Raw genomic sequence first — 55,521 nt, forward strand, 5'->3', positions numbered from 1 at the left:
GGACCGCCAGTGGCTGTTGGCGGCGAACCCGGCCAGGAACCTCCACAGGCCCGGGTCGAGGCTCGCGGGCACGTGCAGCGGCGCGGCCGGGTTCAGCAGCGAGCGCAGGCCGTAGCGCAGGACGGCGGGCTCGTTCAGCGGGATGGCCAGGCCGGGGGCGATCCATCCGGCGTTGCCCCAGGAGGCGCCGGCCGCCACTCCCCCGCGGTCCACCACATCGACCTGGATGCCGCGTTCCTGCAGGAACCAGGCGGTCGACAGGCCCACGATGCCCGCGCCCACCACGATCACCGATCTCGGCCAGTTGCCGACCATGCCCAACCTCCAACGGGACGAATGACGGGGTGTCCCAGTCAGCATGGCCCTGGCGGCGACCTGCGGCGTTGTGGGCGGGCGACAATCGCGGCGCCGCCGTTGTCGATCCGGTACAACGTGTCAGTGACGGGCCTCGTCCTCCACGGCGGCCAACATGATGATCATGGCGAGGCGCTTGCGACCGTCGTTCAGGTCCAGGGGAACGAGCTCGTCCATCTTGCGCAGCCGGTTGCGCACGGTGTTGGGATGGACTCCAAGCTGCTCGGCGGCCAGGGCCAGGTCGCCCTGGCTCATCAGCCAGGCCCGCAGCGTGGCCACGAAGCCCGTACCGTGACGGCTGTCGTGCCGCAGCAGCGTGCTCACCGGCCCGCGGGCCGGAGTCCGGCCGGTACGCGCCGCCGCGCGCAGCCGCCGGAGCAGAATGTCGTCCCAGGACTCGTCGTAGGCGGGCGGGACGGCACCGGGCGTGGCGCTCTCGTGCAGCGCCAGGCACTCGTCGGCTTCCTGGCGGGCGGCGGGCAGCTCCGCGACCTCGGCGGGTGCGCTGATCCCGGCCGCGACGTGCATCTGAGCGGGCAGTTCGCGGTGGAGGGCGATGATCCACTGCCGGGCCGCGTCGGCCTCCTCGGCCGGCATGATGGTGTAGAGCGTGTCGCCGAGCAGCGCGCTGCGGCCGGGCCTGGACCAGCCGAATCCGGTGGTCGCCTGCTCGAAGGCCAGCAGCAGCGCTGCGTGCCGATCGGCGGTGTGCGCGCGGACGGCGATGACCCGCATCGGCTGCGGCGCCAGGCCCAGCCGGCTGATCACCGTCTCGGCGTCGGAGCTGCCCTCCAGCAGCCGGATGACCAGGTCCGACTCCACCTGCCGCTCCAGGTCGGCGCTGGCCCGGGAACGCAGCAGGTGCAGCGCGACGGTGCGGGCGCCGTCCGCCAGCGCGCGGAGATGGGCGCCGGTCAGCGGGCGTTCGCAGGTCACCCACACCCAACCGAGCAGTTCGCGGCCGGCCCGCGCCGCCACGGCCATCCGCCCGGTCAGGCCGTGCCCGGCATCGGCGGGGACGAACACCGGCTCGTCCGTCGCAGCCAGCCGGGCGAACACCCCCTGCTGCTGGAACAGCTCGCGCAGCCGGTCGGGAACGCGCCGGGCGAGGATGGTCTCCAACCGGGCCGGGTCGCCTGCCTGCTGGGAACGGGAGTAGGCCAGCACCCGCGAGTGCCGATCCTCGATGGTCACCGCCCCGCCGATGACGTCGGCCAGGCTGTCGGCCAGGGCGAACAGGTCGGTCGGGCCGCGTCCGGAGGCGGTCTCACGGCTCTCCAGCACAAGCCCGTACACCACGCCGGCGAGCTGGCTCCACGAGACGGCGGGATCGGCCAGCAGGACGGCCACCCCGTGCCGGTCGCCGAGCGCGGCGGCGTCCCGCTCGACGTCCGCGCCGCTTTCGGCGGGGCGGACCAGGACTGCTGTGGCTCGGGACGCGGCGGCCCACTGCACGGCCTCGGCGATCGAGGTGGTGCCGACGGCCAGGAGCAGGTCACCGGCGGCGTGGCGGTCGGTGGCATCGGGCATCGCCACGCTGCGCAGCCAGGCCGAGCGTGCCTCGGGATTGCCGCACAGCCGCACGCCGTACCCGCCGAGCACGTTCACCAGGCGGTCCAATGTGATCATGTTCAACTCCGGGTCGGTGGAAGGGAGCGGGCTGCCCCGCTCCCTTCCGCGGTGTCAGGCGGCCTCGTGCCGCCGCTGGCAGTCGATGCAGTTGCGGGCCAGCGGCCGGACCTTGAGCCGTTCGAACGGGATGGCCGCCTGGCAGCGCGCGCAGCGGCCGTAGGTGCCGGCCACCAGCCTGTCGTAGGCCTGGGACAGCTCGGCGACGGCGCGCTCGGCGGCGGTGATCGAGATGACCAGCTCCTGCCACGTGCCGTCGGCGCCGCTGCCTTCCTGCTCCTGCACCCGCAACCCGTCCAGGTGCCGCCTGCGCTGCTCCAGCTGCTGCTGCAGGTCCTGGCGCAGCGACTGGAGCTGCACGCTGCTGAGGTGGGGGGTCTCGTGGTTGTCGGTCATGATGGAAGGTCCTTTCTGCGAACGGAATACGTCAGCGGGCGCGCAGGCCGAGGCCTTCGGCCAGGGCCGGCTGCAGGCACAGGCGCATCAGGCCGCGGATGGTGGCGTGCTGCGGCTGGGGCGCCACGCTGATCCGCAGCCGCAGCGCGGTGCGCAGGCGGCTCAGCAGCAGCTCCTGATGAGCGCCGCCGCCGGTGACCACCAGGCCCCGGGAGCGCGACGCGGCCGGCAGGCGGCGTAGCAGGCCCGCCGTCATCTCGACGACGCTTTCCAGCGCGTACGGCGGCAGCCCCTCGGCGGTGGTGGCGCCGAGCTGGAGGGAGGCCGCGTCGACGGCGGCCCCGGCACCGATGGCCGCGGCCTCGACGATGCCCGCCCCGACGTCCAGCACCAGGCAGGGCTGGGGATCGAGGACGTCCAGGCCGACGCCGACGGCGGCGGCCAGCGGCTCCTCCACCAGCGTCACCTCGCACCCGGCGATCTCGGATACCGCGGCGTGGACCGCCCGGCGATCGCTCGGCGACGCCGCGATCGGCACCCCGGCCAGGACTCGCGCCGGCGGCCGGCCGTCGTAGAGCCGGGTGTCCTGCAACACCAGGCGCACCAGCCGAACGCAGGCGCCGGGGTCGGCCACCATGCCGTGCCGGATGGGCCGCACCACATCCGCCACACCGGAGGCTCGCCTCATGATCGCCGACGGCCGGTCGGCGATGGCGTGCCCGCTCAACGATCGAGTACGCGCGGTGCCCAGGTCGAGCGCCACCAGGCGCCGCATCGGGCTCATCCCGCGCTCCCACGTGCCACCGGGCCGGGCTCGCGCAAGCGCTCCAGCCACAGAGATCCAACAAACGGCATGACGATGATCAGCTCCTAGCTGACGTCGAGGGAAAAGGCGGCATGGGACAGGTGCCCCTGTCACTTCTCCTGCCATAGGGACGGTCATCAGACGTCTCCAGGCGCAACGGCACGCAGAGACCCGGCACCGACAGACGGCGCGGGCGCGCGGTCAGACTCCGCGGCGCGCGTGGCCGCAGAGCCGAACGGGGAAGACGTCGGCTAGGTGAGCGGCGGGCTGCGCGATCCCGCGGTGCGGTGCGCCAGTTGTTGAGGATCGCGGAACGTGTCCACGATCGAGCCCGGTGACGGCAGCAGCGCCAGATGGGCGAGCTCGCCGTGGCGTTGGCCGCGCATCGGCGGCCACAGCGACAGTACGTGGTGCTCGCGGACGCCGCTCGCCTGCGGCGGCAGGCTGGACAGGTCGGCGTCCCCTCCGCCCAGGCTCCACGCCGGGCCGGAGGCCGACCCCTGCACGACGACGGGTTCGCCGCTCGCTCTGCCCGAAGCGCTGGTCAGCATCAGCGACACCAGGGACAGCAGGACCAGGGCCATCACGCCGACGAGCGCGATGGACCCTTGTGGTGTTCTCCACGGTCCCGTCATACGGCCGACCATAGCCCACACCACCGGAAAAGGCATGCCAGGCCATCACCGGCGGCGTGTGCGGCCGCAACTCCGCCGCTCAGATGCCCACGAGCGGCCCTCGCGGGAGCCCGCGGCTCGTACCTTTTGGCAAGATGTCTGCCCATGACAGTCGAGGATGACCTGTTCGCCGGCTTGGACGAGATTCGCTGGGGGCGCATGCGCCACGCCTATGGGTCCGCCGCCGAGGTTCCGGGCCTGCTGCGTGACCTGGTCGACCCCGACCCCGCCGTCCGCGAGAGCGCGCTCGACGGCATCTACGGCGCGGTGCACCACCAGGGCGACGTCTATCCGTGCACGGTCGCGGCGATCCCGTTTCTGTTGCGCATCGCCGAGCGCCCGGACCTCCCCGGCCGGCCCGGTGTCGTGGAACTGCTGGCCGGCATGGGTTCGGCGGAGGATCCCACCGAACTTTCCGGGCCGTACCGGAAGGCCAACGAGGCGGTAGAGGCGGCGTACCCGCTGTGGGAGCGGCTGTTGGAGGACGCGGATCCGCGGGTGCGCGGGGCGGTGCTCGAGGTGCTGCCCGCCTGCACGCGCCGGCGGCGGGCGGCGCTGACGCGCCTGACCGGGCGCCTGGCGGAGGAGACCGACGAGGAGGTACGGCGCGCGATCGTGCGTACCGCCGGCACGCTGGCGCGGTTCGAGGAAGGCGTCGACCCCGCGCTGCGCGAGTGGCTGGCGGGGATCGTCGCGGCGGAGCCCGACCTGTCGCTCCGGCTGGTGGCGCTGGCCGAGCTCACCTCGCTGCCCGGCGCGCCGGACGAGCCGCCGGTGGCCGAGGTCGACGACGCGTTGGAGATGCTCTCGGCCGTGTACGGATCAGGTACGGCAGTCACCGCGCCCGCCGGTTTCGAGACCGGCACCCTCATCGGTGCCGTACGCCGGTTACGCGAACAGGGCGACGAAGGCCGGCGGGCCCCCGGAGCAAACGCACTCGTTCGCGGCCTGAGCGCGTCCTTCGGCGACCGCGTGGACGAGCGGGTGCGTCTGCTGACGGGCCTGCTGCGCTCCCAGGACTGGGAGCGTCGCCTGGACGCCCTGACCTCGGCGGGCAATCTCGTCGACGGCTGGCGCGGTGACTACCGTGAGCTGATCGGTCTGGTCGGCGAGCGGATCGGCGATGGGCACCCGCGCACGCGAGCGCGGGCGGTCGGCGTACTGGAGCATCTGGGTGACCTGACCGCTCCCGCGGCGGACGCCCTGGCGGCGGCCCTGGAGTCCACGAGCCGGCGGGCCCTGCCGCACACCGAGGCGGACGCGCACCTGCCGTGGGTGATCGAGTGGTCGCGCGAACTGCCCACCGTCTCGCCGGCGCTGCGGGCTCTCAGCGGGGCGGGTGACCCGCGTGCGCTGCCGATGCTGGCCTGGGCGCTCGATCGCGAGCCGATGCCGCGCGACGCCGGCGAGCTTGTGATCAGGTTCGGGCCCCGCGCGGCGCCGCTGATGCCGCTGCTCCTGCGCCGCCTGCGCGACCTGCCCGCCGACGACCCGCACGATCACCGTCGCGACAGCGTCGTCCGCGCGCTCGCCGCGATCGGCCCGGCCGCCGCCGAAGCCCTGCCCGACCTGCTCGGCGGCCCCATCACCCCGGCCGTGCTCGTGGCGCACGCGGCGATCGCTCCCGATGGCGGGGAATGCCTGCCGGTCCTCCGCCGGGCCGCCGCCGCAGCGGACCTCGGGCTCGCGGTGCCGGCCGCCCGGGCCTTGTGGCAGGTCGACGGCTCCACAGACGCGGCCCTCGCGGTCGCGGGCCGGTGTCTCGACGACGACAGCGAGTACGCCTGGCGCGACGCGGCCGGCCTCCTGGCCGAACTGGGTCAGGCCACAAAGTCCCAGGCCACGCGGCTGCGCCGGTTGGCCCGCCGCAAGGACCCGTACGGCTGGCTCGTGCTCTCGGCCGCCCACGCGCTGTGGCGGATCACCGGCGACCCCGCCCCGGCGCTGCCGGTGCTGGAACGGGTGTGGACGACGAACGTCCACACCCGGCGCAAGGTCGCCGTGCTCTGGGCCGAGTTGGGCCCGGTCGCGGCGGACTCGGCCCGGCTGCTGACCGCCGAACTGGGCCGCGTACGCCGGCACAACGCGCGCGAGGACGGTTACAGCACCGCCCAGGTCACCGAGGACGAGAGGTTGCTCGACCACTGCCGCGCGGCGCTGACCGCCGTCGGCGGGCATGCGCGATGATCGCGACCGCGATGCGGCGGAGATGAGCCGAGGCAGTCGGAACGGGAGCAGACCCCTTCCCCGGCGTGCGGGATCAGCCGCCGATGCCGCCCTCCGGGCCCTCCATCACGGGGCCGCGGCGCAGCGACCGATGTCGATTGCGCAGGACGTTGTTGGCGACGCCGAGCAGCCAGGGCAGTGCGCTTTCGTGGCTGATCCGCACCTCGCCGCGCCGCCGCCACGCCTCCAGGAACACCACGGAGGCCTCGCTGTCCCCCTTGGCCACGCGGGACCACAATTCGAGATCAGTGCTCACGACTCGTCTGTGTCCGCGCGTCGCGTTCGGTTCCATATGGTGGACATGAGAGCGCTGCCCGTCGGAGAACGTCATCGCCTCGCGGCCACGAGGGAGTTGGAGTCGATGACCGGCCAGATCTCGGCCACCTTGCCGTTCTCCATGCGGAAGATGACGCAGGCGCGCACCTCCAGCGGCTTGCCGGTGGGCGGGAAACCGAAGAAGTCCCCCTCGTGCGTGCCCCGTAACGTCCACCGGGTGGCCACCCGGTCGCCTTCGGCGATCAGGTCCTCGATGTCGAAGCGCAGGTCGGGCAGCGCCGAGCGGAGGTAGCGGGCGACCTGTTTGAGCGCTTCGGGGCCGGCGACCTCGCCGCCCCGGGGCGCGAAGCCGGGGCCGACGATCTCGTCGGCGACGTCGAGGTCGCCGGCGTTGAGCACCTCGTCGTAGAAGCGCTTGATGACATCCTTCATCGTGCCGTCCTTCCGGTAGGCTAGTCACTAGAGAACCATATCTCTAGTTTTCCTAGACACTTGGAACGCTAAGGAGTTTGGATGGCGATGTCAAGGCGTGCCGAGCTCGTGGCCCAGCTGCTCGACGCGCTGCGCCGTACCAACGCGCTGTCGGTGGCGATGAGCCAGGGCGCCGCAGAGCGGATCGGCGTCAACACCACCGACCTCCACTGCCTCAACCTGCTCAGCGACGGCCCGCTGACGGCGAGCGAGCTGGCCAGGCGCGCGAGCATCACGACCGCGTCCGTCACCGGAGTGATCGACAGGCTCGAGGCGGTGGGGTACGTACGGCGCGAGCGCGACCGCGTCGACCGCCGCAAGGTCGTGGTGACGCTCCAGACCCAGGAGGCCGCGCAGGTGATCGGCCCGGTGTTCGCCCCGTTCGTACGGGCGTGGCGCGGCGCAATGGACGGCTACACCGACGAGCAACTGGAGCTGATCGCCGACTTCCTGGACAGGACGGAGGGGGTCTTCCAGTCAGAGGTCGGGCGCATGCGCGCCGAGTGACATCAGGGACGCAACCGGATGTGTCCGAACACCGCCGGGCGCGGGTGACCCCACACACAGCGCGTAGACGGGAAAACGCGTTGCCGCAAATACCCTCGCAACGTATGGTTTTGCGCTCGTGATCACAGTGGTTGAGCGAGTACTGCCTGCCCGGCTGGGGACAGGATTCCGATGGTTGCTGGCCTCGAGCTGGCTGACAAATCTCGGTGACGGGGTCGCGGCCGCCGCGGGCCCACTGCTGATCGCGACGTTGACCCGCGACCCGCTGATGATTTCGCTGTCAGCTCTGGTGAGCTGGGCGCCGCCGCTGATGTTCAGCCTGTACGCGGGGGTGCTGTCGGATCGGTACAACCGGCGCAGGATCGTCCTCGTCGCGAACGCGGTGCGGGCCGTGGTGCTGGCGGCGCTCGTCGCGCTCATGGTGACCGGCACCGTGACCGTGGCGACGGCGCTGGTCGCGCTCACGCTCCGGTCGATCGCCGAGGTGTTCGCCGACAACGCGACGGCCACGCTGACGCCCATGATGGTCGGCAAGGACGATCTCGTCATCGCCAACGCCCGCCTGGGCACGGGATTCATCACGCTCAACCAGCTCGCCGGGCCGCCGATCGGCGCGGCCCTGTTCGGCCTCGGCTTGACCTGGCCGTTCGCGAGCCAGCTGCTCCTGGTGGTGGCGGGGATCGTGCTGGTCTCCCGGATCACGTTGCCGCCGCACGGCCGGCAGGCCGACGATCCCAGGCCCAACACCGTACGGGAGCTCATCGCCGGGTTCACCTGGACCGTCCAGCACGCGGCGGTCCGCACGCTGGCGCTCACCATCCTGATCTTCAACTTCACGTTCGGCGCCGCCTGGTCTGTTCTCGTCCTGTACACCCAGGAGCAGCTCGGCCTCGGCGCCATCGGCTTCGGCCTGATGACCACCATCGGCGGGATCGGCGGTTTGATCGGCACCGGCCTGTACGGGGCCATCACCCGCAAGGTGAGCCTCGGCGCCCTGATGCGGATCGGACTCATCATCGAGACGTTCACCCACCTGGGCCTGGCCCTGACCCATTCGCCGTGGGTCGCCGGGGGTATCTTCCTGGCCTTCGGCGCGCACGCGTTCATCTGGGGCACGACCTCGGTCACCGTCCGCCAGCGCGCGGTCCCGCGCGAACTCCAGGGCCGGGTGGGCAGCGTCAATGCCATCTGCGTCTACGCCGGCCTGGTGGTCGGCTCGCTGATCGGCGGCGTCCTGGCCACCCGCTTCGGCGTCGCGGCGCCTTTCTGGTTCGCCTTCGCTGGTTCCGCGGTGTTCGTGGTGCTGCTGTGGCGGCAGCTCATGCTCATCGCCCACGACGACTGAGATGTTCGACCGCCTCAAGGACGGGAACCTGCAACGTTCACCGCACCCGAACACAGATACGCATGGACACGGTAAGTAATAGCACCGATACTCATCGTGTCAGAACCTTTGCCCCCCGTGATCAGACCACCACTCTCAGTGCGCGCAACCGCCGGCGTGCCGCGCGCTGCCCGGAGTCGTGGCCGTCTGGGGACAGGACAGAAGGAGAACGATGCAGTCGAAGTGGTTCCTGACCCTCCCCCTCACCGTCATCGCGGCGGGGGCGTGTCTGACGACGACCGCCGCCGCCAGCCAGGCGGCCGCACCGGTCCAGGCGGCCGCCCACCTGTCGGCTCTCCCGCCCGGCTACCAGCTCGTCACCCTCCCCAACGCCAACGTCCCCAACTTCCAGCGCCGCACGCTCTTCTGCCCCGGCAACAAGAGGGTCCTCGGCGGCGGCGCCGAGGCCCGCGGCAACAGGGCGATCCTGGTCGGGTCCTTCCCCACCGATGACGGCCGCGGCTGGATCGGCATCGGCCGTCAGGACGGCTACAACGACGTCGGCATCAGCGTCTTCGCGATCTGCGCCGACTGACGTCCGGCGCACCCGGCCCCGGTCGTCCGTCGGCCGGGGCCGGCCCATGCCCGGGGCCTGACGGCGCGTGACGACGTTTGTCGGGCATATGCCGCGTTCCTCTAGGCTTCCTGTGACGAAGCAGGTCACCGGTACCAGGGAAGGAGCGCCGTCCATGAACGTGCCAGCCGGCGATACCGGGGCATCGTGGACGGCCGACGGCAAGCGGCTGTGCCGCCTGCCCGACCTCTCCGACGCGGGGGCGTACGTGGTGGACGACCGCGGGCGGATCGTGGAGGTCACCGCCCGGGCCGAACGGCTGCTGGGCCGCCCCGCCGAGGAGCTGCTGGGCCGGGACGCGCACGACCTGCTGCACCGGGGCAAGTACGGCGAGCCCCTGCCGCGCAGCCGGTGCGCGATGCGGCAGCCCCTCATCGTGGGCGGCAGCGCGCAGGGTGAAGGGGAATGGTTCGAACGCGGCGACGGCGTGCTGATGCGGGTCTCCTGGATGGTCACCCCCTGCCGGCTCGAGGAGGGCAGGACGGGAGCGCTGGTGCTCTTCCACGAGTCACCCGCGCCGGCCCCGTACGAGACGGCCGGCGCCACGGCCTCGATGTCGCAGCTCGACCGGCTGGCCCTGCTCGCGGAGACGACCACGACGCTCACCGCCAGCCTGGACGTGGACGAGACGCTGCGCCAGCTCGTACGCCTGGTCCTGCCCCTGCTGGCGGACTGGGCGGTGGTCGACCTGCTCACCGAGGAGGGCGGGGTGTCGCGGGCCGCCGTCGCCCACTTCGGGGGCGGTCTCCTGACGTACCGGGACGACCTGGAGGGGCCGATGCCGCCCGTTCCCCAGGAGTCGCCGATGCCCCTGTCGCGGGCGCTGCGCGGAGTCACCGCCACGCTCGTGAGCCCGGAGACCTACCAGGGGCTTCCCGACTCGGGTATCGCGGTCGCCCAGCAGGAGCTGTTCCGGGTGACGGGCATGCACTCGGCGTGCATCGCGCCGATCCGCGGCGTGCGGGACGTGGTCGGGGCCCTGACGCTGGGACGTTCCGGGCAGCCGGCGGCGTTCACGACCGCCGACCTGCTGCTGGTGGAGGACATCGCCCGCCGGGCGGGCCTGGCGCTGGACAACGCCCGCCTGTACGAGCGGCAGCGGCGGGTCGCCGAGACCATGCAGCGCCACCTGCTCCCCAAGCTGCCGTCGGTGCCCGGGCTGGAGATGAGCGCCTCCTACCGGCCCGCGCCCCACGCCTCGCAGGTCGGCGGCGACTGGTACGACTCCTTCGTCCTGCCCGACGGCGCGACCGCCCTGGTGATCGGCGACGTGGTCGGCCACGACCTAGACGCCGCCGCCGGCATGGCGCAGGTCTGCAACATGCTGCGCGCCTACGCCGGCGCGGGCCAGGATCCGCCCAGCGTCATCGTGGACCGGCTCGACCAGGCGGTGGCCCGCATGGCCGAGACCACGATGGCCACCGCCGTCCTCGCCCGGCTGGAGCGCCGCGACGACGGCGGATGGCGGCTGCGCTGGACCAACGCGGGCCACCCGCCGCCGCTGCTGGTGGAGCGGGACGGGCGGACCCGCTTCCTGGAGGAGGGCCAGGACCTGCTCCTGGGCACCGGCATCCCCACCGTCCGCGTCGACGCCACCGCCGACCTGCCGCCCCGCTCCACGCTGGTGCTCTACACCGACGGCCTGATCGAGTCCCCGACCCGGACGCTGGACGAGGGGATGTCCCGGTTGAGCCGGTACGCCGCCTCGATGGCCCAGCGGCCCGTCGCCTCGCTGGGCGACGTACTCATCGACCGCGTCCGCCCCGCGGACAACGACGACGACGTCGCCCTGCTCACGGTGCGCATCCCGGACCACCCCTGAGACGGAGAGCGACACCCGTGCTGCTTTAGTCGCCCGGAGGCAGACCAAGGTCGGATGCCCTGGCAGGCAGGCCGTCCGTAGCTTCAGGTCCATGACACAAGTGAGCACGCCGCTCGCCGGCCGGGTCCACGAGATCGACGTGGTGCGCGGTTTCGCGCTCGCGGGCATCCTGGTGGCCAACATCGGCTTCTTCGCCGACCCCGGTTACGCGATCAACGGCACCGTGCCCATCCCCGACGGGCCCGTGGCCACGGTCATCACCGCCCTCGTGCTGACCAAGTTCTACATCATCTTCTCGTTCCTGTTCGGCTACTCGTTCACGCTGCAGATGCGCTCGGCGGAGCGGGCGGGCGCGAGCGTGCGGGCCAGGACGCTGCGCAGGTGCCTGGGCCTGTTCGTGATCGGCCTGGCACACGGGATCCTGCTGTGGATCGGGGACATCCTCACCCTGTACGCCATGCTCGGCCTGCTCCTGCTCGCGCTGCGTAACATCAGGCCGAAGACCGCCGTCGTGACCGGATCGGTCATCGTCGGCGTGCTGGCCCTGCTGTGGACCGGGCTGGCGTGGCTGTCCACCCTCGACCCGACGGCCGGCCAGGCTCCGGTGGCCGACACCGCGGCGGCGGCCCACACGCTGGCCCTGGCCACCGGCAGCCCGCTCGACGTGCTGACCCTGCAACTGGAGCTCTACCCGCCGCTCGTCGCGATGGTCTGGATCTTCCAGGGGCCGATGGCGCTGGCCATGTTCCTGTTCGGGCTGGCGGCGGGCAGGTCCAGGCTGCTGGAGGAGACCGGGCGGTGGTGGCATCTCGCGCCGCGCGTCCAGTGGATCGGCTTCGGCCTCGGCCTGCCCGGCGGGATCCTGCTCGCGCTGACGGCCGGTGCGGGAGGCACGTGGGAGCTGGCCGGCATGGCGGTGTCCACAGTGACCTCGATCCTGCTGGCCGCCGCGTACGTGGTGACCCTGCTGCGGGTGATCCGGCGTTTCCCCGCCGCCGGGCGCGCGCTGTCCCCCGCCGGACGGGTGGCGGCCTCCAACTACGTCGGGCAGTCGGTGCTGTGCTGCCTGGTCTTCACCGGGTACGGCCTGGCGCTGGCGGGCAAACTGTCGCCGCTCGCCGTGATGGGCGTGGCCCTGGCGATCTACACGGTCCTGCTCTGGCTGAGCGCGCGCTGGCTGCGTACGCACCGCTATGGACCGGTCGAGTACGTCCTGCGCCGCGTCACCAACGGGGACTGGCGAACCGCACGGTGACGGCCAGGCCGCCTTCGGGGCGTGCGCGGGTGGTGAGGGTGGCGTGGTGAGCTCGGGTGACGGCATTGACGATGGCGAGGCCGAGACCGTAGCCATCGTGGCGGCCGTTTCGATCGGGCGCCAGTTTCTGGAAGGGTTGGAAGAGGCGCTGGATCTGGTCGTCGGGGATGACCGGCCCGCTGTTGGTGACCGTCAGGGCCACCTGCGTGCCGGAGGTCTGCGTGGTGACCTTCACCTGCCCGTCCGCGTGGTTGTGGCGGATGGCGTTGTCGATGAGGTTGGCGACGAGGCTTTCGATCAGCCTCGGGTCCCCGGCCGTCACCGCGGGCGTCAGGTGTTCGGCGAGGTCGATGCCCGTCTCGGTTGCTCGGTCGCGGCGGGAGGCGAGCACTCCTTCGACGACGTGGGCGAGGTCGAGGGTGTCCCAGCGGGTGACGCCGCGCTCGCTGGTGGCCAGCGCGAGCAGCGCCTGGACGAGCCGCTCCTGATGTCCGCCGAGAGCCAGGGCCTCCTGGCAGGCCGAACGCAGGGTGTCGGTGTCGGCGTCGGGGTCGGCGAGGGCGACTTCGAGGAGGGTACGCAGGCCGGCGAGGGGGGTGCGCAGCTCGTGGGAGGCGTTGGCGACGAAGTGCCGTTGGGCGTCGAAGGACGCTTGCAGGCGGGCGAACAGGTCGTCGAGGGTGTGGCCGAGCTCGGTCAGCTCGTCCGTGGGCTCGCCGAGGTCGAGGCGCCGGTGGAGGTTCCCGGCGGAGATGACCTTGGCGGTGGAGGTGATGGCGCGCAGCGGATGCAGGAACCGGCCGGCGACGTACCAGCCGAGAGCCAAGGCGACGGGAATGAGAATGACCAGGGCGACGGCGGATCCCATGAGGAGCTGGGGCAGGCTGATCCCGGACCCGGTTTCGGTGATCGCGCCTGTGGAGGACTGACCTACAGGTTTGGCCGCGTGGATGCCGGCGAGCGGGACATCTACGAAGATGAGCACGAAGACCCCGGCGGCGTAGATGCCCGCCGCGTAAGCCAGCGCGAGCCGCGTCTGCAAGGACCTTCTGGCGAGTTGCGGGGAGGTCATGACGATCCGATGCGGTAGCCGCCTTCGCGGATGGTCTCGATCACGGGCGGGTCGCCGAGCTTGGCCCGCAACCGGTGCATGGTGTGCTTGACGGCGCTGCTGAAGGGGTCGGCGGCCTCGTCCCAGACGCGTTCGAGCAGCTCCTCGGCGGAGATGACCACGCCGGGCACGGCGAGCAGGCATTCGAGCAGGGCGAACTCCCTGGGGCTCAGCTCCAGGCGCCGACCGGCCCGGAACGCGATACGGCGGGCCGGATCGAGGGTGATGTCCCCGCAGGCCAGGGTGGGCGGCAGCGGCGGGGTGGCGCGGCGGGCCAGGGCACGGACGCGGGCGACCAGTTCGGCGAACGCGAACGGCTTGGGCAGATAGTCGTCGGCGCCGAGGCTGAGCCCGTCGACGCGGTCCTCGATCGTGCCGGAGGCGGTGAGCATCAGTACGCGGGTCTCACAGCGGCCGTGGGCCAGTCGCCGGCAGATCTCGTCCCCGTGGACGCCGGGCAGGTCGCGGTCGAGGATCACCACGTCGTAACGGGTGACGGCCAGGCGGTCGAGGGCCGCGGTTCCGTCCAGGACGACGTCGACGGCCATGCCCTCGCGGCGCAGCCCGGTTCCGATGGAGCGGGCGAGGACCTCGAAGTCTTCGACGACGAGGACCCTCACCGCCGTTCACCGCCGGTCGTCGTGCGGGCTGAGCGGCCGGACCGGCCGCCGGGTCGAGGTGCCATGGGTCAACGATGCCAGATGCCCGGTTCCAGCCAGGTCGCAGCGGCTGCGACCCTGCTGGAACCGGGTGCCGCGTACAACCGTCGGCATGAGTTCATTCACGCCCCACCGATCCGGCCAGGACCGTTTCCCGCCGCTGCTGCGCGCGGAGTGGACCAAGTTCCGCACCGCGCGCGGCTGGGCGCTCGCCATGGCGGCCTCCGTACTGGTCACCGTGTCGCTCGGGCTGCTGATCGCCGGGGGCGCCCGCACCACCTGCGTGACCGGGAAGGGGGAGGGTCCCTGCCCCGCGCCGCTGGTGGGGCCCGACGGCACGGCGGTGAAGGACAAGTACTACTTCGTGCACCAGCCGCTCAAGGGGAACGGCAGCATCACCGCCCGCGTGTCGGACATGACCGGGCAGATCCGGCTGCCGGACGCCGTACCCGGGGTGCGCAACATCAAGGAGGGAGTGGTGCCGTGGGCGAAGGCCGGGCTCCTCGTCAGGCAGAGCCTCAAGGAGGGCACACCGTACGCCGCCGTCATGCTCACCGGAGATCACGGCGTGCGGATGCAGTACAACTTCACCCACGACGTGCCCGGCGGTCCGCACAACGGCCCCCAGTGGCTGCGGCTGACCAGGGCGGGCGACACCGTCACCGGCTACGAGTCGGACGACGGCAAGGCCTGGACCGAGGTCAGCACGGTCAAGCTGACCGGGCTGCCGGAGACGGTCGAGATCGGGATGTTCGCCACCTCACCAGGCGCCTTGTGGACCATGGCGAAGGCCTTCGCCCAGGCCACCGCCACCTTCGACCAGATCACGCTGCAGGGCGCGAACGGTTCGTGGCGCCGCGACGACGTCGGCGTCTCCATGGAGTCCGACGGCAAGACCCCGCATCACCCGGGCGGGGTCGTCGAGTCCGGCGACAAGCTCATCGTGACCGGGGGCGGTGACATCGGGCCCGCCACCGTAGAGGGCGGCCTGCGCGCCGACCTCATGCTGATCGGCGGGGCCGTGGGGCTGATCCCGGTACTCGTGGGGGCGGTCACCTTCTTCACGGCGGAACACCGGCGCGGGCTGATCAGGACCGGCCCGCCGGCCGCCCCTCATCCGGCGCGGCTGCTGGCGGCCAAGGCCGTGGTGGTCGGCGCGGTCGCGTTCGTGACGGGGCTGGTGGCCTCAGGGGTCGTGATCCCCGTCGGCCTGGCGATGTTGCGCGCCAATCAGAACCCGATCCAGCCGCTCACCCTGGCGACCGAGTTGCGGGTGATCGTCGGCTTCGCGGCCCTGACCGCGGCCGCCGCCGTGCTGGCGCTGGGCCTCGCGGCGCTGGTCAAGCGGGGCGTCGTCGCCATCGGGCTGGCCATCGCGCTGGTCGTCGTGCCCTACCTGCTGGCGACCGCGGGCCTGGCGCCATGGCTGCTGATGATCACCCCTGCCGCCGGGTTCGCGATCACGCAGAGCGTCCCCACGTTCGCGCATGTGGACGTGGACCCGTCGCTGATCGGGGGCTACTACCCGCTCCCGCCGTGGGCAGGGCTGGCCGTGACCTGCGGCTATGCGGCCATCGCCCTTGGGGTGGCGATCGCCGTACGCCGCAGGAAGGTGCCAGGTCAGGTTCCGCTCACCTAAGAGGGCGGATTGTCGGCCAGCACGCAGGCAACGGGCGGGTCGAGTTCGAGGGTCTCGACCCGCAGATGGGTGAAGCCGGCCTGGGTGAGCAGGTCCTGGAGCTCTTGGGCGGCCCGGACGGTGGTGTCCCGGGTGGCACCGGGGCAGCGGGGCTGGCTGACGAGCGCGATGCGTCCTCCGGGGCGGAGCAGGCGGCGCAGCTCGCTCAGCCGTTCCACCGGGTCGGGCCAGAAGCCCACGGAGTTGACGGCGAGGATGGCGTCGAGCGGCTCGCCGAAGCTCGGCAGTTGCTCCACGGAGGCGTGCGTGAGGTGCACGCGGTGGGCGCGGACAGCCGCGGCGTTGCGACGGGTGGCCTGCCGGACCATGGCCTGCGAGTGGTCGACGCCGAAGACGTGGCCCCGGGTGGCGCGCCGGGCGAACTCGGCGATGGCGATGCCGGGGCCGAAGCCGATCTCGAGCACCCGGTCAGTGGGCTGCACGTCCAGCAACGACACCGCCCAGATGTTGCGCTGCCGGTTGGAGGGACGATGAGCGAACATCTGGCCGTTCGCCCAACCGACGATGCCCCGGGGGTGGTGCGCCTGGCCCACCAAGTACCTGATCACGCGTTGCTTGAGAGATGTGCCTGCTGTCTGCATGATCGCCAGTCAACGACTTCAAGTGCGCTTGAAGTCAAATGGGTGAGCGGCCGTGCTACTGGCCGGCCCCCGACGGCCGGCATCTGTACGTCGCCGGCAACGACCCCGACGCCGAGTCGCCTCCCGGCGACCTGCTCGGCTTCACGATCCTCGCGGACGGCTCGCTCAAGCCGACCGCCGGCTCCTCACTCCCACTCGATCTCGCGCAGCGCGGCCGCACCCTCGTCCGGGTCGCTGATCACCTCGTCGTCGCCGTCCTCGCCGGCCGGCGAGAGGACCCGGGGAGACAGCTCGATCAGCGAGGCGACAAAGGCCCGCCAGGTCTCCTCGGACAGTGACGACTGGTCGCGGGTGATCAGATCGAGAATCCGGTCCGCGGAGTCCTCGAAGGAGATGGACAGCCGCGCCAGGTGCTCCTCGGATTCGAAATCGAATCGGATCGCGCTGGTGTCCGGCAGGTACCTGATCCGGAGCGTGGCGTCGTCGTTCCGGTACGTGTGGTCGACCCAGCGCCATCCTTGGCCGCTTTCGGCCTGCCATCCGCAGCTCTCCAGCCGGACCTGGATGTCGTCGATCAGGTCACCTTGTCCGGGCGAGGTCGTCATGCGTCGAATACCAGCCTTGGTCACTTGCTGTGGCGGATCGCCGCCCGTACGGCCGTGTAGATGACGAGCCAGAGAGCCGCCAGGGGGATGAGGAACGCGAAGATGATCTCAACTAAACCGATGCTGGGCATGCCCAGAACATAAGGGACCGTGGTTGGAGAACGCTTGACGATCACTTGCCGTACGGCGCGGTCAGATCACCGAGGGCATTCCGGACCGCGGCGAGAAGGTTCGCGGCCCTCAGGTCCGGCACGCCTTCCAGGACGTGGTTCATGACGTAACCGAAGGCGAGACCGGTCGCCGGATCGGCGAAACCGAGCGAGCCGCCGCGGCCGGGGAATCCGAAGGCGGTCGGGGAGTACCAGAACGCGTCCGGCGTCGGGAGGCCGAAACCGGTGCCGATGCGGACGGGCATCCGCAGGATGCGGTCGATGCCACTGACCTGTTCCGCGGTCGCGGCGGTCAGGGTGCCTGGGGTGAGAATGCGGTGCCCGTCCACCTCGCCGATGAGCGCGGCGTAGAAGCGGGCCAGCGCGCGGGCCGTGCAGATGCCGTTGGTGGCGGGCATCTCGGCGGCCTGCTCCTCCGGCCTGTTGTGGTCCAGCGGGGGCGTGACGACGGCGAGCGAGCGCCTGGTCAACGACGTGGGGTCGGCGAAGGCCGTCATGACCTCGCGCATGGGTTCGGGAAGGGCGTTCAGGTCGATCCGGGCCATGGCCTGGAAGTCGGGCGGGGTGTCGATGATCCGGCTGACCCGGTGCCGCTCGGTTTCCGGCAGCCCGATCCACAGGTCCAGTCCCAGCGGGGCGGCGATCTCGTCCGCGAGGAACGTGCCCAGGCTGCGGCCGGACACCCGGCGGACGACCTCTCCGACGAGCCAGCCATAGGTGAGCCCGTGGTAGCCGTGGTCCGTGCCGGGCTCCCAGTACGGGCGCTGGGCCGCCAGCGCGGTCACCATGGGCTCCCAGGCAATCGCCTCCCGCGGGGTGATCGGGTGGTCGATCGCGGGTAGCCCGGCCTGATGGGTGAGCAGCCACCGCACGGGGATGCGTTTCTTCCCGTTGGCCGCGAACTCCGGCCAGTACTCCGCCACGGGTGCGTCGAGGTCCAACTCACCCCGCTGGGACAGCAGAAGGGCGCAGGTGGCCGTGACGGCCTTGGTGGTGGAGTAAACGAGCTGCAGGGTGTCGCGCTCCCAGGGGCGGCCGGTGCCGGGGTCGGCGATGCCGCCCCACAGGTCGACGACCTTCCGGCCGTGCAGGTAGACGCTGACCGCGGCGCCTGCTTCCGGCTCGCCGGCCAGATCGGCCGCGAACGCCTCGCGTACTGCTTCGAATCCCGGTGCGGTCTCTCCGCCGATTTCGGGCATGCGTCATCGCCTTCCGTGCTGATGGGGTTTGGGGAACGGTTTTAGCCGCGCCATTTCCCGACGAGCCAGGCGCAGATCTCCGGCTCGGTCATCTCGGGAAACTCCTCGCCGAACGTGGCGAGCGCGCGTATGGCCTCGTCCCGGGTCAGGCCGCGCGACCCTGCTTCGTTGAGGTACTCCTGACGTGCGAGGGAAGGACGGCCCCCGCCCGCGCCGCGGCCGGGCAGCCCCTCGCGCCACCGCACGATCTCCGCCAGCCGGTCGGACCGCCAGCCCGGAGCTCCGTCGACTTCGACGTCGGGCAGGGGGAACGGGTGATCGGAGTCGTCCGAATAGCGGCTGCGCCACTTGTGCACCGCGTGACGGCTCACGCCCAGGGCCTCGGCGATGCCGAGGACACCGAGGTAGCGCTCGATCATGGGTGCACCTGCTTGTCTGTGCGGCCTCCTTCGCGGATTTCCAGTACTACCACGGCCGACGCGGAGATCTCCCCAACGTCGTCTCTAGCGAAGACAACGTTAGCGCGCCGAGAGAAACCTCGTCTACAAGAGAGACGAGCTTTTCGAGAGCGAGCCATCGGGAGCGGCGCAGAACGTCATCGGGCCGGCCGAACCGCTGTGCTAGGCTTCGAGCCGACTTCTCACCGTTGGGCTTTCCGCCTCGCCAACCAGCTTCACCCGGGTCCCGATGACACGGGGAAGGTGGAAGTCACCCACTACATCCTGGAAAAGGGTGTTCTGTGACGGTGGCGACGCGTGTCAACCCTCCTGCTCTTTTGCGAGCCTTCGGGAATCCGGCCGGGGAGCATTCCGGCGTGAGCGCTGTCGGACATCAGCGGCCTTGCTCCGCGTCGCCACTCCAGCAGACGGTTCTCCTCAGGGAGGTCTCCGGAGTGCCGGAATTCAAATCCGCCGGACAACCGGCCACGCAGCGTCCGTGGCTGGTTCTCGCGATCATGTGCATCGGCTTCTTCATGTCGTTGCTCGACGGATCCATCGTCAACGTCGCCGTCCCCACACTGATCCACAGCATCGGCGCCTCCTACGACCAGGTGCTGTGGATCATCGACGGCTACCTGCTCATCTTCTCGGTGCTGCTGATCACCACGGGGCGGCTGGGGGACATCTTCGGATACCGCCGGGTGTACGTGATCGGCATCGTCGTCTTCACCGTCGCCTCGGCGCTGTGCGGGCTGGCCGGCTCACCATCCCAGCTGCTGGCCGCCCGGCTGCTGCAGGGATTGGGCGGGGCGCTGCTGTTCCCGCAGGTCATCTCGTCAATCCTGACGATCTTTCCACCGCGACTGCGGGGCCGCGCGTTCGGCCTGTTCGGCGCGATCGTCGGCTTCGCCCCGATCGTCGGCCCGGTCCTCGGCGGCTTCCTGCTGGCCCACCTCGACTGGCGCTGGATCTTCTTCATCAACGTCCCCGTGGGAATCATCGCCGCCGTGCTGGCGCTGACCGTCGCGCCGGCCATGCGCCCGTACCGGCGACACCGGCTCGACCTGGTCGGCGTCGCGCTGGCCACCGCCGGGCTGAGCGGCATCGTGTTCGGCCTGATCGAGGGAGAACGCTACGGCTGGGGCACCATCACCGGGCCGATCAGCATCCCCTCGGTCATCGTCGCCGGCGTCGCGCTGCTGGCGGTGTTCGTCGTCTGGCAGCACCGGCAGCGCGAGGAGCCCCTGATGCCGCCGGCCCTGTTCGGCGTACGCAACTTCGCCGTCGGCAACGGGGTCGGGTTCGTCTTCCAGCTCGGCATGATCGGCATCATGTTCGTGGTGGTGCTGTACCTGCAGATGGCGCGCGGGTACTCGGCGCTGGAGACCGGTCTGGTGGTGCTGCCGAACGCCGTGCTCACCGCGGTCGGCTCGGCGTACGCCGGGCGGCTGTCGGACACCTTCGGCGGCAAGTACATCCTGATGACCGGGATGACGCTGCTGGCCGCCGGCCTGCTGGTGCTGGTCGCCATGACCAGGCCCAGCAGCAGCGCGTGGAGCCTGCTGCCCGGGCTGACCATCATCGGGCTCGCCGGCGGCGCCACGTTCGCACCACTGCAGCAGGCCACCATGGACGGCGTCGATCCCCGGCTGGCCGGGGCGGCCTCCGGCGTCTCCAGCACCATCCGGCAGATCGGCGGCGTCCTGGGCACCGCCGTGCTGGGCACCCTGCTGTCGGCCCGTCTCTCCTCGACCCTGCGCACCGAGGCCGAGGAACGCGCCGGTCAGCTACCGGAGCACTTGCGCGCCCGGTTCATCGACAGCAGCACGGCCGCCGCGCACCGCTACAGCCCGCCCACGCCGCCCAGCGGCCTGAACCCTGCCACGACCAGCCTGTACGAACGCGTCACCGCCGACACGTTCGCCGCCGGCTTCGTCAACGCCATGCAGACCACTCTCGTGGCGTGCGCCATCGCCCTGGTGGCCGCCGCCCTGCTCTGCTTCTTGTTCAGCTCCCGCAAGGAGGTGACGACCGAGCCCGCCCAGAACCGGCAGGCCGAAACCGCACCACAGGACTGACCCCGGCCAATGACAATGGTCGCGGTCCGACGGCCGCGACCATTGTCGCTCCGTCGTCCCTCACCCGGTGCGCCCGCCCGCCCGGTTCGGGTGGTCTACTTGATCACATGGCGCTGAAAGAGTTCTACCCGCCGATCGAACCGTACGACTCCGGTCTGCTCGACGTCGGAGACGGCAACGAGATCTACTGGGAGAGTTGCGGAAACCCGGCCGGCAAGCCTGCCGTCTTCCTGCACGGCGGCCCCGGTGGCGGCATCCTGCCCGCCTTCCGCCGGTTCTTCGACCCGGCCGCGTACCGGATCGTGCTGTTCGACCAGCGCAACTGCGGCGCCAGCCGGCCGAGCGCCGCGGACCCGGGGGTGTCGCTGCGGGACAACACCACCTCGCACCTGGTCGCCGACATGGAGCGGCTCCGCGAGCACCTGTCCGTCGACCGCTGGCTGGTCTTCGGTGGAAGCTGGGGCAGCACCCTCGCCCTGTCGTACGCCCAGGCCCACCCCGACCGTGTCACCGAACTCGTGCTCCGCGGCATCTACCTCGTCCGGCCCTCCGACGAGGACTGGACGTTCACCTCCGCCGGTGCGGCCCGGCTCTTTCCCGCCGAGTGGGCCGCGTTCCGCGACGCGATCCCCGCCGACGAACGATACGACCTGATCGCCGCGTACGGCCGCCGCATCGGCGACCCCGACCCTGCCGTCCATCTCCCGGCTGCCCGCGCCTGGATGGACTGGGAGTTCTCGGCCAACACCCTGCTGCCTGTCGACCCGCCGGAGCTCGACGACGACGCTATCCTCCTTTTCGCCCGCATCACCCACCACTACATCAGCAACGGCGGCTTCCTCCCCAAGGAGGGCCTCCTGGCGGGCGTCGACCGCATCCGGCACATCCCCACCGTGATCGTCAACGGCCGCTACGACATGAAGACGCCGCCCGACCAGGCATGGGATCTGCACCAGGCCTGGCCCGAGGCCGAGTTCCACCTCGTCGAGGACGCGGGCCACGGCGGCGCCGAACCCGGCACCCGGCACCGCCTGATCGACACCACCGACCGCTTCCGCCAACCTTGACGGCCACGCCGTCCTCGCGACTGCGGCGGCCCGGTGGGCGGGTCGCCGGGGATCGCGGAGCCGACACTTCGCGCCCTCGCCGCAAAGCCGCCGCACCGCCTCGCCTGGCCCGTCGCGATGACGCCGCGCTGGTCGACCGCATCAGCGCATCGAGAACACCCGCGCCGAGGTCGAGCGGACGGCACGATGGGTCCAGGACGTGGACGCACCTGCGGTACCGCGACGCCGAGCTGTCCAAAGAACGAGCGCGACTGCTGGCCAGGCGCGAGGAGCTGCTGCGCGGTTGAGGCGTCCGAGCGGCGACGGGACTGGCTTTGCTGAGCCGGGGTCACCGAGAGCGAATCCGTACTTTTCACGAGTTTCTCCTACGTCGGACGATGGTGCCTCTGCACGGCGCCATATCCATCCCGGTACGCGACAAAGCGGAGATCCATGGGTTCTGAAGCAGCTCGGTCCGGCGGCCGGACGGTCACGACGGACGGGACACGAGTACGCGACGTGGTGGCCGGGGTGGCGCCGGACCGAGCTGCCGCTGATGGCGGGGTTGGCCGGGTTCGGCGACGCCACGGCCATACGGCGGCTGGGCGGCCGTGGCCGGCGGCGCGAGACCCCGGGCTTCGGCCTCGGCGAGGTCGCCGCGCTGGTGACTCCCGTGGTGTGGCTGGCGGTGGACCATGCGGCGCAGCGGATCGTGGGGGCCGAGGCGGACGTCGGGGGCAGGAGGGCGAGGTCCGCGCTGCGCAAACTCTTCGCAGGCCGGCCGAAGCCGTGATGGTTCCACGCAATCCCGCTCGACGAGCGGGTCCTCACGGTCGGCACGACGCTGCGTTTCGTACTGCTCCTGCTGCTGTTGGCGGCGGCCGGCGCGAGCATTGTCCCTGGGACCGTCTGGCATCTCCTCGTGTCGTCCGAAACGGCCGACAAGGAGGCGGGCGGCAGGCCTCGATCCCGGCGCGTCCATGAACGCGAGCTACATCCAGTACGCCCAGAACGCGTCCGCGTTCAAGGGGTTCCCGGCGCAGTATCGCCAAGACTTCAGCGGGGTGTCGCTCGGCGTGGGCCGCAAGCTCGGTTCCAAGAGCGGCCGCCCGCCGGTCTTCGACGCACAGGCCTCCAAGGAACGCAACACCGTCGAGCGCTGCTTCAGCAAGCTCCGCCAGTTCCGTGCGGTCGCGACCAGGGAGCAATTGTCAAATCCTGTGTATCGATGAGTGTGGTCGGACTTCCCAGGTCGGCCGTTGGAGCTGATCGTTGTACACGATGATGTCGGCGTGGTCGGTTGGGCGGGCTGTGGCGAAGTAGAGCTGTTGGGAGGGGATATAGCGGTTGCGCCAGGACCGTTCGATTTCGGCGGTGTCGACGGTGGATCCGGCCGGCGCTGTGCCTCGGTCCCGGGCGCGATCTACCGTCTGCTCGAATGGGACGGACACGAAGATGCGCAGGTCCCACCGGTCGATGAGTTCTGGGCGCAGGAGGAAGACGCCGTCGAAGAGAAGTACGGCATCTGCGGGGGCGGTCGTGGCCGGCGGCGACGATGGGGTGTCGGTGTCTCTGTCATAGACCGCGTGCTGGAACCTTCGGTCTCCGCCTGGGCCCAGCGGATCGAGCAGGACCCGGCACAGCGCGGCGTGGTCGTGGGCATCGAAGTAGCAGCCTTCGGCCGAGTACTGGCCGCGTCGGTAGCGCTGTGCACGGGGGAAGAGGAAGTCGTCGATGGTCGCGCGGACGACGTCGCGGTCCTGCGCGCGCAGGACGACGGCGAGCTCGTCGGCCAGCGTGGTCTTGCCGGCGGCGGGCGGCCCGTCGATGGCGACCCGCAGCGGGTGCGCGGTCGTGACGGACCCGATCGCCTCGGCCAGCCGGCTGATGAGCTCGCCGCGGGTGCCTTGGTCCATTGCTGCCTCTCTCACGGTGTCTCTGTTTTAGCACCGCACGTCAGGCTGCGGTCGCCGGCTCGCGTTCGACGAGAACGCCTCGTTCGCAGCGGGCTCCGGCGCGGACGAGGGCGACGAGGTGGGGTAACGCCCGGTCTTGACCCACCCGCGGTGCGATCTTCGAGTTCATCGAGGGCTGGTGACCTGCACCGCTTGCATAGCAGTCTGGGTTACCGCTGCACCGGCTGTGGGCGTGTGCGGCGGCAGGACACGAGCCGGGTGGCCGAACCGCGAGCCCGCCTGTCGCGGCGTGCGCTGCGCTGGGCGTTGGAGGCCATCGTGTGCCGGCGCCTCACGGTCGCTCGAGTCGCCGAGGCGTTGGCCGTGTCGTGGAACACCGCGAACGACGCGGTACTGACCGGAGGTCGCCGCGTGCTGATCAGCGACCCGCACCATCTCGACGGCGTGCAGGCCATCGGCGTCGACGAGCACGCGTGGCGACACACCCGTCGCGGGGACAAGTCCGTCACGGTGATCATCGACCTGACATCGGTGCGTGACGGCACTGGCCCGGCGCGGCTGCTGGACATGGTCGAAGGCCACTCCAAACCGACGGCCGAAGCAGCGCCTTCCACGACGGGATCGAGGTCGTGGCGATGGACGGGTTCACCGGCTTCAAGTACGGCATCCGCCGCATGCTGCGCACCGGCGTCGAGCTGCTCACCGACCGACAACCCCAAGGACCGACTGCCGTGTTCGCCACCGAGCAGCACGTCGACGTCGAGGCCACCTGGGGCATCGACCAACGCATCGTCGCCGCCTACCGCAACCCGGATCGAACCTCCGCGAAGACCATCACCGTCATCATCGCGGCGGTGCCCACGGCCCTGACCGAGCTGATCGCACTCGGGCGAACGCTCAAACGCCAGGCCGCCGACGTGCCGGCCTACCTCGATCGCGCCTGCACCAGCAACGGACCGAAAGAAGCGATCAACGGCCGCCTCGAACACCTACGCGGCTCCGCGCTGGGCTTCCGCACCCTCGCCAACGACATCGCAAGATCACTACTCGAGGCCGGCGGGTTCAGACCACAACTACACACTCGGATCGGATGAGCCCGGAAAGTTTTGAAAGAAATCCGGGAGGCGTGTCGGATCGGGGCGGTGGTGTTCGTAGCAGGGGTGAGGCCGCCGCAAGGCGCGCGCGACCAACTGCCCGCAAGGAGACACCATGACTGCCACGTACACCTTCGACATCTTCTCCACGCTCGACGGCTTCGCCAACCACAACGGCGACTGGGGCGGCTACTGGGGCAAGCAGGGCCCCGAATTCCTCGCGTATCGCGCCGCTGCCTACCGTGACCCGCTGCGCATCGTGCTCGGGGCCAAGACCTACTCGTCGAACGCGCCGTTCCTTGACGCAGGCTTCGACCGCAGCCTGTTCGACGGGTGGATCACGCGCATGTTCGACTCCCCGGTCACGGTGCTCTCCAGCCGGCTGACCGAGCCGCTCGAGTGGCCGGACACGACCATCGAGTCCGGCGATCCTGTCGAGGTGGTCACGCGCCTCAAGGCCGAATCCGATGTGCCGCTGCGCTCCCACGGCAGCCTGACGCTCAACCGGGCGCTGCTGAACGCTGGCTTGATCGACACCATCGAGGTGACGGTCTTCCCAGTGATCTCCGGGACGACCGGCGTGGACCGGATCTTCGACGGTGCGGACGACTTCGACCTCGAACTGCTCGAGGCCCGGACCTTCGACGGCCACACGCAGGTGCTGACCTATCGACCGACCCGACACAGTTGAGCCATGCCGGGATCGTCATCCTCGCCGCGTGCGTGGTGTATGGCCCTGTGCTCCTGGGGGTGGATGTAGTCCCCGGGAAATTTCCAGCGGACTTTCCTGACCTGCGGCGATACAAAGGGCCTGGACGGCGGCCTCTGTGGAGCGAGTCCGGGACGCACTGCGTTCCTGACGTAGACACGCTGACCACCAGCAAAAAACTCTGCACGCCTCAACTCCACGACTCCGTGCGGGGTCGACTCTCTCGTCGCTGACGATGGTCGTGGTCACACGTCAATCGCTCAGGTTCGATTGGAGCCGGTGGTGACGTGAGCGGGGATGATGCTGCTGCATGGAACCGGCCGCGCTGGGGTTCCACCTGGAACACCTACGCGGCTCCGCTCTGGGCTTCCGCAACCTCACCGACTACGTCGCCCGGTCATTGCTCGAGAGCGGCGGAAAGGTCGCCCGCCCGATTCGCGTTCTCCTCCAAGACCTCCACGAGCGTCACCGCGTCGTCCGGGATGAAGCCCATCAGTCGCGTGGGGGCGGTCGGGCTCGGAAGCGGCCCAGCGCGTACGGCGTGTGGGTCGGTGGGGCTGGTCAGTTCACCAGCACGATCTTCCCGCGAGCGTGCCGGCTCTCGCTCAACTCGTGCGCCGCAGCGGCCTCGGTGAGCGGGAACGCCGCCGCGACCGGCACCCGTAGCCGGCCCTGCCCGGCGAGCTCGACCGCGATGCCAAGGCCGTGCACCGCCAGCGGGTCGGCGGCTCCAACGGCCGCCGCCGTGTCGCCGGCCGGCACGCCGTGCGACAGGTGCACGCCGAGGGCCGCCGCGGTGAAGTCGGGAGCGATCGTCACCACGCGCGCCGGGTTCCCGGTGATGGCGATCAGGTCGGGCAGCGCCCCTCCTGCGCAGTCGAACACCGCGTCCACCCCGCCCGGTGCCAGCGCGCGGACCCGTTCGACCAATCCCGCCCCGTACGTCGTCGGCTCGGAGCCCAGCGAGCGCAGGAAGTCGTGGTTGTGCTCCCCGGCCGTGCCGATGACGGTGGCGCCACGGGCGACCGCGAACTGCACGGCGACCGTGCCCACCCCGCCGGCCGCGCCCTGCACCAGCACGGTGTGCTCGGCGCCGACCGCGAGCCGGTCGAGCACCCGGGTGGCCGTCTCGACACTCCCGGCGGCACCACCGGCCTCCTCCCAGCTCCACGCGTCGGGTTTCGGCGCCCAGGCGACCAGGACCGCGTGATCGGCGTTGGCGCCGCGCGCGTTCGTCGCGGTCATGCCGAACACCTCGTCGCCGACCCCGACACCCGTGACGCCGTCGCCGACCTCGTCCACCACGCCGGCGGCGTCGAACCCGGTCCGGTACGGGAACGTCACGGGCACCACGTCACGCATCCTCCCTGAGCGGATGGACGTCTCTCCCGTCGACAATCCGGACGCCCGTACGGCGATGCGGATCGTCCCCGGCCCGGCATGCGGTCCCTCGACCTCGGCGACATGCACCACGCCGGCGGGGCCGTACTCCGAAAACTGAACTGCTCTCATGCGCCGTACGGTAACGGAACACCCCGTCCGTTTGACTAAAGTGAGAGCGGTGACGGCCGAAGTGAGTCAGAAGCTGCGCTCGGACGCCCGCGACAACCGCGCGCGCATCCTCGCGGTCGCCCGCGCGACCTTCGCCGCCGAGGGCCTCGATGTGCCGATCCGGGAGATCGCCCGGCGCGCGCAAGTCGGCGCGGCCACCGTCTACCGGCACTTCCCGACCAAGGAAGCGCTGCTCAGCGAGGTCTTCGCCGAGCCGATGGCCATGTGCTCGGCGGTCGTCGAGGAAGGGCTGGCGCAGGCCGACCCGTGGCGCGGGTTCTGCCTGGTGATCGAGAAGCTCATGGAGGTGCACGCCCTCGACCGGGGGCTGTCGGGCGCGTTCACCTCGCAGCTGCCGTACTTCGCCGCGGACCGCGCCCGTACGATCCGGCTGCTGCTCCAACTCATCCGGCGCGCGAAGGAGGTAGGCGGCCTGCGGGCGGACTTCGTCCTGGAGGACTTCATCCTGGCGATGATGGCGAACGAGGGCATCCGCGCCGAGTCACCCGAGCAGCGAGCGGCGGCGTCGCGCCGTTTCGCGGCCCTGATGATCCAGTCGTTCCGCGCCGACCCCGTCCGCGCGCCGCTTCCGCCGGCGGTCCGGCTGCTGCCGGCCGTTCAGTAGCGCCTCGGCGCTCGGAGAGGGGCCCCCGTGAGACGACGGGTAAACCGCTTCACTCGGAGGTGCGCAGGCGGCGCTCGGCGGGTGGGATCAGCAGCACTTCCAGCGCCCGGGCGCAGGCTCGCGCGTGCGTGACGAACCAGTCGATCCGCGCGTCGCTCATCACCAGCGGCGTTGAGCGCACGGCCAGCGCGTAGCGTACGTGGCCCTGCCGGTCGAGGACCGGCACTGCGACCGTGCGGATGCCGTCGCCCGACTCCCCGTCGTTGAGCGCGTACCCGGCCTCGCGTACGCGGTCCAGTTCGGCGCGCAGCTCGCCGTGGTCCACGATCGTGCGGCCGGTCAGCGGCCGCAGGGGTCCGAGCGCCTCCAGGTCCGCCCTGCCCTCCGGGTCCCAGGCCAGCAGGACCTTGCCCAGCGCCGTGGAGTGCAGCGGGCGGCGCAGGCCGATGCCGCTGTCGGGGTTGAGCGAGCCGCCGCTCAGGATGACCGCGTGCCGGTCGTTGCGGACGGCCAGGTCCACGGTGGCGGAGGTGATGCGGGCCAGCTCGGCCAGTTCGGGCGGGATGCGGTGCAGGCCGCGCCGGTGGAAGGAGAGCTGTCCCAGCTCGGTGATCGACGGCCCGAGCCGGTAGCGGCCCGTGCGCGCCTCCTGTTCGAGGAAGCCCGCGGCGGTCAGCGTCCTGGCCAGGCGGTGCGTGGTCGAGGTGGACAGGCCCATCCTGCGCGAGAGGTCGGACAGGCTGAGCGAGGCGTCCCCGCCGCCGAAGCAGTCGAGCACGCCGATCGCCCTGCGTACGGACTGCACGCCGCCATCTGCTGCCATGCGGGAAACTCCGTCTTCCGAGTAGGGAGAGCCGTGACCAGGTGAGAGCGGGTCAGGCCGGGAACGCTTCCCGCATCGCGGGATATTCTTTGCATTTCCTACCAATTTACAAGCAAACTCTCTGCCATGACCACCGCCGCACTCGACACCATCTGGTTCACCCGCTGTCCCGTGCCCACCGCGACGGGCATCGCGGCGGACCAGGGCTGGCTGGCCGGGGAGTTCGCCGCCGACGGGATCGAGGTCCGGTCCCTGCAGGACGACTCGCCTGACGTCCCCCGCGAGACGCACTACACCCACGCCCTGACCGGCCTGTTCCGCGAGGGCGGCAACGTGCCCGCGCTCTGGGCGCGCTCCCGCGGCGAGGCCACCCGGCTCATCGGGCTCACCTGGATCGAGGAGCACCAGGCCGTCCTGGTCCGCGCCGGCACCGCTCTGGAGCGCCCCGAGCAGCTCAAGGGCCTGCGCCTGGCCGTTCCCCGGCACCGCATCGCGATCGACTTCTGGCGGGCCATGGCCCTGCACGGCTTCCACGGAGCCCTGTCCCTGGCCGGGCTCGGCCTCGGCGACGCCGAGCTGGTGGACATCGCGGCCGAGCCGGGCGGCGGCCAGTGGGAGGCCGAGCTGGCCGCGCTGGCCGCCGGCGAGGTGGACGCGGTCTACGTCAAGGGCGCGCTCGCCGTCGAGGCCGCTCTGCGCCATGGCGCAGAGGTCGGCATCGACCTCGACGCCGTGGCGGACCGGCGGGCGCGGGTGAACAACGGCACCCCGCGGCCGATCACCGTGCACCAGCGCCTGCTCGACGAGCACCCCGACGTGGTCACCCGTTTCCTCGGCGTCCTGCTGCGGGCGGCCGACTGGGCCGCCGATCACCCGGCGGAGGTCGCCAGAATCCTCGGGGCCGAGACCGGAGCGGGCGCGACCGGCGTGGCCGCCGCCTACGTCCCCGGCGCCTCCCTCCACCTGGACCTGTCGCCCGAACGCCTCGACCTGCTGGCCGAGCAGGAGCACTTCCTGCGCGGCCACCGCTTCCTCGAATCGCCCGTGGACGTCGCGGCCTGGGCCGACCACACCCCGCTCCAAGGAGTCACCCATGCGTAAGCTGCTGCTCGCCGTCCCTCTCGTCCTCCTGGCCGCCGCCTGTGGCGGCGGCACCGGCGCCACCACCGCCCAGGAGCAGGTGGTCGTCCGGATCGCGGACCCGGGCAACAGCGGCTTCCTGGCCGTCGCGAAGAAGGACGGCAGCCTGGACGCCGCCCTGGCCAAGGTCAACGCCAAGGTCAAGTGGGCCGGCGACTTCTCCGTCTTCGCCCCCGCCGCCCAGGCCATCAACGCCGGCTCGCTCGACATCGCGACCGGCTCGATCACCTCCGGCCTCACCGCGCTGGCCGTCAAGCCCAGCTTCAAGATCTTCGCCACGGTGCCGCCCGACCTCGCCGGCGAGGGGATCGTGGTCAAGAACGGCTCGCCGATCAAGTCGGTCGCGGACCTGGCCGGGCGCACCGTGGCCGTCGGGCACGGCGGCACCAGCGAGTACCTGCTGCTCAAGGCGCTGCAGACGTTCAACGTGCCGGTGGACAAGGTCAAGCGCGTCTACCTGCTGCCGCCGCAGACCGCGCCGGTCTTCGGCTCGGGCAAGGTGGACGCCTGGGCGACGTTCTCCACCTTCCTCATCCCCGCCGTCACCGACCTGGACGCGCGGATCCTGGCCGACGGCGAGGCCATCAAGTCGGACAACTACGTGATCTACGTGGCCGCCAACAAGCTGCTCGACGAGCATCCCGAGGTGGTCAAGGCCCTGTTCGAGTTCCTCAAGGAGGGCAGCGCGAAGGAGATCGCCGACCCGGCGGCGTACCTGAACGTCTTCACCCAGGCGGGCCCGCAGGCCGTGCAGGGCAAGCAGAAGGACCTGGTGGTCGACATCCAGAAGAAGGGCAAGCCCGCCCAGGCGGTCACCGCACCCGAGATCGCGAAATATCAGGAGGTCGCGAAGTTCTTCCTCGACCAGAAGGTGCTCACCGCGCCGCTGGACGTCTCCCGGCACGTCGTGGACGTGACGACGCTGGGGAACGCGAAGCAGTGAGCGCCGCAGTGCAGGGGCTCGTCGCCCCGAACCCGCCCCGCGCCGCCGGACGCGCGCCCGCGCTGACGTTCGCGCTGCGGGCCATCGGCCCCGTCCTGCTGCTGGCGGCCTGGTACGCGGCCACCGCCTCCGGCACCCTCACCAAGGACGTGCTCGCCGGCCCCCAGGACGTCGTCAAGACCTACGGCGAGCTGTGGGCCGACGGCCAGCTCCCGGAGGCGCTGCGCGTGTCCGTCACCCGGGCCGGCCTCGGCCTGGTGCTGGGCGCCTCCACCGGACTGCTGCTCGGCGTCGTCTCCGGTTTCACCCGGCTCGGCGAGGAGCTCGTGGACTCCTCGATGCAGGCGCTGCGCGCCATCCCCTTCCTGGCGCTGACCTCGCTGTTCGTCGTCTGGTTCGGGATCGAGGAGGCCTCCAAGATCCTGCTGATCGGCGTGGCCTGCACCTTCCCCATGTACGTCAACGTCTCCAGCGGCGTGCGCAACGTGGACCGCAAGGTCGTCGAGGCGGCGCGCTCGTTCGGCCTGGGCCGGCTCGCGATCGCCCGCGAGGTCGTGCTGCCGGGCGCGCTGCCGTCGGTCTTCGCCGGGCTGCGCCTGGCCACCACGCTCAGCGTGATCGCGCTGATCGCGGCCGAGGAGATCAACGTGACGGCCGGGCTCGGCTACCTCATGGCCCGCGCCACCGACTACCTGCGCACCGACATCCTGGCGCTGTGCGTGCTGCTCTACGCCGTGATCGGGCTGCTGGCCGACCTGGCGCTGCGGCTGGTCGAACGGGGGACGATGCCCTGGCGCAAGGCGGTGAGCATCCGATGAGCCGAGAGACGGGCCCAGGATCGGCGGGCCTGGCCGTACGGACGAGAGGGCTGCGCAAGGTCTTCGGCGAGCGCGCCGTGCTCGACGGCGTGGACCTGGACGTGCGCCGTGGCGAGTTCCTCGCGCTGCTCGGCGCGAGCGGCACGGGGAAGACCACGCTGCTGCGCATCCTCGCCGGCCTGGACGCCGCCACCGGCGGAACCGTGCTCGTACCCCCGGCGCGCACGGTCGTCTTCCAGGAGCCGCGGCTCATCCCCTCCAAGCGCGCGCTCGCGAACGTGATCATCGGGCAGGGCCGCTCCGCCCGCGCCAAGGGGCTCGAGGCGCTGGCGGAGGTGGGCCTGAGCCGGCACGCCGACGCCTGGCCCGCGACGCTGTCCGGCGGCGAGGCCCAGCGGGTGGCGCTGGCCAGGGCCCTGGTACGCGAGCCGGAGCTGCTCCTGCTGGACGAGCCGTTCGCCGCGCTCGACGCGCTCACCCGGCTGCACATGCAGGACCTGATCGCCGAGTTGTGCGCCCGGCACCGCCCGGCCGTGGTGCTGGTCACGCACGACGTCGAGGAGGCGATCCTGCTAGCCGACCGGATCGCGGTGCTGCGCGAGGGCCGGTTCGTCACGGACCTGCGGGTCGGCATCGACCGTCCGCGCGACCGGACGGACCCCGTCTTCGTCGAGCTGCGCCGCCGCCTCCTCGCCGACCTCGGCGTCGACACCCACGCGGGCACGCCGCGCGAGGAGGTGGCACGGTGACCGCGCCCACCCCGCCTGCGCCCCGCACGCCGAGGGCCACGACCACACACTGCGCACCGCGCACCGCGCCGACCGCGTGGATCGACGAGAACACACCCGTGCTGACCGGGCTCGCGGACCGCATCTGGGCCTACGCCGAGCCGTCGCTGCGCGAGTGGCGCTCCGCGCTGGCCACCGCCGAGGTGCTGCGTACGCACGGCTTCGCGATCTCGTGGGGCACCGCCGGTCTGCCGGCCGCCTTCGTCGCCACCTCCGGTGACAGCGGCCCCGTGCTCGGCTTCAACGTCGAGTACCACGCGCTGCCCGGCCTGTCCCAGCGCGCCGGCGTCCCCCGCCACGAGCCCACCGTGTTCGAGGGCGACGAGTACGCCCCCGCCTACGGTCCCGGCCACGGGTGCGGCCACAACGCCCTGGCGGCGGCGTCGACCGGCGCGGCCATCGCCGCCGCCAGGGCCCTGCGCGGCCGGGCGACCATCAAGGTGTTCGCCTCCACGGGCGAGGAGCAGCTCGTCGGCAAGGCGTACGCGGTGCGCGACGGCGCGTACGACGGCCTCGACGCCTTCCTCGACTGGCATCCCGCTCCCGTCACCGGAACGGGCTGGGACGTCACCAGCGCGCTGTACTCGGCCACGTTCTCCTTCCTCGGCTCGCCCGGCCACGGCTCGAACCCGCTGGGCACCCGCAGCGGCCTGGACGGGGTGCTCCTGCTGACCGGCATGATCGAGCGCCTGCGCGCGGGCAACGTCTCCCCGTCGGGCCGGATCGGCTACGCGATCGGGGGCGGCGGCGCTCCCAACGTCACCCCCGACCTGCAGACGTTGTGGGTCTACGTCCGCGAGGCCACCCACGAGCGGGCCAGGACCCTCTATGACAAGGTCGTGGCCTGCGCCGGGGCCGCCGCCATCGCCAGTCAGACCCGGCTCGAACACCGGCTGGTGACGGCGATCAGGCAGGGGCTCGGCAACCGGGCGGGCACGGAGCTGCTGCACCACACGATGAGCGAGCTCGGTCCGCCCGCGTTCACCGACGCCGACCACGAGTTCGCGGTGCGGCTGCAGGAGGCGATCGGCAGGCCGGGTTCCGGCCTGGCGGCAGGGGTCCTGCCGCTGCGCCCGCCCACCGGGCCGGACCTGGGCGGGCCGTCCAGCGACACCTCGGAGGTGAGCTGGACGGCGCCGCACCTCAGCCTGACCGCGGCGGTGGTTCCGATCGGCGTGCCGCTGCACTCGTGGGCGGCCACGGCCGCCACCGGCACCACGATCGCCCACGCCGGGCTGCTGGCCGCCGCCCGCTACCTGGCCATGGCGGCCGTCACGCTGGTCGAGCAGCCCGAGACGCTGGCGGCGGTCCGGCAGGAGTTCGCCGCCCGTGAACGGGGGCCGGGACCGCTGCCCGCCGGGGCGGAGCCTCCGTACCACCTGCCGCCGCCCACGTTCCTCCAGGAGACGGGGCAGTCGGCGCGCCCGATCAGGACGCCGCCCGTTTCCGCCGAACTCCTAGGAAAGATCTGACATGACCGTCCTGCTCATCTCCGGCCGCATGATCGACCACCTGTCCGGGCGGCCCGCCGCGGTCTTGCGCCTGGCGGCGGTGGCATGATGACCCGCCCCGTGACATCCCGCTTCCACGTCGTCCTCCCCACCAGGAGCACCGCCGCCCCGGAGTTGCCCGCGTTCGTCACCGACGTGCGGCCCGCCCTGACCGATCCGGCCGGGCGGACCGCCGTGGCCGCGGACCTGGCCGGGCTGGCGGGTGCGCTGGTGCCGTTCGACCCCGGCGGGCAGGAGTCCCTGACCGTCGCCGCGAACGTCCTGCGCCGTACCCGGCACCTGCGCGTGGTCGCCGGGTTCCACGCCGCGGCCGCCACCCCCGTCTACGCCGCCAAGCTCTCGGCCTCGCTGCAGCGCTTCGCCGCCGGCCGGCTGGGCTGGCGGCTCACGGTGGACCTGGACCCGGCTGCGGCCAGGGCGCAGGGAGACTTCCTGACCGGCGCCGATCGCCATGCCCGCGCCGGCGAGTTCCTGACCGTCGCCAAGGGCGTCTGGCAGGGCCGGCCGTTCGACTTCCGGGGCGACTTCTACGAGGTCGCCGCGGGCGGCTTCGGCCCGCCGCTGTCGGCGCCGCCCTTCCCCGAGGTGCAGCTCTCCGGCACCTCCCCCGAGGCCCTCGCGCTGTCGCGGCGGCACGCGGACGTGCACGTCTTCGCCGAGGGCGACGACCTGGACGCCCTCGTCCCCGAACTGCCGGGCCTGCGCTACGGCGTCCAGCTGTCCTCGCTCGACCACGTGGCGGAGTACGCCCGCCGCGGCGTGAGCGAGTTCTTCGTCCCCGCCGAGGACGTCTACCACCTCGGTGAGCACCTCAAGGAGCAGGCTCTTGCCGGTTGACATCTACTGGCGCATCCACATGGAGGGCGACCAGCCGTCGCTGCGCCGCAGGGTCCGCAGCCGCGGCGGCTTCGCCCCGGGCGGCACCGCCCCCGGCACCCGGGACGGCCGCGACGACGGCTACACCCACGCCGACTACATGGCCGAGGTCGCGCGGGCGGCCGAGGAGTCCGGTTTCGTCGGAGGGCTGCTGCCGAACTTCCCGCACACCGACGACCCGTGGGCCGCCGCCGCGACGCTGGCCCGCGAGACCACCTCCTACCGCTTCATGGTGGCCTTCCAGCCCGGGTTCCTGCACCCGGTGCAGGCGGCCCGGATGACGGCCACGCTGCAGCGGGCGACCGGCGGCCGGATCGTCTACAACGTCATCTCCGGCGGCGGCGGTCCCGCGCAGCTCTGGTGGGGCGACAAAGTGGATCACGACGACCGCTACGCGCGGACCTCGGAGTTCCTGGACGTGCTCAAGGGCGTCTGGCAGGGCGGGCACACCCATCACGGCCGCTTCTACCAGGTGGAGGACGCGGGTCTGCCGGAGGAGCTGGCCGGGCAGCCGTTCCCGGAGATCTTCTTCTCCGGCTCCTCCCCCGCCGCCATCGACGCCGCCGGCCGGCACGCCGACTACTACCTGTCCTGGCTGGAGCCGTTCGACGCGCTGGCGGAGAAGTTCGACGCCGTACGCGCGCACAGCTCCACGCCGCCCCGGTTCGCCGTGCGCGTGGACGTGCTGGCCCGGGAAAGCGAGGAGGAGGCGTGGGAGGAGATCCGGCAGGGCTGGGCGGCCAGGCCGCGCGGCGACGACTCCGGCGGGGGCGACTCCGTCGGCGTGCGGCGCAGCCGTTCCTTCCTCGCCGGGGCCGGTGACGACCCCCGCGCCCTGGAGGTCGCCCCCAACGTGTGGGGCGGGTTCGGCCAGTTGCGCGACGGCCCCGCCTTCGGCCTGGTCGGCGACTACCACCAGGTCGCCGAACGCCTCGACCAGCTCCTGGACCTCGGCGTGGACGCCTTCATCCTGGCCGGAATCCCCCATCTCGAAGAGGCCCGCCGCGTGGGCCGCCAGGTTCTGCCGCTACTGAAAGGACGCACCTCATGACCACCCGAGCCGGCTTCTTCCCGCAGAACAACACCTTGTGGGTGGCCCGCCACCGCGACCTGCTGCCCGGCGTGGAATGGGTGGACCTGAACGCGCTGGGCCGGGGCGCGCCGGTCGATCCCACCAGGGCGCTCCCGTCCGCCCACGGCGACCACCTGTTCGACGGCGGGTACGACTTCATCGGCACCGGCTCCACTCCCCCGGTCACCGCCCAGGCCAAGGGGCACGACATCGTGTACGTGGCGATCTCGGAGCCGCGGGTCGAGAACGGCCGCCTGGTGGTGCGGGACGACTCGCCGATCGGCTCAGTGGCGGAGCTGAAGGGCAAGCGGGTGGCCCTCGGCCACGGCTCGTGGCAGACCACGCTCCTGCTGCTGGCCCTGGAGCGCGCCGGGCTCGGCTGGGGCGACATCGTCCCCGTGGACGCCTACGGCAACGCCGCCGAACTCCTGGTGAACGGCGACGTGGACGCCTGGGTGGGCTCCTACCCGTACCTGACGCCGGTCGAGTCGCGCACCAGGACGCTCGTGGAGACCGACGGCCTGTTCAGCCACCGCTCGCTCTGGTTCACCCGCCGCGACTTCGCGCGGGACCGGCCCGACGAGCTGGCCAGGATCGTCACCGCGCTCCAGGAGGCCGATCGCTGGACCGCCGGGCACCCGCGCGAGGCGGCCGCCCTGTTCGACGGCGACCTCGACGCCTGGGAGCACGCGCTGCGCACCCGACCCTGGGGGCTGCACCCGGTCAGCGAGGAGTTCGTTGCTGAGCAGCAGCACGCCGCCGACCTCTTCCACGCCAACGGGCTGATCCAGAAGAAGATCTCGGTCGCGGACGCCGTACTTCCCGAGATCGGCGAGCTGGTGCTGCGGACCCGCTGAGCCGTCCGGGCGGCCGGGGATCACCGTCGTACGGCCAGATACCGCGCGAGGTGGTCGATCACCTCGCGCGCGTCGTCCTCGATGCCGTGGATGAACGTGGACCTGCGCCGCCGCAGCACGGGCAGCCCCAGCGCGTACAGTCCCGGGCTGTCGACGACGCCGCCGTCGTGGCGCAGCCGGCCTTTCTCGTCGATCACGGGCACGTCGAGCCAGCCGTAATCGGGCCGGAAACCCGTCGCCCACACGATCGTGCGGATCTCGCCGCTCCGCAGGTCGAGCCGCAGGCGCGCCGACTCGGGCACCCGGGTCGGCGCGAAGCGCTCGGGCGGGCCGGCCTCGGCGTCGCGGCCGCGCGTACGCGCCCACTCGTCGAACGTGCCCAGCAGGCGCTCCATCTTGAGGTCCGCGAGCGAGAACACGTTGCGCAGCCCGCCGGAGAACAGCGCGCATCCGTCGCGCACGGCCGCCCAGCGGCCGACCAGCTCGACGCCCATCGAGGTGAGCGCGTTGAGATCGAGCGTCGTGCGTTCGGGAGTGCCGACGAGCTGGGGCGATGGCAGCCGCCGGGCCCGCGCGAGATCGTCGACCTCGTCGTATCGCTGGTCCCACACGCCGGAGGCGTCCATCCACCACAGCACGTCGCGTCCGCGGTAGGTGCGGGGCAGCCGCACGTGCTCCCCCACCGAGAGCGTCACCGGCCGGCCGGACCCGCGCAGCTCGGCGGCCAGCTGCACGCCGGTCGCCGACGCTCCCACCACGAGCACCCCGCCGTCGGGCAGCCGATCGGGGGCACGGTAGTCGAACGGCGTCAGCTGCTCGACGGACGACGGCACCTCGTCGCCGAACCGCGGCACCGCCGGCCGGTTGCAGGCCCCGCTGGCGATGACCACCGTCCGGCAGCGGATCTCGCCGCGGCTCGTGGTCACGTGGTATCCGTCGCCGGTACGCCGGACGGACGTGACGTTCGTGCCGGTCCGGACGGGAGCCCGGGAGAACGCGGCGAAGCGCCCGATGAACTGCGTCACCTCCTTCGTGGTCATGTAGCCGTCGGGCTCCGGGCCTTCGTAGCGAAGGCCCGGCAGGCGGCTCTGCCAGTTGGGGGTGAGCAACCGGAAGGAGTCCCAGCGTTCGCGCCGCCAGGAGTTCGCCACCTCGCCGCGCTCGATCACCAGGTGATCGAGCGACCGTTCGCGCAGGAAGTGGCTCGCGGCGAGACCGGCGTGGCCCGCGCCGATGACGACCGTGGTGACGTGCTCGATGGCTCGGCCTTTCAGGCTTTCAGGCTTTCAGGCGACGTCGACGGTGACGTTCGTCGGGTTGGTGAGGGCGTCGAACACGGCCGACCGCTTCTGGGACTGGGCCACCAGCGCCTCGATCTCCTGCTTGGAGGCGTCCGCGTCGATGGTGAACGTCACCTTGATGTCGTTGAAGCCGTTGCGGACGTCGGCGTCGACGCCGAGGATGCCGCGGATGTCGTGCTCGCCTTCGAGCGTCGCCTCAACCGAGCGCAGCTGGATGCCGCGGTTCTGCGCGACGGACGCCACGCCGGCCGTCAGGCAGCTCGCCAGGCCGACGAGGAGGTACTCGATCGGCGTGATGCCGTTGTCCTCGGCCGCGAAGACCTCGGGGTGGTCGGCGTCGAACACCGCTTCGGTCCGGTGGCTCTGCTCCTGCCCGAGCCCGAAGAACTCCTTGACCGTGGTGGTGCTGTGGACGCCGTTCTGCCACCTGGAGGATGCCCGCCAGACGAACTGCGCGGCCTCGGGCGCGCCCTTCAGCGCCTCGCGCGCGTCCAGCAGCGCCTGCACGTTCACGCCATTGGCGACCGTGGTCATGTCCCGCCCCTTCCGGCTCTTCCCGCATTTCCGGTAGGTATTTGACCATACACGCGCCGTGGCGGCTACCATAGCCCTATGTCGCAGCCAGCCCCGGCGCTCGCGGCCGGCACGATCGGCACGGTCGGCACCGTGGAAACCCGCTACCTCGACCTGCCGGAGCCGCTACACCTCGACTGCGGCCGGGAGCTGCACCCGGTCCGCGTGGCCTACGAGACCTACGGCGCCCTCTCGCCCCGGCGCGACAACGTCGTCCTGGTGTGTCACGCGCTCAGCGGCGACGCCCATGCCGCGGGCCTGGCGAAGGCGCCGTCCGGCCAGAGCACGCGCGACGGTTTCGGGGCCGAGGAGCGCGACGGCGCGGGCGGCAAGGGGCTCGGCTGGTGGGACGGGATGATCGGCCCCGGCAAGGCGTTCGACACCGACCGGTTCTTCGTCATCTGCACCAACCTGCTCGGCGGCTGCCGCGGGACGACGGGTCCGTCGTCGATCGACCCGGCGACGGGCAGGCCGTACGGGCCGGACTTCCCCGTGGTCACGGTCGCGGACATGGTACGGACGCAGCGAGCGTTCCTCGACGTCCTGGGCATCGACCGGCTCGCGGCGGTGGCCGGGGGCTCGCTCGGCGGAATGCAGGCGCTGCAGTGGGCGGTCCTGTTCCCTGACCAGGTCGACGCGGTCGTGGCCATCGCCAGCACGCACGCCCTCCACCCGCAGGGGGTGGCCTGGAACGCGATCGCGCGTGACTCGATCATGCGCGATCCGGCCTGGCAGGGCGGCCACTACTACGGCACGGGCCGCGCGCCCCATGCGGGCATGGGGGTGGCGCGGATGGTCGGCCACATCACGTACCTGTCCGCACCCGCGCTGAGCGAGAAGTTCGGCAGGCGGCTGCAGTCCGCCGACGCGCTCCGCTACACGATCAGCGAGCCGGAGTTCGAGGTGGAGAGCTACCTGCGCCACCAGGCCGACTCGTTCGTCAAGCGCTTCGACGCCAACACCTACCTCTACACCTCGCGCGCGCTGACGTATTTCGATCTCGCGCGGCAGCATGGCGGCGGGTCTCTCTCACCGGCCCTCGAAGGCGTTTGCGCCCGGACGCTGCTCATCGCCTTCAGCTCCGACTGGCTGTACCCGCCGTCGGCGTCGGAGGAGATCGAGCAGGCGCTGCGCGCCCTCGGCAAACCGGTCGAGTTCGAGGTGATCGAGGCGCCGTACGGCCACGACTGCTTCCTGCTCGAGGAGGCGCGGCAGACGCCCATCATCCGCCGGTTCCTGGCCGGGGCGACGTCGAGGAAGGGGTCTTCGTGACCGATCAGTTCCCCCGTGCCGAGCAAGCCCGCGCGTTCGGGTTCGAGACCCGGCAACTGCACGCCGGGCAGCGGCCCGACCCGAACACGGGCGCCCGTGCGGTGCCGATCTTCCAGACGACGAGCTATGTCTTCGAAGACCCCGAGTCCGCGGCGGCGTACTTCAACCTGCAGGAGTACGGGAACACGTACTCGCGCATCATGAACCCGACCGTCGCGGTGTTCGAGGAGCGGGTGGCGAGCCTCGAGGGCGGCAGCGGCGCGGTGGCGTTCGCCAGCGGGATCGCCGCGCAGGCGGCCGCGCTGTTCACGCTGCTGCAGCCGGGCGACCACGTCGTCTCGTCCTCGGCGCTGTACGGCGGGACGGTGAACCAGCTCAAGCACCTGCTGCGCAAGATGGGCGTGGAGCTGACATGGGTCGATCCCGACGATCCGGACGCGTGGCGCCAGGCGGTGCGGGCGAACACGAAGGCGTTCTTCGGCGAGACGATCGGCAATCCCGCCGGTAACGTGCTGGACATCGAGACCGTGGCGGCCATCGCCCACGAGCACGAGCTGCCGCTGATCGTGGACAACACGTTCGCGACGCCGTACCTGTGCCGCCCGATCGAGTGGGGCGCCGACATCGTGATCCACTCGGCGACCAAGTTCATCGGCGGCCACGGCACGAGCATCGGCGGCGTCGTGGTCGAGGCCGGCACGTTCAACTGGTCCAACGGGCGGTTCCCGGTGGTCGCGGATCCGTCGCCCGCCTACCACGGCCTGCGGTTCCACGAGACGTTCGGGACCTACGGCTACCTGATGAAACTGCGGGCCGAAACCCTGCGCGACCTCGGCGCCGCGCTCTCGCCGTTCAACGCCTTCCTGTTCCTGCAGGGGCTGGAGACGCTGTCGCTGCGCATGGACCGCCACGTCGACAACGCGCGGGCCGTCGCGGCCTTCCTCCAGGCGCACGACCTGGCCTCCAACGTGACCTACCCCGGCCTGCCGGACAGCGGGTACCGGCCGCTGGTGGAGAAGTACCTCCCGCGCGGCGCCGGCGCCGTCTTCTCCTTCGACTGCGCCGGCGGCCGGACCGGCGGGCAGAGCCTCATCGGCGGCCTGACGCTCTGGTCCCACCTGGCGAACGTCGGCGACGCCAAGAGCCTGGTCATCCACCCCGCCAGCACGACGCACCGCCAGCTCGGCGACGACGAACTGCGGGCGGCCGGCGTCGGGCCGGGAACGGTGCGGCTGTCGGTCGGCACCGAGTCCGTCGAGGACCTGATCTGGGATCTGGAGCAGGGTTTCGCCCGCGTCGCCGGGACGAACGGAAAGAAGGTGGAGACGCCATGACCGAGCTCGGGCGATACCAGGACCCGCTGACGATCCAGCGCGTGCTGCACTCCACCAGGACGATCGCGATCGTGGGCCTGTCGGGCAACGAGCTGCGAGCCAGCTACTTCGTCGGCTACTACCTCAGGCGGCACGGCTACCGGGTGATCCCCGTGAACCCCCGCGAGAGGGAGATCCTCGGGGAGACCAGCTACCCGAGCCTGCTCGACGTGCCCGTTCCGGTGGACCTCGTGAACGTCTTCCGCGCGCCGGACGCGCTGCCCGCCATCGCGGAGGAGACCGTGGCGATTCGCGCCGGCGCCCTGTGGTGCCAGTTCGGCGTGATCAACGAGGAGGGCGCGCGGATCGCCGGGGACGGCGGCGTGACCGTGATCATGGACCGCTGTCTCAAGGTCGAGCACGCGCGGTATGTGGGCCGGATGCACTGGCTCGGCTTCAACACCCAGCGCATCACGTCCGTCCGCGCCGGGCTCCAGTAACCACCCCTCGGCCCGCGGGCCAGCCGGGGCCGGCGCGGGGAACCGGGAGGACGAGCTCGTCGCAATGTTCGCCCGATACCTCCGGGGGTGGCCCCCGGAGGTATCGGGACGGACGGGCCCGTGCCGGAGGTGGCGGCCGCCTCGTTACGGCGCGTTGGAGGTGAGGACGGCCGCGTCGTAGGCGTCCTCCATCTCCTGGACGTAGGTGAACCAGATGTGCGCGAAGCACCTGGAGTTCGGCAGCGGCGGGGTCGAGGGGTTCCCGCCGCCGCTGGTCTCGCACCGGCTGCCGGTGTCGCCGGCGCGGCCCATGCTGATCAGGCCCACGGCGAAGACCTGGCGGTGGTTCTGCGGGTTGACCTGGAAGACCGGCCCGCCGCTGTCCCCCTGCCCGGCCAGGATCGTCCCGGTGACGCTGTCGAGCTGGGCCATCGGGTACCTCCAGCCGCCGTCCGGGCGGCCGAACTCGATGTCCACCTCGCCCACCTTCGCGTTGCACCGGGTGCCGGTGAACGCTCCGCTGGTGCACAGGAACTGGCCCTCGAACGGGTACTTCGACCCGATCACCGGGTTGCTGAACTCGGTGGTGGCGTTGTTGTTGTAGATCACGCCGTCCGTGCTGGTGCGGATCTTCAGGGAGTCGTTGTCGGGGTCGCCGCCGCTCACCGTACCCATCTTGGTGCCGGTGGCGCCGGCGTCGAGCTTGCCGACCAGGACGACCTCGCCGGACTGGCGGCAGTGGTCGGCCGTGAGCAGGAACCGGTCCCCGGTGTTCAGGTCACGGATCCCGAAGCCGGTGGAGCAGTATCCGCTCACGCTGGGCAGACCAGGCCGGCCGATCGTGATCGCGGAGCCGCCCCAGTACGGCATGGTGTCGGCGATGCGCGACAACGGCTCGGCCTGACGGCCCTCGGTCACCGTGACGGGCACGCCGGCCTCCCTGACGACGCTGGACGCGGCGGCGGCGTCGGTCGACCCTGTCACGCCGATCCGCAGGCCGTCCTGCGGGGACTGGTTGATCTGGACGATCCGGAAGCCCTCCGTGTCGCTGGACATGCGTCTCAGACGTTCGCTCTCGCGGTTCAGCTCCCGCGCGGAGTAGCGGGCGGGCACCACGTCGACGGTGCTGTCCGACCCGGAGACGATCGATCGGATCTCGGCGGGCGGGTCGCCCTTCCAGTACAGGCGTACCCGGCGCTCCTCGACGGCTTCGGTGATCTTGCCGAAGCCGTCGAGGGCGCCGCCGGCGGCTTTCAGCCGTTCGGCCGTCGCGTCGAGCTTGCCCTGGACCTGCAGGACCTCGTCCCAGGAGGAGAAACCGGGCGGCGGCTCGGCGGCGATCGTCACAGGCTGGACGACGGCGGGCTTGTCCTGTGGCTGGTCGCCGCCGGCGGACGCCTGCGCGCCGGTCGCGGCCGTCCCGGAGACGACGAGCAGGGCGGCGGCGAAGGTTGTGGTGAAACGTGTACGCATGATGCTTCCTCGTTCGGTTGCGGATGTTGCCGCGCCCGACACTAGGCAGGTACAGAATTCCGTTCTGCAGCAAAATGCGCACCGCTTGCGTCCTTTGAGGCACTGCCCGTCGACGCGTGCGGAGATGCTCAGTCCACCAGGCCGGCGCGGTAGGCGGCGATGGCCACCTGGACCCGGTTGGTGACGACGAGCTTGTCGAACAGGTGGGAGATGTGGCTTTTGACCGTTGCCTCGCTCATGTGCAGGCCGGCCGCGATCTCGGCGTTGGAGCGGCCGAGCCCCACCTCGGTGAGCACCTCGCGCTCGCGGCCGGTGAGGGTCTCCAGCCGGGCGAGCGCGTCCCGGCGGCGCCGGACGGGCGCGTCGGTGGTGACCCGGTGGATCAGCCGCCGCGTCACCTGCGGGGACAGCATCGCGTCACCGCCGTGCGCCAGGCGTACGGCACGGATCAGGTCGTGCGGCGAGGTGTCCTTGAGGAGGAATCCGCAGGCCCCGGCCTCCAGGGCGGTGAAGACGTGCTCGTCGCTGTCGAACGTGGTCAGGATCACGACCGCGGGCGGACGGACGAGCCGGCGGATGGCCTCGGTGGCGGCCAGGCCGTCGGTCCGCGGCATCCTGATGTCCATCAGGATGACGTCCGGCCCCAGGCGGTGAACGGCGTCGACCGCCTCGTCCCCGTCCGCGGCCTCCCCCACGATCTCCACGTCTGGTGCGGATTCGAGGATGAACCGCAGACCGGCGCGGATCAGCGACTCGTCATCCACCAGCAGCGTTTTGATCATGTGTGTCCCCCGGCAACCGGCCCTCGAGACGCCAGCCTCCCCCATCGTCGGGCGCGCCGCGTACCGTTCCGCCGATCAGCCGGAAACGTTCTGCCAGGCCCACGAGACCGGCCCCGGCGCCGGAGGGGGCGGCGGCGGGCTGGAGCGAGCGCTCGTTGGTGACCGTGATGGTGATGCCGTCCTGCGGGCTCCCGGTCACCGAGACGGTGACGGGTGCTCCGAAGGCGTGTTTGTGCGCGTTGGTCAGCCCTTCCTGAACGAGCCGGTAGGCGGCCCGGGCCGTGGCCACCGGCAGCGTGTCGAGGTCGCCGTGCAGGGTGACGATGTTGCCGGCCGCCGCCCAGGACTCCACCAGCCGCCGCAGGTCGGGAAATATGTCGTCATGTCCGGCCCGCAGCACGCCCACGATCTTCCGCAGCTCTTCGAGGGCCTCCTGCGCGGTGCCCCGGATCAGCGCCGCCTCCCGTTCGATGCGTGCCGGTGCCGCGCCGGGGTTGACCTCCAGGCCGCCGGCGTGCAGCGAGATGAGGGTGACCTTGTGCGCGAGCACGTCGTGCATCTCCCGGGCGATCCGGCCGCGTTCGGCGGCCCTGGCCTGTTCGTCGCGCAGGTGCCGTTCGGCCTCGGCGCGCTCCGCGCGTTCGCGCAGTGATCGGGTGAGCTCGCGGCGGGTGGCGACGTACCCGCCCGGCACCAGCACGGCGGCGGTGGCGGCCAGCGCGGGGACCAGGGCGTCCGTGCCGAGCCTGCCGTCGTCGACCCACTGCTGCGCCACGAACCCCGCCACGCCGATCACCGCCAGCGCCGCGAACCGCGCGCCCAGCCGAGCTCCCGCGCCGGAGAACAGGCCGATCAGCAGCGGCCCGGGGTTGCCCGACAGCGCGTACGCGCCCGCCCCGACGGCGGCGACCGCGGTCGGCCACCGATCGCGGAACCACACCGCACCCGTGGCGACCAGCGCGGCGGCGGCGATGACCACGCGCGGCAGCGGCGCCCACGGCGTCTTCACCGCCAGGACCGTCAGGAACAGGCAGACCGTCACGGAGGCCACGCTGATCGCGCGCGGGCCCGGCGCGCGAACCCGCCGCAGCGCCTCCCGGTACGTCACCATCGGCCCAGCGTAGCCAGGGCGGCGGTGCGTCACCTCCTACGACCGTCGATGCCAGCCGTCCGGAAATCTCCGACTTTAGTGTGATGCGGCGATGGCCGTGATGGCGATGCGGCCGGGCCCGCGCAGGCGCCAGCGTTGATGACCCCGACAACGTCAGGAGTCACGCCGTGCGCCCAGTCCCCCTCCTCCGCCTGCTGATCGTCGCCGCCCTGTCGCTGGCTGCCCTCTGGCCTCCCGCCACGGCGGCGGCCTCGGCGCGCATTCCGGACACCCGTGAGCTGGCGGACTTCTTCGACGCCGCGATGGCCAAAGGACTGCGGATCAACCATGTGCCGGGCGCGGTGGTCTCGGTGGTGGGCGCCGGGAAGATCCTCTTCAGCAAGGGGTACGGCCTGGCCGACCGCGAGAACGGGACGTCGTTCGACCCCGGCACCTCCTTGGTGCGGATCGCCTCGATCACCAAGCTGTTCACCTGGACCGCGGTGATGCAACAGGTGCAGCGCGGCAGGCTGGACCTGCACGCGGACGCGAACCGCTACCTCACCACCTTCCGCATCCCCGCGACGTACCCGCAGCCGATCACGCTCGCGCACCTGATGGACCACACCGCCGGGTTCGAGGACAGCACCATCGGCGTGGGCGCGCGCAGCAAGGCCGACGTGCCGCCCCTGGGCACGTATCTCGCCGAGCACGTGCCGGCGCGGGTGCGCCCGCCCGGGCAGGTGTCGGCCTACTCGAACTACGGCGCGGCGCTGGCCGGGCACATCGTGGCGGAGGTGAGCGGGCAGCCCTACGACCAGTACGTGAAGGACCACATCCTCGACCCGCTCGGCATGCGGCACAGCACGGCCTCCGAGCCGGTCCCCGCCCCCTTGGCCGCCGGCCAGGCACGCAGCTACGACTACGAGGACGGGACGTACCAGCGCAAACCCTTCGTCTTCGACAACCTCGCGCCCGACGGATCGATCAGCGCCACCGCGGACGACATGGCCCGCTTCATGATCGCCCATCTGGAGGACGGGCCCCTCCTCGACGAGCCCACCGCCCGCCTCATGCACCAGCGGTCCTTCGCCGCCGACCCCCGCATCGACGGGTACGCCCACGGATTCAAGGAGCAGACCCTCAACGGGCATCGCGTGATCATGCATGACGGCAGCTGGGAAGGCTTCCAGAGCGCGCTGCTGCTGGTGCCCGACGCCGACATCGGCCTGTTCGTCTCCACCAACAGCGTGGGCGGCATCGACGCCGTCACCGAGTTCCTGCCCGCCTTCTTCGACCGCTTCCTGCCGGGCGAGCGCGCCGCGCCCTCAGCTCCTCCCTTCAAGTCGGCCACGCCCGTGGCGGGCTTCTACAGACCGGCCCGCACGGTCGAGTCGACCATCGAGAAGGTGCTCACCCTCACCACCTCCTCCCGGCTGCGGGTGGAGGCCGGCGGGAAGCTCGCCTTCAAGGGCATGACGTGGAGCCCGCTGGCTGCGGGGCTCTACCAGCAGGACGGCGGCTCCCAGCGGCTGGCGTTCGTCACGGACGGCGCCGGCGTCACCTACGCGGCCACCGACGGGCCCGCCTACGAGCTCATCTCCTGGTGGGAGACCCCTCCGGCCAACGTCATCGTCGTCCTGGCGTTCGCCGTCACCGCCCTGACGGCCGTGCTCGGCCTGCCACTGGCCGCCGCGGTCCGGCGGCTGCGCGGACGCCCCTCGGCGACGCCGCGCGCCTGGCGCGCCGGTCGCCTGCTCGCCGGCCTGGGCGGCGCCGTCGGGCTGGTGTTCGTCGTCCTGTTCACGCTGACGCTGATCGGGGACACGAGCATCCTGTACGGCGTGCCGGCCTCCCTGCGGGTTCTGCTGCTCCTTCCCCCGCTGTTCCTGGCCCTCACCATCGCCGCGATCACCACCACCGTGATCGGCTGGAGACACCGGCACCTCGGCGTCCTGGCCCGCGCTCACCAGGTGACCCTGCTGGCCGGAATGCTGGCCCTCGTCTGGTTCTGCCTGCACTGGAACCTGCTCGGCTGGCAGTTCGGCTGACCCCCGCCGCCCGGCCGTCCGGCGCCCCGGCGGGCGCCGAGACGGCGACGAGAACGCCCAGCCCGAGGGCCATACCCAGCTGATGCGCGGTGTTGACCAGGCCGGAGGCGGCTCCGGCGTCGGCAGCGAGCAGGATCATGAAATAGCCGATCAGGATGATCGCCAGGATCGCGGTCGGGCGTGCCGCAGAAGATTGTTCTGCGGTGCCGTCGGCGCGGATGGATCGCATGCTGCCCCTCTTGTGCGGTCGGATGCCGCCAGCCAACGGGGATCCGGGCGGCCGAGGGAGCGACGGTGGTTCGGGGTACTGGCGTTACCTCCTTCACGCCCGTCACCTTGCCTACCCTGGGGTTATGGGCCAGATCGAGCACCGCGCCGAAGTCCGCGAGTTCCTCAGCACGCGGCGCGCCCGCATCACGCCCGAGCAAGCGGGACTGCCCGCCTACGGCGGCAACCGCCGCGTCCAGGGACTGCGGCGGGAGGAGGTCGCGATGCTCGCCGGCGTCTCCATCGACTATTACGTCCGCATGGAGCGCGGCAACCTGTCCGGCGCCTCCGACAGCGTGCTGGACGCCCTGGCCCGCGCCCTGCAACTGGACGAGGCCGAACGGGAGCACCTGTTCGCGCTCGCCCGGGCGGCCGGGCCGGGCCAGCGCCAGCGGCGCACGCCGCCGGCCACGGTACGGCCCGCCATCCAGCAGGTGCTCGACGCCATCACGGACGCACCGGCCTGGATACGCAACGGCCGCCACGACATCGTCGCCATGAACCGCCTGGCCCGCGCCCTGTACTCGCCCGTCCTGGCCGACCCGCGCCGCCCGGCGAACACCACCCGCTTCCTCTACCTGGATCCGGCCGCGCGGGAGTTCTTCGTCGACTGGGACCGGATCGCCAACGACGCCGCCGCCATGCTCCGGCTGGAGGCGGGCCGCGCCCCGCACGACCGGGCGCTGATCGAGCTGGTCGGCGAGCTGTCGACGCGGAGCGAGGTCTTCCGGGAGCGCTGGGCCTCCCACGACGTGCAGTTCCACCGCAGCGGCCGCAAGCGGCTGCGTCACCCGGTGGTCGGCCAGCTCGACCTGGACTTCGAATCGATGGAGCTGCCGTCGGAGCCGGGCCTGACCCTCAACGTCTACACCGCCGCCCCCGGCAGTCCCGGCGCCGACGGCCTCAGGATGCTCGCCAGCTGGGCCGCCACCCAGGACCTCGCCGAGGCGCAGCCGACGGCCGCCGACCAGCGCTGACCAGCGCTGACCTCATGGGGGGCTCTGCCATTACCTGTAACGGCAGGCCCTGCCACATGCCCGGGTGAGCCTGTTCTATGGAGCTTGCCCAGGGGAAACCTTGGCATTCGACGCGGCGGCGGGAGTGGCCGCGGCCCGTGGCCCCGGAGCCGCCCCGCCGCATGCCCGACGACGAAGACAAGAGACGGAAAACCTTTGATGCGAGCTACTTTCATGTACGGTGCCGGCGACGTGCGCGTGGAGCACGCGCCCGACCCGGTCCTGCGCGAGCCCACCGACGCGATCGTCCGCATCCTGCGCTCGTGCGTCTGCGGCAGCGACCTGCACCCGTACCACAACCTGCCGGCCTCGGAGCAGGGCACGCCGATGGGGCACGAGTTCCTCGGCGTGATCGAGGACCTCGGCGGGCAGGTGTCCGGGCTCAAGCGCGGCGACCTGGTCGTGGCGCCGTTCGCCTACTCCGACAACACCTGTGCCCTGTGCCGCGAGGGCCTGCACACCTCCTGCCCCAACGGCGGCTTCTGGGCCTCCGGCGACGTCGGCGGCGGCCAGGCCGAGGCGATCCGCGTCCCGCAGGCCGCCGGCACCCTGGTCAAGCTGCCCGTCGGCGAGGACTCCGAGCTGCTGCCGTCGCTGCTGACCCTGGCCGACGTGTACGGCACCGGCTACCACGCCGCCAAGCAGGCCCAGGTCAACCCGCGCACCACGGTGGCCGTCATCGGCGACGGCGCGGTCGGCCTGCTGGCCGTGCTGTCGGCCAGGCAACTGGGCGCCGAGCGAATCATCCTGATGGGCCGCCACGACGACCGGACCAAGCTCGGCATCGACTTCGGCGCCACCGACGTCGTACCCGAGCGCGGCGCCGAAGGCATCGAGAAGGTACGCGAGCTGACCCGCGGCCAGGGCGTGCACGCGGTGCTGGAGGCGGTCGGCTACATGAACGCCTACGAGACGGCGGTCGGCATCGTCCGCCCCGGCGGGGTGATCAGCCGTGTCGGCGTGCCGCAGTACGAGGACGCCCCGGTCGGGTTCGGCAGCCTGTTCGGCCCCAACATCACCCTGACCGGCGGCCCCGCCCCGGTGCGCGCCTACATCGAGGACCTGCTGCCCGGCGTGCTGGACGGCACCGTCGAGCCGGGCCGGGTGTTCGACCGCACGGTCACGCTGGACGAGGTGCCCGACGGCTACCGCGCCATGGACGGCAGGACCGCGCTGAAGGTCCTCATCCAGCCCTGACCATCCGCCCCTGGGCGACGCCGGGTCTCAGACGACGCGGACGATGATCTTGCCGCGCACGCCGCCCGACACCAGCGCCCGGTGCGCCTGGGCGATCTCCTCCAGCGGGAACACGGTGTCCACGACCGGGCGGATGGCGCCGCTCTCCACGTACCGGGCCAGATCGGCGAAAAGGCGGTGGGTGGGCTGACCGCTGAAGAAGCGCACGCGCCGCCGGCCGTACACGGTGGAGGCGGCGAGGTACGACAGCGTCGAGGCGGCCCGGTTGACGTCGAAGGCGATCGCCACCATGCGACCCGACGGGGTCAGCAGGCGCCGGTAGGCGGGGTGCTCGGTGCCCACGGTGTCCAGGACCACGTCGAACCGCGGCAGATCAGCGGGCCGCGTGGTGGCGTAGTCGTAGACCTCGTGGGCCCCCAGGTCACGGACGAGGTCGAGGTTGCGCGCCCCGGCCAGGGCGGTGACGTGGGCGCCGAGTGCCCTGCCGAGCTGCACCGCCACGACGCCCACGCCGCCGCTGCCGCCGCGTACGAGCAGGCGCTCGCCCGGCCGCAGCTCCGCCTTGTCGCGCAGCGCCGTGATCGCCGTCGTCCCCACCGGGAGCGCCGCGGCCTCCACCAGGTCCAGGCCCGCCGGGACGAGGGACAGCTGACGGGGCCGGACGATCAGATATTCGGCGGCGCTGCCGAACGTGCGGCCCAGCACGCCCCACACCCGATCGCCCACCCGGGGGCCGGGTTCGGCCGGGTCCGGGCCCAGGGCGACGACCTCGCCGGTGAAGTCGAGCCCCATGCGTTTCGGGAACCCCCGCCGCGTCAGCCCCGTCACGAGCCGCACCTTGCCCGCCCGGCCGTGCAGCTCCCCGCCGTTCACGCTGATGGCGTGCACGCGCACCAGCACCTCACCGGGTCCGGGGACCGGCTTGGGCACCGTGCCCACATACAGCACCTCCGGCGGCCCGTACCGGTCGAACAGGGCCGCGCGCATCTCAGTCGCATTCATCTCCACGTGAGCGACGCTACCGGGCTAAACGGATGGGACCGTCCACTTACGCTAATGTGAGAAACATGCCTGGTCATCCCTCTCAGATGGAGCCCGCGCCGGCGCTGCGGGCCGACGCGCGGCACAACCGCGTACGCATCCTCGAGGCCGCGCGGGAGGCGTACGCCACGCGCGGGCTCGACGTGCCCATGGCGGCCATCGCGCGGCGCGCCGGGGTCGGCGTGGCCACGCTCTACCGGCGCTTCCCCTCACGGGAGTCGCTGATCACGGAGGTGTTCGGCGACGAGCTGGCCACGTGCGCGTCGGTCGTGGACGAGGCGCTGGCCGATCCGGACCCGTGGCGGGGGTTCTGCTCGATGATCGAGACGGTGTGCGCGATGCAGGTCGCCGACCGGGGGTTCACCGAGGCGTTCCTGACGGCGTTCCCCGACGCGATCGACTACGAGCGCACGCGGGTGCGGGCCGAGCAGGGCCTCGCCGAGGTGGTACGGCGGGCCAAGGCCGCCGGGCGGCTGCGGGCCGACTTCGACCCGGCCGACCTGACGCTGCTGCTCAAGGCCAACTGCGGCGTCGCCACCGGGACGAACGAGGTCGCGGCGGCGGGGTCGCGGCGGCTGGTGGCGTACCTGCTGCAGTCCTTCCGCGCCCAGCACGCCGAGCCCCTGCCGCCGGTGCCGCCCCTCACCCTCGACCTCCTGCACGGGCAGGCGACGGCGCGGTAGCCCCGGGACTTTGCCCGGGAAGTGTCCGGTCGGCGCCCTGGTCGGTCCCACCCGGCCGACCCGCGGAAGGGAAGATCCGTGAAGTACGGAATCCGGATCACCGCCGTCGTCGCCACCGCGGTGGGCGGCGCCGGCCCGAAGCCGCGGGGCTCCGGGCCGCCCTGGGTCAGCGGCGGTCGCCGGTGCGGGCCTCGGCGGTGGCCTTCAGGGCGTGCAGCCAGGCCTCGAGACCCTTTCCGAGGAAGTCGGTGGCCAGGGGCACATCGGTCTCGATCTGGTCCCCGGCATGGGTCTCCTCGGTCCGTACGAGGACACCGCCCTTGACCTGCGTGAAGGTCCACACATGGACGCCCCGGTCGATGCGCAGCCCTTCGCCGATCGCCGGGCCGGTCCAGCGGATGCACTTGTGGTGCTGCAGTTGCCGCACGGTGGAGGTGATGACCAGCGTGGTCGGCGGGCTGACGGGGGTCGCGGGCACCGGCGTGGTCCACCGGAACCGCGAGTTCTCGCGGAGCGGGCCGGGGTCCAGGCGCTTCATGCTGGTCACGGGCTTCTGCCAGGTGGGCCAGCCTTCCACGTCGGTCTGGAGCCCCCAGACCGTGCGCAGGGGCGCCTTGATCAAGGTCTCGGTCCAGTAGCGGATCTTGGCGGCGGGATCGACGCCTTCCCCCCGGCACTGGAGCCCACCACCGTCGTAGCCGGTGACGGCCTGCGACGACGAGCGCGATCGTGAGCGCGCTGACACGCCTGCTGACTGGGCCGACGACACCGATCCTTATGATCCTTTAACATCTAGAGTCCTAAAGTGCTAGCAAGCTAGATAAATGGAGAAATCGGTGATCGAGTTCCATCTGGACGGCAGGTCGGGTGTCTCGCCGTACCTGCAGATGGTCCAGCAAGTACGGCACGCGCTGCGGCTCGGCCTCCTACGCGAAGGCGACCAGCTGCCGACCGTCAAGGAGGTCGTGGCGCAACTGGCGATCAACGCCAACACCGTCCTCAAGGCCTACCGCGAACTCGAGCACGAGGGCCTGGTGGCCGCCCGGCCAGGGGTGGGGACGTTCGTGACGGCGACGCTCGCCGACACCTCCCTGGCCGCGCACGGCCCGCTGCGGATGGAACTGCAGCGCTGGCTCGCCAAGGCCCGCCGAGCCGGCCTCGACGACGAAAGCATCGAGGCCCTCTTCATGACCACCTTTCGGACCTTCGCTCAGGAGGACATAGCGTGACCGCTGTCCTGCAGGCCCAGGCACTGGGCAAGAAATACGGCAGACGCTGGGCGCTGCGCGAGTGCACCATCGACATCCCGGCGGGCCACGTCGTCGGGCTCGTGGGCCCCAACGGAGCCGGCAAGACCACGCTCCTGAAGCTCGCCAGCGGCCAGCTCCAACCCTCGGCGGGCGGCATCACCGTGCTCGGCGACCGGCCCGCGGCCACACCCGCCCAGCTGGCCAGGATCGGGTTCGTCGCCCAGGACACCCCCGTCTACCCGAGCCTGACCGTCGCCGAACACCTGCGGCTCGGAGCCCGGCTCAACCCCCGCTGGGACGACACCGCGGCACGAGAACGCATCGCGCAACTCGGACTCGTCCCCGGACACCGAGCGGGCAATCTGTCGGGCGGCCAGCGCGCCCAGCTCGCCCTCACCCTGGGCCTGGCCAAACGGCCCGAGCTGCTGATCCTGGACGAGCCGGTCGCCTCACTCGACCCGCTGGCCCGCCGCGAGTTCCTGCAGGGACTGATGGAGGCCACCGTCGAGCACGAGTTCAGCGTCGTGCTCTCCTCCCACCTGGTCTCCGACCTGGAACGCGTCTGCGACTTCCTCGTCGTGCTCGTCGACTCCCGCGTCCAGATCGCCGGAGAGGTCGAGGAGCTGCTCGCCACCCATCACCGCCTCACCGGCCCGCGCCGCGACCCCGACCGGCTGCCCGCCGACCAGCACGTGATCTCCGCACGCCATACCGAACGGCAGAGCACGTTCATCATCCGTACCGACGCCCCGATCCACGACCCCGCCTGGACGATCAGCCGGCTCAGCCTGGAAGACCTCGTCCTGGCCTACATGGACAAGCGCACCGCCGAGAACAGGCGCGTCGCCCTGGAGGTCCAGCGATGATCTGGCTGACCTGGCGCCAGCTGCGCGGCTCGGCCGCGATGATGGCCGCCCTGCTCGTCATCCTCGCCACCGTCCTGGCCCTGACCGGCCCGGACCTGGCCTCGGACTACTCCACCGGTATCGCCGCCTGCACTCAGGACGACACCTGTGGCCGCTTCTACGACCGGTTCTTCGACGGGTACGACATGCCCTTCATGGCCGTCAGCCTCATCGTGCTGCTCCTGCCCGCTGTCGTCGGGCTCTTCTGGGGAGCACCGTTGATCAGCCGCGAGCTGGAGACCGGCACGCATCTGCTGGTCTGGAACCAGAGCATCACCCGCGGCCGCTGGCTGGCGGTCAAGCTCGGGCTCACCGGCCTGGTCGCCATGGCCGCCGCCTGCCTGTGCGGCCTCGCGGTGACCTGGTGGTCCGATCCCCTGGACAAGTCGGCCCCGGGCGACCTGGCCTTGATGGCTCCCCTGGTGTTCGGCGCGCGCGGCATCGCCCCGATGGGGTATGCGGCGTTCGCCTTCGTCCTGGGCGTGACCGTGGGCATGCTGATGCGCCGCACCCTGCCCGCCATGGCCCTCACGCTGGCCGTCTTCGCCGCGATCCAGCTCGCCATGCCGCTGCTGGTCCGGCCCCACCTGATGCCCCCGGTCACCTCGACCTTCGAGCTCAGCCAGACGAACGTGGACGGCATTGGCATAAACCGGGACCAAGGCGGACGTGTGGAGATTCGCCTGAATGCGGCTGTTCCCGGCCACGCGGGCGCCTGGGTCCTGTCCAGCGATCTCGTCGATCCGTCCGGACGTCCGACCGCCGGCCCCGAGCCCGGAATCGGGATCGTCCAGGTCTCGACGACGTCGGGACCCTGCGCACCGTCGGCATCACCGATCATGGGCGCGTGCACGACCGAGATCAACCGGCTCGGCTACCGGCAGAAGGCGACCTACCAGCCACTGGAGCGCTTCTGGCCCTTCCAGTGGATCGAAACCGGGATCTACGCCCTGCTCACCCTCGGCCTCACCTGGCTCTCCTTCTGGTGGATCCGCAGGCGCCTGTCATGACCATCATCAGGACCATGACGGCCGGACTCGCCCTCCTCCTGGCGGCGGCCTGCACGGCGCCGACGCCACCGCGCAGCGAGGCGAACGCCGCAGCCGATACGGCCTGCGCGCGCCCCCAGGGCCCGACCGCGGCCGAGACGGCCACCACCATCGACGTCATCGAGCAGGCGTACTTCTGCATCCTCGGCAACTACTACAGCGGCGCCACCCTGGACGCCCGCTCGCTCCTGACCACCGCATTCGCCGCCCTGACCCAGGAGCTCAACCGCAACGGACGCGACCTGCCCGAAGCCACCATGCCGGCGCTGACCGGCGACCGGAAAGCCGACTGGACCGCCTTCGAGACCGCCTACCGCAAGACCACCGACCAGGTCCCCGACCTGCGCGACAAACTGGCCGTCGCCACCCTCGAAGCCCTCGTCGCCGCCCTCGGCGACAACCACGCCGCCTGGGCCCACGACATCAAACGACCCCCCGACTACCACGACGGCGACGGCTACGGCCTGGGCCTCGAGGCGAACGTCAACGGCCCGCAGGTGCAGGGCAACCCCGGCGTCGCCCTCCCCCCGCTGTTCGTCACCACCGTGCAGGGCGGCGCCGCACAGGCCGCCGGACTGCGCCCCGGGGACCTCATCGAATCGATCAACGGATCGGCGCCCTTCATCGACGGCAAACCCACCCCCGCCATCGCCGCCCTCTACCCCCGATACCCAGAGGCGCGCCCGGTCCGGCTGCGGCTCCTGCGGCAGAGCACCGGCCGCCGCTGGAACGCGACGCTCAAACCCGGCCTCTACCAGCGCGACCTGGCCACCCTGCAAGTGGTCCAGTCGAAACTGCTGGACGACGACATCGCCTACGTACGGATGCGCGGATTCGCCCCCGACTCCGCCGACAGAGTGCTCAAGGCGATCACCAGACTACGCACCGGCCGCACCCTCACCGGCGTCGTCCTGGACCTGCGCGGCAACGGCGGCGGCAGCCCCCAGGAGGCGATCCGGCTGGAGAGCGCGTTCGCCCACGGCAAGGCCACCGCCCACCTGTGCACCGTCGACGGCAAGTGCGAGACCCTGCGAACCGACGACACCGTCCCACTGGTCAACCTGCCACTGATGG

General features: G+C 71.4%; 56 protein-coding genes and 1 pseudogene (2 of these 57 cut by a window edge). 33 read left to right on the forward strand and 24 right to left on the reverse strand.

Going from position 1 to position 55,521, the window contains the following annotated elements; genetic code table 11:
* The 5 genes from ABZX61_RS21005 to ABZX61_RS21025 all read right to left on the reverse strand — a co-directional run.
* Positions 1 to 315 carry the 5' portion of an FAD-dependent oxidoreductase gene (locus ABZX61_RS21005; protein ID WP_355196784.1) on the reverse strand. 930 nt of this gene lie to the left of the window's left edge, so the window shows 315 of its 1,245 coding nt (coding positions 1-315); its start codon is at positions 313 to 315; the stop codon falls past the left edge of the window.
* Between the two features lie 120 nt (positions 316 to 435).
* Positions 436 to 1,983 (reverse strand): helix-turn-helix domain-containing protein, encoded by a 1,548-nt coding sequence (locus ABZX61_RS21010; protein WP_355196786.1) that lies wholly within the window; start codon positions 1,981 to 1,983, stop codon positions 436 to 438.
* A gap of 54 nt (positions 1,984 to 2,037) precedes the next feature.
* Positions 2,038 to 2,379 (reverse strand): TraR/DksA family transcriptional regulator, encoded by a 342-nt coding sequence (locus tag ABZX61_RS21015; RefSeq protein WP_350730853.1) that lies wholly within the window; start codon positions 2,377 to 2,379, stop codon positions 2,038 to 2,040.
* Positions 2,380 to 2,410: 31 nt separating this feature from the next.
* A complete protein-coding gene (locus ABZX61_RS21020) occupies positions 2,411 to 3,163 on the reverse strand; it encodes a rod shape-determining protein (protein ID WP_350730854.1) in 753 nt (250 codons plus the stop codon).
* Between the two features lie 272 nt (positions 3,164 to 3,435).
* Positions 3,436 to 3,819: a hypothetical protein gene (locus tag ABZX61_RS21025; protein WP_350730855.1), complete on the reverse strand. Its 384-nt coding sequence runs from the start codon at positions 3,817 to 3,819 to the stop codon at positions 3,436 to 3,438.
* Positions 3,820 to 3,963: 144 nt separating this feature from the next.
* On the opposite strand from ABZX61_RS21025, the gene ABZX61_RS21030 reads away from it, so the two are divergent.
* Positions 3,964 to 6,045, forward strand: coding sequence for a hypothetical protein (locus ABZX61_RS21030; RefSeq protein ID WP_355196789.1), 2,082 nt, complete (start codon positions 3,964 to 3,966; stop codon positions 6,043 to 6,045).
* Positions 6,046 to 6,118: 73 nt separating this feature from the next.
* On the opposite strand, the gene ABZX61_RS21035 is transcribed toward ABZX61_RS21030, so the two are convergent.
* Complete coding sequence (locus ABZX61_RS21035; RefSeq protein WP_355196791.1) at positions 6,119 to 6,340, reverse strand: hypothetical protein; 222 nt, start codon at positions 6,338 to 6,340, stop codon at positions 6,119 to 6,121.
* 71 nt (positions 6,341 to 6,411) lie between these two features.
* The gene (locus ABZX61_RS21040; RefSeq protein WP_355196793.1) at positions 6,412 to 6,792 is read right to left on the reverse strand and encodes an ester cyclase; all 381 of its coding nucleotides are present in this window, start codon (positions 6,790 to 6,792) and stop codon (positions 6,412 to 6,414) included.
* 81 nt (positions 6,793 to 6,873) lie between these two features.
* On the opposite strand from ABZX61_RS21040, the gene ABZX61_RS21045 reads away from it, so the two are divergent.
* The 5 genes from ABZX61_RS21045 to ABZX61_RS21065 all read left to right on the forward strand — a co-directional run bounded on the left by ABZX61_RS21045 (position 6,874) and on the right by ABZX61_RS21065 (position 12,373).
* Positions 6,874 to 7,338: a MarR family transcriptional regulator gene (locus ABZX61_RS21045; protein ID WP_355196795.1), complete on the forward strand. Its 465-nt coding sequence runs from the start codon at positions 6,874 to 6,876 to the stop codon at positions 7,336 to 7,338.
* 175 nt (positions 7,339 to 7,513) lie between these two features.
* Entirely contained in the window at positions 7,514 to 8,683 is a 1,170-nt protein-coding gene (locus tag ABZX61_RS21050; protein WP_355196796.1) for an MFS transporter, read from the forward strand.
* Positions 8,684 to 8,894: 211 nt separating this feature from the next.
* Complete coding sequence (locus ABZX61_RS21055; protein ID WP_350730866.1) at positions 8,895 to 9,257, forward strand: hypothetical protein; 363 nt, start codon at positions 8,895 to 8,897, stop codon at positions 9,255 to 9,257.
* Between the two features lie 154 nt (positions 9,258 to 9,411).
* Positions 9,412 to 11,118 carry a SpoIIE family protein phosphatase gene (locus ABZX61_RS21060; RefSeq protein WP_355196798.1) on the forward strand — a complete coding sequence of 569 codons (1,707 nt, stop codon included), beginning with the start codon at positions 9,412 to 9,414 and terminating at the stop codon, positions 11,116 to 11,118.
* Positions 11,119 to 11,209: 91 nt separating this feature from the next.
* The gene (locus ABZX61_RS21065) at positions 11,210 to 12,373 is read left to right on the forward strand and encodes a DUF418 domain-containing protein (protein ID WP_355196800.1); all 1,164 of its coding nucleotides are present in this window, start codon (positions 11,210 to 11,212) and stop codon (positions 12,371 to 12,373) included.
* Here ABZX61_RS21065 and ABZX61_RS21070 read toward each other — a convergent pair.
* Positions 12,342 to 13,445: a HAMP domain-containing sensor histidine kinase gene (locus ABZX61_RS21070; RefSeq protein WP_355196802.1), complete on the reverse strand. Its 1,104-nt coding sequence runs from the start codon at positions 13,443 to 13,445 to the stop codon at positions 12,342 to 12,344. The two genes, ABZX61_RS21065 and ABZX61_RS21070, sit on opposite strands and share 32 nt — an antisense overlap.
* Positions 13,442 to 14,104 carry a response regulator transcription factor gene (locus ABZX61_RS21075; protein WP_355196803.1) on the reverse strand — a complete coding sequence of 221 codons (663 nt, stop codon included), beginning with the start codon at positions 14,102 to 14,104 and terminating at the stop codon, positions 13,442 to 13,444. Before ABZX61_RS21075 ends, ABZX61_RS21070 begins: the two co-directional genes overlap by 4 nt.
* Positions 14,105 to 14,255: 151 nt before the next feature.
* Here ABZX61_RS21075 and ABZX61_RS21080 point away from each other — a divergent pair, with 151 nt between their 5' ends.
* The gene (locus tag ABZX61_RS21080; protein ID WP_355196805.1) at positions 14,256 to 15,782 is read left to right on the forward strand and encodes a hypothetical protein; all 1,527 of its coding nucleotides are present in this window, start codon (positions 14,256 to 14,258) and stop codon (positions 15,780 to 15,782) included.
* Here the strand turns inward: ABZX61_RS21080 and ABZX61_RS21085 are convergent.
* The 5 genes from ABZX61_RS21085 to ABZX61_RS21105 all read right to left on the reverse strand — a co-directional run bounded on the left by ABZX61_RS21085 (position 15,779) and on the right by ABZX61_RS21105 (position 18,816).
* Entirely contained in the window at positions 15,779 to 16,390 is a 612-nt protein-coding gene (locus ABZX61_RS21085; RefSeq protein ID WP_355196807.1) for a methyltransferase domain-containing protein, read from the reverse strand. The two genes, ABZX61_RS21080 and ABZX61_RS21085, sit on opposite strands and share 4 nt — an antisense overlap.
* A gap of 218 nt (positions 16,391 to 16,608) precedes the next feature.
* Entirely contained in the window at positions 16,609 to 17,028 is a 420-nt protein-coding gene (locus tag ABZX61_RS21090; protein ID WP_355196809.1) for a hypothetical protein, read from the reverse strand.
* Between the two features lie 20 nt (positions 17,029 to 17,048).
* Entirely contained in the window at positions 17,049 to 17,204 is a 156-nt protein-coding gene (locus ABZX61_RS21095) for a hypothetical protein (RefSeq protein WP_355196811.1), read from the reverse strand.
* Positions 17,201 to 18,397: a serine hydrolase domain-containing protein gene (locus ABZX61_RS21100; protein WP_355196813.1), complete on the reverse strand. Its 1,197-nt coding sequence runs from the start codon at positions 18,395 to 18,397 to the stop codon at positions 17,201 to 17,203. Before ABZX61_RS21100 ends, ABZX61_RS21095 begins: the two co-directional genes overlap by 4 nt.
* A 41-nt stretch (positions 18,398 to 18,438) precedes the next feature.
* Positions 18,439 to 18,816, reverse strand: coding sequence for a hypothetical protein (locus ABZX61_RS21105; protein WP_355196815.1), 378 nt, complete (start codon positions 18,814 to 18,816; stop codon positions 18,439 to 18,441).
* A gap of 473 nt (positions 18,817 to 19,289) precedes the next feature.
* Here ABZX61_RS21105 and ABZX61_RS21110 point away from each other — a divergent pair, with 473 nt between their 5' ends.
* The 4 genes from ABZX61_RS21110 (at position 19,290) to ABZX61_RS21125 (ending at position 23,193) form a co-directional block, all read left to right on the forward strand.
* Positions 19,290 to 20,915, forward strand: a complete 1,626-nt coding sequence (locus tag ABZX61_RS21110) for a DHA2 family efflux MFS transporter permease subunit (protein ID WP_355196817.1) — start codon at positions 19,290 to 19,292, stop codon at positions 20,913 to 20,915.
* A 113-nt stretch (positions 20,916 to 21,028) separates the two neighbouring features.
* Complete coding sequence (gene pip / locus ABZX61_RS21115; protein WP_355197073.1) at positions 21,029 to 21,982, forward strand: prolyl aminopeptidase; 954 nt, start codon at positions 21,029 to 21,031, stop codon at positions 21,980 to 21,982.
* A gap of 535 nt (positions 21,983 to 22,517) precedes the next feature.
* The gene (locus tag ABZX61_RS21120) at positions 22,518 to 22,754 is read left to right on the forward strand and encodes a hypothetical protein (RefSeq protein ID WP_355196819.1); all 237 of its coding nucleotides are present in this window, start codon (positions 22,518 to 22,520) and stop codon (positions 22,752 to 22,754) included.
* Between the two features lie 187 nt (positions 22,755 to 22,941).
* A complete protein-coding gene (locus ABZX61_RS21125) occupies positions 22,942 to 23,193 on the forward strand; it encodes a hypothetical protein (RefSeq protein WP_355196820.1) in 252 nt (83 codons plus the stop codon).
* Here ABZX61_RS21125 and ABZX61_RS21130 read toward each other — a convergent pair.
* On the reverse strand, positions 23,173 to 23,877 hold the full coding sequence (locus ABZX61_RS21130) for a cytidylate kinase family protein (protein WP_355196822.1): 705 nt from the start codon (positions 23,875 to 23,877) through the stop codon (positions 23,173 to 23,175). The two genes, ABZX61_RS21125 and ABZX61_RS21130, sit on opposite strands and share 21 nt — an antisense overlap.
* Before the next feature lie 210 nt (positions 23,878 to 24,087).
* Between ABZX61_RS21130 and ABZX61_RS21135 the strand changes: the two are divergent.
* Together ABZX61_RS21135 and ABZX61_RS21140 are read left to right on the forward strand one after the other, a co-directional pair.
* Positions 24,088 to 24,971, forward strand: a pseudogene (locus ABZX61_RS21135) (transposase); the annotation flags it as partial.
* Positions 24,972 to 25,086: 115 nt separating this feature from the next.
* A complete protein-coding gene (locus ABZX61_RS21140) occupies positions 25,087 to 25,662 on the forward strand; it encodes a dihydrofolate reductase family protein (protein ID WP_355196824.1) in 576 nt (191 codons plus the stop codon).
* 579 nt (positions 25,663 to 26,241) lie between these two features.
* On the opposite strand, the gene ABZX61_RS21145 is transcribed toward ABZX61_RS21140, so the two are convergent.
* Positions 26,242 to 27,192 (reverse strand): NADP-dependent oxidoreductase, encoded by a 951-nt coding sequence (locus ABZX61_RS21145; RefSeq protein ID WP_355196826.1) that lies wholly within the window; start codon positions 27,190 to 27,192, stop codon positions 26,242 to 26,244.
* A 49-nt stretch (positions 27,193 to 27,241) separates the two neighbouring features.
* On the opposite strand from ABZX61_RS21145, the gene ABZX61_RS21150 reads away from it, so the two are divergent.
* Positions 27,242 to 27,856, forward strand: coding sequence for a helix-turn-helix domain-containing protein (locus ABZX61_RS21150; protein ID WP_355196828.1), 615 nt, complete (start codon positions 27,242 to 27,244; stop codon positions 27,854 to 27,856).
* Positions 27,857 to 27,905: 49 nt separating this feature from the next.
* On the opposite strand, the gene ABZX61_RS21155 is transcribed toward ABZX61_RS21150, so the two are convergent.
* Positions 27,906 to 28,679: an IclR family transcriptional regulator gene (locus ABZX61_RS21155; protein ID WP_355196830.1), complete on the reverse strand. Its 774-nt coding sequence runs from the start codon at positions 28,677 to 28,679 to the stop codon at positions 27,906 to 27,908.
* Positions 28,680 to 28,805: 126 nt separating this feature from the next.
* Here ABZX61_RS21155 and ABZX61_RS21160 point away from each other — a divergent pair, with 126 nt between their 5' ends.
* From ABZX61_RS21160 to ABZX61_RS21195, 8 genes are all read left to right on the forward strand, one after another.
* Positions 28,806 to 29,780 (forward strand): ABC transporter substrate-binding protein, encoded by a 975-nt coding sequence (locus ABZX61_RS21160; RefSeq protein WP_355196832.1) that lies wholly within the window; start codon positions 28,806 to 28,808, stop codon positions 29,778 to 29,780.
* On the forward strand, positions 29,773 to 30,762 hold the full coding sequence (locus ABZX61_RS21165) for an ABC transporter substrate-binding protein (protein WP_355196834.1): 990 nt from the start codon (positions 29,773 to 29,775) through the stop codon (positions 30,760 to 30,762). The genes ABZX61_RS21160 and ABZX61_RS21165 overlap by 8 nt, the downstream gene beginning before the upstream one ends.
* Positions 30,759 to 31,580, forward strand: coding sequence for an ABC transporter permease subunit (locus tag ABZX61_RS21170; protein ID WP_355196836.1), 822 nt, complete (start codon positions 30,759 to 30,761; stop codon positions 31,578 to 31,580). Before ABZX61_RS21165 ends, ABZX61_RS21170 begins: the two co-directional genes overlap by 4 nt.
* On the forward strand, positions 31,577 to 32,329 hold the full coding sequence (locus ABZX61_RS21175; RefSeq protein ID WP_355196838.1) for an ABC transporter ATP-binding protein: 753 nt from the start codon (positions 31,577 to 31,579) through the stop codon (positions 32,327 to 32,329). The genes ABZX61_RS21170 and ABZX61_RS21175 overlap by 4 nt, the downstream gene beginning before the upstream one ends.
* Positions 32,326 to 33,840, forward strand: a complete 1,515-nt coding sequence (locus tag ABZX61_RS21180; RefSeq protein WP_355196840.1) for a hypothetical protein — start codon at positions 32,326 to 32,328, stop codon at positions 33,838 to 33,840. Before ABZX61_RS21175 ends, ABZX61_RS21180 begins: the two co-directional genes overlap by 4 nt.
* 99 nt (positions 33,841 to 33,939) lie before the next feature.
* Positions 33,940 to 34,716, forward strand: a complete 777-nt coding sequence (locus ABZX61_RS21185) for an LLM class flavin-dependent oxidoreductase (protein ID WP_355196842.1) — start codon at positions 33,940 to 33,942, stop codon at positions 34,714 to 34,716.
* The gene (locus tag ABZX61_RS21190; RefSeq protein ID WP_355196843.1) at positions 34,706 to 35,806 is read left to right on the forward strand and encodes an LLM class flavin-dependent oxidoreductase; all 1,101 of its coding nucleotides are present in this window, start codon (positions 34,706 to 34,708) and stop codon (positions 35,804 to 35,806) included. The genes ABZX61_RS21185 and ABZX61_RS21190 overlap by 11 nt, the downstream gene beginning before the upstream one ends.
* A complete protein-coding gene (locus tag ABZX61_RS21195; RefSeq protein WP_355196845.1) occupies positions 35,803 to 36,684 on the forward strand; it encodes an ABC transporter substrate-binding protein in 882 nt (293 codons plus the stop codon). Before ABZX61_RS21190 ends, ABZX61_RS21195 begins: the two co-directional genes overlap by 4 nt.
* A 20-nt stretch (positions 36,685 to 36,704) precedes the next feature.
* Here ABZX61_RS21195 and ABZX61_RS21200 read toward each other — a convergent pair whose 3' ends face one another.
* Positions 36,705 to 37,958 (reverse strand): NAD(P)-binding domain-containing protein, encoded by a 1,254-nt coding sequence (locus ABZX61_RS21200; RefSeq protein WP_355197074.1) that lies wholly within the window; start codon positions 37,956 to 37,958, stop codon positions 36,705 to 36,707.
* 12 nt (positions 37,959 to 37,970) lie between these two features.
* The gene (locus ABZX61_RS21205; RefSeq protein WP_355196847.1) at positions 37,971 to 38,519 is read right to left on the reverse strand and encodes an OsmC family protein; all 549 of its coding nucleotides are present in this window, start codon (positions 38,517 to 38,519) and stop codon (positions 37,971 to 37,973) included.
* Between the two features lie 78 nt (positions 38,520 to 38,597).
* Between ABZX61_RS21205 and ABZX61_RS21210 the strand changes: the two genes are divergently transcribed.
* From ABZX61_RS21210 to ABZX61_RS21220, 3 genes are read left to right on the forward strand one after another with little or no spacing between them, the layout of a single operon-like run.
* Entirely contained in the window at positions 38,598 to 39,830 is a 1,233-nt protein-coding gene (locus ABZX61_RS21210; RefSeq protein WP_355196849.1) for a homoserine O-acetyltransferase, read from the forward strand.
* A complete protein-coding gene (locus ABZX61_RS21215; RefSeq protein ID WP_355196851.1) occupies positions 39,827 to 41,164 on the forward strand; it encodes an O-acetylhomoserine aminocarboxypropyltransferase/cysteine synthase family protein in 1,338 nt (445 codons plus the stop codon). Before ABZX61_RS21210 ends, ABZX61_RS21215 begins: the two co-directional genes overlap by 4 nt.
* Positions 41,161 to 41,643: a CoA-binding protein gene (locus ABZX61_RS21220; protein WP_355196853.1), complete on the forward strand. Its 483-nt coding sequence runs from the start codon at positions 41,161 to 41,163 to the stop codon at positions 41,641 to 41,643. The genes ABZX61_RS21215 and ABZX61_RS21220 overlap by 4 nt, the downstream gene beginning before the upstream one ends.
* Before the next feature lie 144 nt (positions 41,644 to 41,787).
* Here ABZX61_RS21220 and ABZX61_RS21225 read toward each other — a convergent pair whose 3' ends face one another.
* From ABZX61_RS21225 to ABZX61_RS21235, 3 genes are all read right to left on the reverse strand, one after another.
* Positions 41,788 to 43,116, reverse strand: coding sequence for a hypothetical protein (locus tag ABZX61_RS21225; protein ID WP_355196855.1), 1,329 nt, complete (start codon positions 43,114 to 43,116; stop codon positions 41,788 to 41,790).
* A 128-nt stretch (positions 43,117 to 43,244) separates the two neighbouring features.
* Positions 43,245 to 43,898: a response regulator transcription factor gene (locus ABZX61_RS21230; protein ID WP_355196857.1), complete on the reverse strand. Its 654-nt coding sequence runs from the start codon at positions 43,896 to 43,898 to the stop codon at positions 43,245 to 43,247.
* Complete coding sequence (locus ABZX61_RS21235) at positions 43,873 to 45,009, reverse strand: histidine kinase (RefSeq protein ID WP_355196859.1); 1,137 nt, start codon at positions 45,007 to 45,009, stop codon at positions 43,873 to 43,875. The genes ABZX61_RS21230 and ABZX61_RS21235 overlap by 26 nt, the downstream gene beginning before the upstream one ends.
* A 167-nt stretch (positions 45,010 to 45,176) precedes the next feature.
* Here ABZX61_RS21235 and ABZX61_RS21240 point away from each other — a divergent pair, with 167 nt between their 5' ends.
* The 3 genes from ABZX61_RS21240 to ABZX61_RS21250 all read left to right on the forward strand — a co-directional run bounded on the left by ABZX61_RS21240 (position 45,177) and on the right by ABZX61_RS21250 (position 49,519).
* A complete protein-coding gene (locus ABZX61_RS21240) occupies positions 45,177 to 47,039 on the forward strand; it encodes a serine hydrolase domain-containing protein (protein WP_355196861.1) in 1,863 nt (620 codons plus the stop codon).
* Positions 47,040 to 47,401: 362 nt separating this feature from the next.
* Positions 47,402 to 48,283, forward strand: coding sequence for a helix-turn-helix transcriptional regulator (locus ABZX61_RS21245; protein ID WP_355197076.1), 882 nt, complete (start codon positions 47,402 to 47,404; stop codon positions 48,281 to 48,283).
* A gap of 198 nt (positions 48,284 to 48,481) precedes the next feature.
* Positions 48,482 to 49,519: a zinc-dependent alcohol dehydrogenase family protein gene (locus ABZX61_RS21250; protein ID WP_350730924.1), complete on the forward strand. Its 1,038-nt coding sequence runs from the start codon at positions 48,482 to 48,484 to the stop codon at positions 49,517 to 49,519.
* A gap of 27 nt (positions 49,520 to 49,546) precedes the next feature.
* On the opposite strand, the gene ABZX61_RS21255 is transcribed toward ABZX61_RS21250, so the two are convergent.
* Positions 49,547 to 50,521 carry an NAD(P)-dependent alcohol dehydrogenase gene (locus tag ABZX61_RS21255; RefSeq protein WP_355196863.1) on the reverse strand — a complete coding sequence of 325 codons (975 nt, stop codon included), beginning with the start codon at positions 50,519 to 50,521 and terminating at the stop codon, positions 49,547 to 49,549.
* Positions 50,522 to 50,586: 65 nt separating this feature from the next.
* On the opposite strand from ABZX61_RS21255, the gene ABZX61_RS21260 reads away from it, so the two are divergent.
* Positions 50,587 to 51,243 carry a helix-turn-helix domain-containing protein gene (locus ABZX61_RS21260; protein WP_355196865.1) on the forward strand — a complete coding sequence of 219 codons (657 nt, stop codon included), beginning with the start codon at positions 50,587 to 50,589 and terminating at the stop codon, positions 51,241 to 51,243.
* 166 nt (positions 51,244 to 51,409) lie between these two features.
* On the opposite strand, the gene ABZX61_RS21265 is transcribed toward ABZX61_RS21260, so the two are convergent.
* Complete coding sequence (locus ABZX61_RS21265; protein WP_355196867.1) at positions 51,410 to 51,988, reverse strand: SRPBCC family protein; 579 nt, start codon at positions 51,986 to 51,988, stop codon at positions 51,410 to 51,412.
* A gap of 91 nt (positions 51,989 to 52,079) precedes the next feature.
* Here ABZX61_RS21265 and ABZX61_RS21270 point away from each other — a divergent pair, with 91 nt between their 5' ends.
* The 4 genes in view from ABZX61_RS21270 to ABZX61_RS21285 are tightly spaced (each overlapping or abutting the next) and all read left to right on the forward strand, a layout consistent with a single transcriptional unit that may run on beyond the window.
* Positions 52,080 to 52,472, forward strand: a complete 393-nt coding sequence (locus ABZX61_RS21270; protein ID WP_350730930.1) for a GntR family transcriptional regulator — start codon at positions 52,080 to 52,082, stop codon at positions 52,470 to 52,472.
* Positions 52,469 to 53,359, forward strand: a complete 891-nt coding sequence (locus ABZX61_RS21275; protein ID WP_355196869.1) for an ABC transporter ATP-binding protein — start codon at positions 52,469 to 52,471, stop codon at positions 53,357 to 53,359. The genes ABZX61_RS21270 and ABZX61_RS21275 overlap by 4 nt, the downstream gene beginning before the upstream one ends.
* Entirely contained in the window at positions 53,356 to 54,408 is a 1,053-nt protein-coding gene (locus ABZX61_RS21280; RefSeq protein WP_355196871.1) for an ABC transporter permease, read from the forward strand. The genes ABZX61_RS21275 and ABZX61_RS21280 overlap by 4 nt, the downstream gene beginning before the upstream one ends.
* Positions 54,405 to 55,521, forward strand: the 5' portion of a protein-coding gene (locus ABZX61_RS21285) for a S41 family peptidase (RefSeq protein ID WP_355196873.1). The gene runs 302 nt beyond the window's last position; 1,117 of the gene's 1,419 nt are visible here — the first part of the coding sequence; it begins with the start codon at positions 54,405 to 54,407; its stop codon lies beyond the right edge, outside the window. The genes ABZX61_RS21280 and ABZX61_RS21285 overlap by 4 nt, the downstream gene beginning before the upstream one ends.

This window comes from Nonomuraea sp. NPDC003709 (assembly GCF_040610775.1).
Lineage (GTDB): Bacteria > Actinomycetota > Actinomycetes > Streptosporangiales > Streptosporangiaceae > Nonomuraea > Nonomuraea angiospora_A.

Coding starts and splice junctions, on each gene's coding strand:
- ABZX61_RS21010 (WP_355196786.1), bottom strand. CDS start 1,983: ATGATCACATTGGACCGCCTGGTGAACGTGCTCGGCGGGTACGGCGTG.
- ABZX61_RS21015 (WP_350730853.1), bottom strand. CDS start 2,379: ATGACCGACAACCACGAGACCCCCCACCTCAGCAGCGTGCAGCTCCAG.
- ABZX61_RS21020 (WP_350730854.1), bottom strand. CDS start 3,163: ATGAGCCCGATGCGGCGCCTGGTGGCGCTCGACCTGGGCACCGCGCGT.
- ABZX61_RS21025 (WP_350730855.1), bottom strand. CDS start 3,819: ATGACGGGACCGTGGAGAACACCACAAGGGTCCATCGCGCTCGTCGGC.
- ABZX61_RS21030 (WP_355196789.1), top strand. CDS start 3,964: ATGACAGTCGAGGATGACCTGTTCGCCGGCTTGGACGAGATTCGCTGG.
- ABZX61_RS21040 (WP_355196793.1), bottom strand. CDS start 6,792: ATGAAGGATGTCATCAAGCGCTTCTACGACGAGGTGCTCAACGCCGGC.
- ABZX61_RS21045 (WP_355196795.1), top strand. CDS start 6,874: ATGGCGATGTCAAGGCGTGCCGAGCTCGTGGCCCAGCTGCTCGACGCG.
- ABZX61_RS21055 (WP_350730866.1), top strand. CDS start 8,895: ATGCAGTCGAAGTGGTTCCTGACCCTCCCCCTCACCGTCATCGCGGCG.
- ABZX61_RS21060 (WP_355196798.1), top strand. CDS start 9,412: ATGAACGTGCCAGCCGGCGATACCGGGGCATCGTGGACGGCCGACGGC.
- ABZX61_RS21065 (WP_355196800.1), top strand. CDS start 11,210: ATGACACAAGTGAGCACGCCGCTCGCCGGCCGGGTCCACGAGATCGAC.
- ABZX61_RS21070 (WP_355196802.1), bottom strand. CDS start 13,445: ATGACCTCCCCGCAACTCGCCAGAAGGTCCTTGCAGACGCGGCTCGCG.
- ABZX61_RS21080 (WP_355196805.1), top strand. CDS start 14,256: ATGAGTTCATTCACGCCCCACCGATCCGGCCAGGACCGTTTCCCGCCG.
- ABZX61_RS21090 (WP_355196809.1), bottom strand. CDS start 17,028: ATGACGACCTCGCCCGGACAAGGTGACCTGATCGACGACATCCAGGTC.
- ABZX61_RS21100 (WP_355196813.1), bottom strand. CDS start 18,397: ATGCCCGAAATCGGCGGAGAGACCGCACCGGGATTCGAAGCAGTACGC.
- ABZX61_RS21105 (WP_355196815.1), bottom strand. CDS start 18,816: ATGATCGAGCGCTACCTCGGTGTCCTCGGCATCGCCGAGGCCCTGGGC.
- ABZX61_RS21120 (WP_355196819.1), top strand. CDS start 22,518: ATGGCGGGGTTGGCCGGGTTCGGCGACGCCACGGCCATACGGCGGCTG.
- ABZX61_RS21125 (WP_355196820.1), top strand. CDS start 22,942: ATGAACGCGAGCTACATCCAGTACGCCCAGAACGCGTCCGCGTTCAAG.
- ABZX61_RS21130 (WP_355196822.1), bottom strand. CDS start 23,877: ATGGACCAAGGCACCCGCGGCGAGCTCATCAGCCGGCTGGCCGAGGCG.
- ABZX61_RS21140 (WP_355196824.1), top strand. CDS start 25,087: ATGACTGCCACGTACACCTTCGACATCTTCTCCACGCTCGACGGCTTC.
- ABZX61_RS21145 (WP_355196826.1), bottom strand. CDS start 27,192: ATGAGAGCAGTTCAGTTTTCGGAGTACGGCCCCGCCGGCGTGGTGCAT.
- ABZX61_RS21155 (WP_355196830.1), bottom strand. CDS start 28,679: ATGGCAGCAGATGGCGGCGTGCAGTCCGTACGCAGGGCGATCGGCGTG.
- ABZX61_RS21160 (WP_355196832.1), top strand. CDS start 28,806: ATGACCACCGCCGCACTCGACACCATCTGGTTCACCCGCTGTCCCGTG.
- ABZX61_RS21165 (WP_355196834.1), top strand. CDS start 29,773: ATGCGTAAGCTGCTGCTCGCCGTCCCTCTCGTCCTCCTGGCCGCCGCC.
- ABZX61_RS21175 (WP_355196838.1), top strand. CDS start 31,577: ATGAGCCGAGAGACGGGCCCAGGATCGGCGGGCCTGGCCGTACGGACG.
- ABZX61_RS21195 (WP_355196845.1), top strand. CDS start 35,803: ATGACCACCCGAGCCGGCTTCTTCCCGCAGAACAACACCTTGTGGGTG.
- ABZX61_RS21205 (WP_355196847.1), bottom strand. CDS start 38,519: ATGACCACGGTCGCCAATGGCGTGAACGTGCAGGCGCTGCTGGACGCG.
- ABZX61_RS21210 (WP_355196849.1), top strand. CDS start 38,598: ATGTCGCAGCCAGCCCCGGCGCTCGCGGCCGGCACGATCGGCACGGTC.
- ABZX61_RS21220 (WP_355196853.1), top strand. CDS start 41,161: ATGACCGAGCTCGGGCGATACCAGGACCCGCTGACGATCCAGCGCGTG.
- ABZX61_RS21225 (WP_355196855.1), bottom strand. CDS start 43,116: ATGCGTACACGTTTCACCACAACCTTCGCCGCCGCCCTGCTCGTCGTC.
- ABZX61_RS21230 (WP_355196857.1), bottom strand. CDS start 43,898: ATGATCAAAACGCTGCTGGTGGATGACGAGTCGCTGATCCGCGCCGGT.
- ABZX61_RS21235 (WP_355196859.1), bottom strand. CDS start 45,009: ATGGTGACGTACCGGGAGGCGCTGCGGCGGGTTCGCGCGCCGGGCCCG.
- ABZX61_RS21250 (WP_350730924.1), top strand. CDS start 48,482: ATGCGAGCTACTTTCATGTACGGTGCCGGCGACGTGCGCGTGGAGCAC.
- ABZX61_RS21255 (WP_355196863.1), bottom strand. CDS start 50,521: ATGAATGCGACTGAGATGCGCGCGGCCCTGTTCGACCGGTACGGGCCG.
- ABZX61_RS21260 (WP_355196865.1), top strand. CDS start 50,587: ATGCCTGGTCATCCCTCTCAGATGGAGCCCGCGCCGGCGCTGCGGGCC.
- ABZX61_RS21280 (WP_355196871.1), top strand. CDS start 53,356: ATGATCTGGCTGACCTGGCGCCAGCTGCGCGGCTCGGCCGCGATGATG.